The 56,896-nt window shown below is 72.6% G+C and carries 52 protein-coding genes and 1 pseudogene (2 of these 53 only partly in view); 24 read left to right on the top strand and 29 right to left on the bottom strand.

The genetic code is table 11. The annotated features are described in order from the left end of the window. From L3X23_RS34315 to L3X23_RS36480, 3 genes are all read right to left on the bottom strand, one after another. Nucleotides 1–1,096: the 5' portion of a lytic transglycosylase domain-containing protein gene (locus L3X23_RS34315; protein ID WP_237197854.1), read on the bottom strand. 134 nt of this gene lie to the left of the window's left edge; 1,096 of the gene's 1,230 nt are visible here — the first part of the coding sequence; the start codon lies at nt 1,094–1,096; the stop codon falls past the left edge of the window. Beyond that, complete coding sequence (locus L3X23_RS36735) at nt 1,093–2,529, bottom strand: NlpC/P60 family protein (protein WP_374204973.1); 1,437 nt, start codon at nt 2,527–2,529, stop codon at nt 1,093–1,095. The genes L3X23_RS34315 and L3X23_RS36735 overlap by 4 nt, the downstream gene beginning before the upstream one ends. A 346-nt stretch (nt 2,530–2,875) precedes the next feature. After that, nucleotides 2,876–3,394 (bottom strand): hypothetical protein, encoded by a 519-nt coding sequence (locus L3X23_RS36480; protein ID WP_237197852.1) that lies wholly within the window; start codon nt 3,392–3,394, stop codon nt 2,876–2,878. Between L3X23_RS36480 and L3X23_RS36475 the strand changes: the two genes are divergently transcribed. Beyond that, nucleotides 3,381–4,049 (top strand): family 16 glycosylhydrolase, encoded by a 669-nt coding sequence (locus L3X23_RS36475; RefSeq protein ID WP_237197851.1) that lies wholly within the window; start codon nt 3,381–3,383, stop codon nt 4,047–4,049. The genes L3X23_RS36480 and L3X23_RS36475 overlap by 14 nt on opposite strands. A 1-nt stretch (nt 4,050) precedes the next feature. Here L3X23_RS36475 and L3X23_RS34295 read toward each other — a convergent pair whose 3' ends face one another. Beyond that, nucleotides 4,051–4,617, bottom strand: coding sequence for a hypothetical protein (locus L3X23_RS34295; RefSeq protein ID WP_237197849.1), 567 nt, complete (start codon nt 4,615–4,617; stop codon nt 4,051–4,053). 680 nt (nt 4,618–5,297) lie between these two features. On the opposite strand from L3X23_RS34295, the gene istA reads away from it, so the two are divergent. Further along, complete coding sequence (gene istA, locus L3X23_RS34290) at nt 5,298–6,830, top strand: IS21 family transposase (protein ID WP_237195849.1); 1,533 nt, start codon at nt 5,298–5,300, stop codon at nt 6,828–6,830. After that, nucleotides 6,827–7,621 (top strand): IS21-like element helper ATPase IstB, encoded by a 795-nt coding sequence (gene istB / locus L3X23_RS34285; protein ID WP_237195847.1) that lies wholly within the window; start codon nt 6,827–6,829, stop codon nt 7,619–7,621. The genes istA and istB overlap by 4 nt, the downstream gene beginning before the upstream one ends. Nucleotides 7,622–7,694: 73 nt before the next feature. Here the strand turns inward: istB and L3X23_RS35775 are convergent, their stop codons facing one another. Then, on the bottom strand, nt 7,695–7,829 hold the full coding sequence (locus L3X23_RS35775; RefSeq protein ID WP_255734052.1) for a hypothetical protein: 135 nt from the start codon (nt 7,827–7,829) through the stop codon (nt 7,695–7,697). Between the two features lie 172 nt (nt 7,830–8,001). Next, nucleotides 8,002–8,640 carry a hypothetical protein gene (locus L3X23_RS34280; RefSeq protein WP_237197847.1) on the bottom strand — a complete coding sequence of 213 codons (639 nt, stop codon included), beginning with the start codon at nt 8,638–8,640 and terminating at the stop codon, nt 8,002–8,004. Between the two features lie 307 nt (nt 8,641–8,947). On the opposite strand from L3X23_RS34280, the gene L3X23_RS34275 reads away from it, so the two are divergent. Further along, nucleotides 8,948–9,106, top strand: a complete 159-nt coding sequence (locus L3X23_RS34275) for a hypothetical protein (protein ID WP_237197846.1) — start codon at nt 8,948–8,950, stop codon at nt 9,104–9,106. Nucleotides 9,107–9,599: 493 nt separating this feature from the next. Continuing rightward, nucleotides 9,600–9,743 carry a hypothetical protein gene (locus L3X23_RS34270; protein ID WP_237197844.1) on the top strand — a complete coding sequence of 48 codons (144 nt, stop codon included), beginning with the start codon at nt 9,600–9,602 and terminating at the stop codon, nt 9,741–9,743. A 9-nt stretch (nt 9,744–9,752) separates the two neighbouring features. Here L3X23_RS34270 and L3X23_RS34265 read toward each other — a convergent pair whose 3' ends face one another. The 3 genes from L3X23_RS34265 to L3X23_RS34255 all read right to left on the bottom strand — a co-directional run bounded on the left by L3X23_RS34265 (nt 9,753) and on the right by L3X23_RS34255 (nt 11,778). Further along, complete coding sequence (locus L3X23_RS34265) at nt 9,753–10,250, bottom strand: HNH endonuclease (RefSeq protein WP_374204972.1); 498 nt, start codon at nt 10,248–10,250, stop codon at nt 9,753–9,755. Between the two features lie 425 nt (nt 10,251–10,675). Further along, nucleotides 10,676–10,945 (bottom strand): hypothetical protein, encoded by a 270-nt coding sequence (locus tag L3X23_RS34260; protein ID WP_237197840.1) that lies wholly within the window; start codon nt 10,943–10,945, stop codon nt 10,676–10,678. A 500-nt stretch (nt 10,946–11,445) separates the two neighbouring features. Beyond that, the gene (locus tag L3X23_RS34255; RefSeq protein ID WP_237197838.1) at nt 11,446–11,778 is read right to left on the bottom strand and encodes a tetratricopeptide repeat protein; all 333 of its coding nucleotides are present in this window, start codon (nt 11,776–11,778) and stop codon (nt 11,446–11,448) included. 84 nt (nt 11,779–11,862) lie between these two features. Here L3X23_RS34255 and L3X23_RS34250 point away from each other — a divergent pair, with 84 nt between their 5' ends. The 5 genes from L3X23_RS34250 (at nt 11,863) to L3X23_RS34230 (ending at nt 15,253) form a co-directional block, all read left to right on the top strand. Further along, a complete protein-coding gene (locus L3X23_RS34250; RefSeq protein ID WP_237197835.1) occupies nt 11,863–12,090 on the top strand; it encodes a hypothetical protein in 228 nt (75 codons plus the stop codon). A 34-nt stretch (nt 12,091–12,124) separates the two neighbouring features. Beyond that, nucleotides 12,125–12,451 carry a multidrug efflux SMR transporter gene (locus tag L3X23_RS34245; protein WP_237197833.1) on the top strand — a complete coding sequence of 109 codons (327 nt, stop codon included), beginning with the start codon at nt 12,125–12,127 and terminating at the stop codon, nt 12,449–12,451. Next, on the top strand, nt 12,444–12,944 hold the full coding sequence (locus L3X23_RS34240) for a TetR/AcrR family transcriptional regulator (RefSeq protein ID WP_237197831.1): 501 nt from the start codon (nt 12,444–12,446) through the stop codon (nt 12,942–12,944). Before L3X23_RS34245 ends, L3X23_RS34240 begins: the two co-directional genes overlap by 8 nt. Before the next feature lie 660 nt (nt 12,945–13,604). Further along, nucleotides 13,605–13,877 carry a DUF4333 domain-containing protein gene (locus L3X23_RS34235; RefSeq protein ID WP_237197829.1) on the top strand — a complete coding sequence of 91 codons (273 nt, stop codon included), beginning with the start codon at nt 13,605–13,607 and terminating at the stop codon, nt 13,875–13,877. Continuing rightward, nucleotides 13,874–15,253, top strand: coding sequence for a CAP domain-containing protein (locus tag L3X23_RS34230; RefSeq protein ID WP_237197827.1), 1,380 nt, complete (start codon nt 13,874–13,876; stop codon nt 15,251–15,253). The genes L3X23_RS34235 and L3X23_RS34230 overlap by 4 nt, the downstream gene beginning before the upstream one ends. A gap of 59 nt (nt 15,254–15,312) precedes the next feature. Here L3X23_RS34230 and L3X23_RS34225 read toward each other — a convergent pair whose 3' ends face one another. From L3X23_RS34225 to L3X23_RS34215, 3 genes are read right to left on the bottom strand one after another with little or no spacing between them, the layout of a single operon-like run. Further along, the gene (locus L3X23_RS34225; protein WP_093089003.1) at nt 15,313–16,404 is read right to left on the bottom strand and encodes a cystathionine gamma-lyase; all 1,092 of its coding nucleotides are present in this window, start codon (nt 16,402–16,404) and stop codon (nt 15,313–15,315) included. Nucleotides 16,405–16,463: 59 nt separating this feature from the next. Further along, nucleotides 16,464–17,471: an NAD(P)H-dependent glycerol-3-phosphate dehydrogenase gene (locus L3X23_RS34220; RefSeq protein WP_237197824.1), complete on the bottom strand. Its 1,008-nt coding sequence runs from the start codon at nt 17,469–17,471 to the stop codon at nt 16,464–16,466. Further along, nucleotides 17,468–18,193 carry a 1-acyl-sn-glycerol-3-phosphate acyltransferase gene (locus L3X23_RS34215; RefSeq protein ID WP_237197822.1) on the bottom strand — a complete coding sequence of 242 codons (726 nt, stop codon included), beginning with the start codon at nt 18,191–18,193 and terminating at the stop codon, nt 17,468–17,470. Before L3X23_RS34215 ends, L3X23_RS34220 begins: the two co-directional genes overlap by 4 nt. Nucleotides 18,194–18,249: 56 nt before the next feature. Here L3X23_RS34215 and cofC point away from each other — a divergent pair, with 56 nt between their 5' ends. From cofC to L3X23_RS34175, 8 genes are all read left to right on the top strand, one after another. Then, nucleotides 18,250–18,864 (top strand): 2-phospho-L-lactate guanylyltransferase, encoded by a 615-nt coding sequence (gene cofC / locus L3X23_RS34210; RefSeq protein WP_237197820.1) that lies wholly within the window; start codon nt 18,250–18,252, stop codon nt 18,862–18,864. 445 nt (nt 18,865–19,309) lie between these two features. Continuing rightward, nucleotides 19,310–20,713: a glycosyltransferase family 2 protein gene (locus L3X23_RS34205; protein ID WP_237197818.1), complete on the top strand. Its 1,404-nt coding sequence runs from the start codon at nt 19,310–19,312 to the stop codon at nt 20,711–20,713. Nucleotides 20,714–20,861: 148 nt separating this feature from the next. Beyond that, nucleotides 20,862–23,465, top strand: coding sequence for an alpha/beta fold hydrolase (locus tag L3X23_RS34200; RefSeq protein WP_237197817.1), 2,604 nt, complete (start codon nt 20,862–20,864; stop codon nt 23,463–23,465). A gap of 22 nt (nt 23,466–23,487) precedes the next feature. Then, on the top strand, nt 23,488–25,269 hold the full coding sequence (locus L3X23_RS34195) for a PIG-L family deacetylase (RefSeq protein ID WP_237197814.1): 1,782 nt from the start codon (nt 23,488–23,490) through the stop codon (nt 25,267–25,269). An 81-nt stretch (nt 25,270–25,350) separates the two neighbouring features. Next, nucleotides 25,351–26,256: a beta-1,6-N-acetylglucosaminyltransferase gene (locus tag L3X23_RS34190; protein ID WP_237197812.1), complete on the top strand. Its 906-nt coding sequence runs from the start codon at nt 25,351–25,353 to the stop codon at nt 26,254–26,256. Beyond that, the gene (locus tag L3X23_RS34185) at nt 26,256–27,755 is read left to right on the top strand and encodes a lipopolysaccharide biosynthesis protein (RefSeq protein WP_237197810.1); all 1,500 of its coding nucleotides are present in this window, start codon (nt 26,256–26,258) and stop codon (nt 27,753–27,755) included. The genes L3X23_RS34190 and L3X23_RS34185 overlap by 1 nt, the downstream gene beginning before the upstream one ends. After that, nucleotides 27,752–28,204, top strand: coding sequence for a hypothetical protein (locus L3X23_RS34180; RefSeq protein WP_237197809.1), 453 nt, complete (start codon nt 27,752–27,754; stop codon nt 28,202–28,204). Before L3X23_RS34185 ends, L3X23_RS34180 begins: the two co-directional genes overlap by 4 nt. Next, nucleotides 28,201–30,582: a hypothetical protein gene (locus L3X23_RS34175; protein ID WP_237197806.1), complete on the top strand. Its 2,382-nt coding sequence runs from the start codon at nt 28,201–28,203 to the stop codon at nt 30,580–30,582. Before L3X23_RS34180 ends, L3X23_RS34175 begins: the two co-directional genes overlap by 4 nt. A gap of 31 nt (nt 30,583–30,613) precedes the next feature. Here L3X23_RS34175 and L3X23_RS36470 read toward each other — a convergent pair whose 3' ends face one another. Genes L3X23_RS36470 through L3X23_RS34155 form a run of 4 tightly spaced genes read right to left on the bottom strand, consistent with a single transcriptional unit; the run spans nt 30,614 to nt 34,054 of the window. Further along, on the bottom strand, nt 30,614–31,561 hold the full coding sequence (locus L3X23_RS36470) for a glycoside hydrolase family 16 protein (RefSeq protein WP_237197804.1): 948 nt from the start codon (nt 31,559–31,561) through the stop codon (nt 30,614–30,616). Beyond that, nucleotides 31,558–32,355 carry a glycoside hydrolase family 16 protein gene (locus L3X23_RS34165; protein WP_237197802.1) on the bottom strand — a complete coding sequence of 266 codons (798 nt, stop codon included), beginning with the start codon at nt 32,353–32,355 and terminating at the stop codon, nt 31,558–31,560. The genes L3X23_RS36470 and L3X23_RS34165 overlap by 4 nt, the downstream gene beginning before the upstream one ends. After that, complete coding sequence (locus L3X23_RS34160; protein ID WP_237197800.1) at nt 32,352–33,494, bottom strand: glycosyltransferase family 4 protein; 1,143 nt, start codon at nt 33,492–33,494, stop codon at nt 32,352–32,354. Before L3X23_RS34160 ends, L3X23_RS34165 begins: the two co-directional genes overlap by 4 nt. Continuing rightward, nucleotides 33,491–34,054, bottom strand: a complete 564-nt coding sequence (locus L3X23_RS34155) for a hypothetical protein (protein WP_237197799.1) — start codon at nt 34,052–34,054, stop codon at nt 33,491–33,493. The genes L3X23_RS34160 and L3X23_RS34155 overlap by 4 nt, the downstream gene beginning before the upstream one ends. 263 nt (nt 34,055–34,317) lie before the next feature. Here L3X23_RS34155 and L3X23_RS34150 point away from each other — a divergent pair, with 263 nt between their 5' ends. Continuing rightward, entirely contained in the window at nt 34,318–35,049 is a 732-nt protein-coding gene (locus tag L3X23_RS34150; protein WP_093089007.1) for a GntR family transcriptional regulator, read from the top strand. Here the strand turns inward: L3X23_RS34150 and L3X23_RS34145 are convergent. The 9 genes from L3X23_RS34145 to L3X23_RS34105 form a co-directional block, all read right to left on the bottom strand. Next, nucleotides 35,046–36,713: an ABC transporter substrate-binding protein gene (locus L3X23_RS34145; RefSeq protein WP_237197797.1), complete on the bottom strand. Its 1,668-nt coding sequence runs from the start codon at nt 36,711–36,713 to the stop codon at nt 35,046–35,048. The two genes, L3X23_RS34150 and L3X23_RS34145, sit on opposite strands and share 4 nt — an antisense overlap. A gap of 38 nt (nt 36,714–36,751) precedes the next feature. Further along, nucleotides 36,752–37,609, bottom strand: coding sequence for an ABC transporter permease (locus tag L3X23_RS34140; RefSeq protein ID WP_093089009.1), 858 nt, complete (start codon nt 37,607–37,609; stop codon nt 36,752–36,754). A gap of 3 nt (nt 37,610–37,612) precedes the next feature. After that, entirely contained in the window at nt 37,613–38,659 is a 1,047-nt protein-coding gene (locus L3X23_RS34135) for an ABC transporter permease (RefSeq protein ID WP_237197795.1), read from the bottom strand. After that, complete coding sequence (locus tag L3X23_RS34130) at nt 38,656–39,438, bottom strand: ABC transporter ATP-binding protein (RefSeq protein WP_237197793.1); 783 nt, start codon at nt 39,436–39,438, stop codon at nt 38,656–38,658. The genes L3X23_RS34135 and L3X23_RS34130 overlap by 4 nt, the downstream gene beginning before the upstream one ends. Further along, nucleotides 39,435–40,325, bottom strand: coding sequence for an ABC transporter ATP-binding protein (locus tag L3X23_RS34125; RefSeq protein WP_237197790.1), 891 nt, complete (start codon nt 40,323–40,325; stop codon nt 39,435–39,437). The genes L3X23_RS34130 and L3X23_RS34125 overlap by 4 nt, the downstream gene beginning before the upstream one ends. A gap of 48 nt (nt 40,326–40,373) precedes the next feature. Beyond that, nucleotides 40,374–41,681 carry an NtaA/DmoA family FMN-dependent monooxygenase gene (locus tag L3X23_RS34120; RefSeq protein ID WP_093089013.1) on the bottom strand — a complete coding sequence of 436 codons (1,308 nt, stop codon included), beginning with the start codon at nt 41,679–41,681 and terminating at the stop codon, nt 40,374–40,376. Continuing rightward, nucleotides 41,681–42,988: an NtaA/DmoA family FMN-dependent monooxygenase gene (locus L3X23_RS34115; protein ID WP_237197788.1), complete on the bottom strand. Its 1,308-nt coding sequence runs from the start codon at nt 42,986–42,988 to the stop codon at nt 41,681–41,683. The genes L3X23_RS34120 and L3X23_RS34115 overlap by 1 nt, the downstream gene beginning before the upstream one ends. A 157-nt stretch (nt 42,989–43,145) precedes the next feature. Beyond that, nucleotides 43,146–44,450, bottom strand: coding sequence for an NtaA/DmoA family FMN-dependent monooxygenase (locus tag L3X23_RS34110; RefSeq protein WP_176921513.1), 1,305 nt, complete (start codon nt 44,448–44,450; stop codon nt 43,146–43,148). Then, on the bottom strand, nt 44,450–45,766 hold the full coding sequence (locus L3X23_RS34105) for an NtaA/DmoA family FMN-dependent monooxygenase (RefSeq protein WP_237197786.1): 1,317 nt from the start codon (nt 45,764–45,766) through the stop codon (nt 44,450–44,452). The genes L3X23_RS34110 and L3X23_RS34105 overlap by 1 nt, the downstream gene beginning before the upstream one ends. 293 nt (nt 45,767–46,059) lie before the next feature. Between L3X23_RS34105 and L3X23_RS34100 the strand changes: the two genes are divergently transcribed. Together L3X23_RS34100 and L3X23_RS34095 are read left to right on the top strand one after the other, a co-directional pair. Then, a complete protein-coding gene (locus tag L3X23_RS34100; RefSeq protein ID WP_374205017.1) occupies nt 46,060–48,402 on the top strand; it encodes an RNA degradosome polyphosphate kinase in 2,343 nt (780 codons plus the stop codon). Then, nucleotides 48,399–49,301: an NUDIX hydrolase gene (locus L3X23_RS34095; RefSeq protein WP_237197783.1), complete on the top strand. Its 903-nt coding sequence runs from the start codon at nt 48,399–48,401 to the stop codon at nt 49,299–49,301. The genes L3X23_RS34100 and L3X23_RS34095 overlap by 4 nt, the downstream gene beginning before the upstream one ends. Before the next feature lie 48 nt (nt 49,302–49,349). Here L3X23_RS34095 and L3X23_RS36730 read toward each other — a convergent pair. Continuing rightward, nucleotides 49,350–50,096, bottom strand: a pseudogene (locus L3X23_RS36730) (LuxR C-terminal-related transcriptional regulator); the annotation flags it as partial. Between the two features lie 80 nt (nt 50,097–50,176). Between L3X23_RS36730 and L3X23_RS34090 the strand changes: the two are divergent. Further along, entirely contained in the window at nt 50,177–51,727 is a 1,551-nt protein-coding gene (locus tag L3X23_RS34090) for an AMP-binding protein (protein ID WP_237197781.1), read from the top strand. Nucleotides 51,728–51,744: 17 nt separating this feature from the next. On the opposite strand, the gene L3X23_RS34085 is transcribed toward L3X23_RS34090, so the two are convergent. From L3X23_RS34085 to leuC, 3 genes are all read right to left on the bottom strand, one after another. Next, the gene (locus L3X23_RS34085) at nt 51,745–52,386 is read right to left on the bottom strand and encodes an HU family DNA-binding protein (protein ID WP_237197779.1); all 642 of its coding nucleotides are present in this window, start codon (nt 52,384–52,386) and stop codon (nt 51,745–51,747) included. Between the two features lie 116 nt (nt 52,387–52,502). Further along, nucleotides 52,503–53,090, bottom strand: a complete 588-nt coding sequence (leuD, locus tag L3X23_RS34080) for a 3-isopropylmalate dehydratase small subunit (RefSeq protein ID WP_093089020.1) — start codon at nt 53,088–53,090, stop codon at nt 52,503–52,505. Next, a complete protein-coding gene (leuC, locus tag L3X23_RS34075) occupies nt 53,090–54,502 on the bottom strand; it encodes a 3-isopropylmalate dehydratase large subunit (RefSeq protein WP_237197777.1) in 1,413 nt (470 codons plus the stop codon). Before leuC ends, leuD begins: the two co-directional genes overlap by 1 nt. 74 nt (nt 54,503–54,576) lie before the next feature. Here leuC and L3X23_RS34070 point away from each other — a divergent pair, with 74 nt between their 5' ends. Together L3X23_RS34070 and L3X23_RS34065 are read left to right on the top strand one after the other, a co-directional pair. Further along, nucleotides 54,577–55,278, top strand: coding sequence for an IclR family transcriptional regulator (locus tag L3X23_RS34070; protein WP_308116978.1), 702 nt, complete (start codon nt 54,577–54,579; stop codon nt 55,276–55,278). A gap of 171 nt (nt 55,279–55,449) precedes the next feature. Beyond that, nucleotides 55,450–56,896 carry the 5' portion of a hypothetical protein gene (locus L3X23_RS34065; RefSeq protein WP_237197776.1) on the top strand. It continues 35 nt past the right edge of the window, so 1,447 of the gene's 1,482 nt are visible here — the first part of the coding sequence; its start codon is at nt 55,450–55,452; the stop codon falls past the right edge of the window.

Genomic DNA, 56,896 nt, shown 5'->3' with positions numbered 1-56,896 from the left:
CGAGCGAGGGGACGGTGGTCGTCGGAGACGGCATGACCGTCGGGGTGACCGTGGCGCTCGTCGGCGCGGGGGTCGGGGTGGCGGAGACCGCGGGGACCGGCGCCGTCGTGACCGTGACACCGGTCGTGCTGCTGGCCACGACCGGAGCCCCGGCGACCGCAGGTCCCGGAGTGTCACCGACTACCGCAGCGCCGCCGCCGACCGGGCCGGCCGGTATCGCACCGGCCTGAACGCCGTCGACCTGCACCGCGGCCTGCCGCGTCTCGACCGCGAGCCGCAGTTCCGCGACGGCGGCCACCCCGCCCGGGTCGTCCGCGACCGCGGTCGCGCCGCCGGCGTAGGCGTCTGCCCAGCGCAGGACGAGCTGTCCGTACACGGCGGACCGGTTGTAGCGCATGAGCGCGACGGCCTGGCCGTCTCGAGTGGTCAGATCTGCGCCCCGGGCGCACAGGTAGCGCCCCGCGGTGGTGGCGGCGTCGTAGACGTTGTCCGGGGAGGCGACGCCGTCCGCGTTGCCGTCCGTGGCGTGGGCCGTCCAGGTGGACGGGATGAACTGCATCGGACCGACGGCCCGGTCCCACTGCGCGTCCCCGTCCAACCTGCCGCCGTCGGTGTCGGGGATCGCGACACCCACAGTGCCGTCGAGCACACGGCCGCGGATCGAGCCCGTGGTCGTGCCGGTTGCGGGGTCGACCACACCGCCCGCCGCGTGGTCGGACTCGACCTTCCCGATGCCCGCCAGCAGGGACCAGGTGATGCCGCAGCCGGGTGTGGCCGCGACGTTCCAAGCCTCGCCGCGGTGGTAGGCCGCCAGGACCGTCGCGGGGATGCCGAGCGACCCGACCGGGTTGGTGGCGACTCCCGCTCCGGGGTCGGCTGCCGCGGGCTCCCCCGTTGCCGGATCTTCCCCCTCGACGACCGGGGCGACGGCAACCGGCTCCCCGGCGTTCGCGATCACACTCTCACTGGTCACGGAGGCGCTGCGGGCGGCGGTCAGGTCCTCGGTGCTCGGGCTCATCACGACGGCGACGGTGGTGGCCGCAGCGAGCACGACCAGCCCGACCGTGGCCGCCCTGAGGAACGGCGTGGCGCTCACGACGCGACCACGACCGTCCAGGAGTCGCCGTCACCTGGGACGACCAGGACCAGGGAGCCGCCTGTCGCCGCGGCCTCCGCTGCCGTCCCCGTCTGCCGGGAGGCCACGGTGTAGGACTTCGTGGTGCCGTCGGAGAGGGTGAGCGTGACCGCCGAGCCGACCGCACCGGCGGCGGACGACAGGCGGACGAACCGACCCGCGATCCCGACGCGCGCGGGCAGGCCGTCCGCACCCTTGCGCACCTGGGCGAGGTCCGTGGTGACCCCGCCGACGGTGATCGAGACGCGGACCGCGGGCTTCTCCTCCGCCGGCGGTGGTGTGGCGGTCGCGCTGGTGGGTGGCGCCGCGGGGGCCGTCGACGGCGGCGTGCTCGTCAGGGGCTCGGTCTTCGGGGGTACGGCCTTCGGTGGCTCTGTCTTGGGTGGCACCGTCTTGGGTGGCACGGTTCCGGTCGGCGGCGTGGTCGGCGGCGTGGTCGACGTCTGCGGCACGGCGGCCGTGGGCGCGCCGCCGGGCGCTTCCGTGGTCGGAGGGACGGCCGTGGCTGTCGCGTCGGTCGTGGTGGTCGTGCCCACGGCAGGAGGCGAGCTCGGAGGCGTTTCTCCCACCGCGACGGTCTCCGGCGCCGGGACCAGCCCGTTCGCGACGGCCGCCGAAGACTCCGTGACGGCTCCCGCGGCGGACTGCGCCTCGGCGGGCTGGGGCGCCTGCGGGTCGGGGACCTCGACGGGCGCCGGCGCGGCCGGGGCCTGGAAGACGGGGTTCGGGGCGGGGGCCGTCGGCGCGGGCTCCGGCAGTACTGGAAGCACACCGGTGGAGGTGCCGGATGCCGTGGGCCGGGTGGCGCCGAGGTAGTCGTCCCCGACCCAGCGGTAGTACGCCGTCTGCACCGGCTTCCCGAAGGTCGGGGCGTTCACCATCCGCCCGTTGCCCAGGTACATCCCCACGTGGTGGACGCGGGCGGCCGTACCGTAGAAAACGAGGTCACCCGGCTGCAGCGCCGCGCCGGCGGGAACGTGCGGGCCCCGGTAGTACTGGGTGTGCGCCGTGCGCGGCAGGCCGACCCCCGCGGCGGCGTAGGAGAAGGTCGTGAGGCCGGAGCAGTCGAACCCGGCGTCGCCGGCGCCGGGTCCGTCGCCGCCCCACACGTAAGGCAGGCCCAGCTGCGCCATCGCGGTCCGGATGGCCACCGCGGCACGCTGGTCGGGCAGCGCCGTGGTGAACTCGACGGTCGCGGGCGGCACATCGACCGTCAGCTGCACGGCGACAGGGGGTCCGACCACCGGGTCCGTACCCACGACGGTGACCGAGCCGATCATGCTCAGAGGGACCTCGGCGGTGACGTCCGCCGCGGCGCTCACCACGCCCGACGCGGGGCGGTGGTCGCCTGCCGGCGCGAGCGCGACGAGCATGAGGCCGAGTGCCGCAGCCATGACGGAGCCGAGGGCACGAACGCGGCTACGGCTGGACGCGTCAGCCACCGTGCCCCGATCGCCGGCGGGCTGGTCACCCACCGTGCCTGATCGGCCATCCTCCGTTCGGACCACCGCATCCCCCGCTCGCGTGACGTGCACGGGGATGCAGTCGGGCTGTCGACCTGCGGCGTTACCCGAACGCCGCGCCGGATCGGCAATCCTGGCGACGGTCCGTAACGCCCGCTCCCGGACGGCCGAACCGTTCGCTGGAGGTGGTCATGGCAGGAAGGGCCCGCGCAGGCTGGGCGGCAGGAGCCGTGGTGATGGTGGCGTTGACGTCGATCGCGCCGTCGTCGGCCTCCGCTCACGCGTTGCTCCGCCTGAACTCCGCCCCGGAGTGCACGGCGAGCTGCGACGCTCCCTCAGGCACCACCGCCATGCTCGCCGAAGGCGTGCCTACCTCGGTCATCGGCGGAGCCACCGGTGGGGCCACGTCCGGGTCGGTGAGCTCGGGCGCGGTCTCCTCCGGCTCCGTCTCGTCGGGCGCCGTGTCCTCCGGCGCCGTCTCCTCCGGATCGGTGTCGTCCCCGGACGGCTCGGGCGCCGTCACGTCGTCCGGTGGCGCGAGCTCCGCCCCGACCACCGTGACGTCCTCGGGAACCTCGAGCGGGAGCGTCGCGGCCCCCTCCACCCCGGGGTCGACGTCCACGGGCTCGGCGTCGTCCGGTACGACCGGACAGTCGACGGTCCCGCCGACCATCGGGGACACCACACCCTCGCCCGGCACCCAGGAGGACGACGAGCCCGCATCGGTTACGGAGCCGGGCGAGAAGCCCACGACGCGGCCCGGCACGGGCACCACGGAGCCGGTGGCACCCGGCACGGACGGCGGCACGTCCGCCGCCGAGAGGCTCGGCTGGGGCACGCCCACGCATGCCGAGGAGTTCTCCTCCAACGTTCTGCGCGGTTGGGGGCTCTACGACGGGGCGGGCCACGAGGGCAAGGGCCGGCGCAGCCCGAGTGCCGTCACGATCAAGGACGGCGTCCTCACCATCACCGGTACTGCGAACGGCACGACCGGCGGCATGGCCTGGCAGCTCGACAAGTCGAAGTACGGCAGGTGGGAGGGCCGCATGCGTGCCCCCGTCGGCGACCCGGACTACCACGCCCTGTTCCTGCTCTGGCCGGACGCGGAGAACTGGCCGGTCGGCGGCGAGGTCGACTTCATGGAGACCAGCGCTGCGGACCGGCAGTCCACGGACGGCTTCCTGCACTACGGCGCGAACAACTCCCAGCTGCACGCCTCGGTGAAGCTCGACGTGACCCAGTGGCACAACTGGGCCGTGGAGTGGACCGACAAGAAGATCACCTACTACGTCGACGGCGTGGAATGGTTCTCGACCACGAATAAGGAGACCTTCCCGCCCGGCCCGATGCACCTGGCCATCCAGCTGGACTGGTTCCCCGAGGGCGGCACCCAGAAGACCACACAGATGCAGGTGGACTGGGTCCGCTTCTACGCTCTGCCCGGCCGCTGACCTACGCGGGCGCGATGCGCTCCACGATCCGGTGCACGGCGTCGGTGACCAGGTGCACGGCGCGACGGTGGTCGCCCTGCGTGCCTCCGATGGGGTCCGGGATCTCGGCGTCGGCCCTGTCGATCTGGACCAGACCCCGCTTGCCTCGGGCGAGCTCGAGCAGGCGGCGGACCCGGACGACCGGGTCCCCCACCGGGAGGTCTCGCTCGTCCACCGCGTCGGACAAGGTGGCGAACTCCCGCAGTGAGAAGGTCGACCGCAGCCCGGCGGGCTCACGCTCGACGACGGCCTTCCGGTGCCGCGGGGAGGCTCCCAGGACCAGGTCCGCCTCCCGCACCATGCCCGATCGGAGCTGCTGGGCCCGGAACCGGCCCGCGATCAGCCCGTCGAGTCCCCACGGCGAGAGCTCGTCCCGGGTGTCCGGGTGCATCATCTCGTCGACGACGGCCCGCACTCCCGCGCTCGAGACCGCGATCCGGGACGCCGCGATGCCACCCAGCCGCCCGACGAGCAGGTGTCGGGTCATGATCTCCGCGACGGGCGAGCGGCAGATGTTCCCCGTGCACACGAACAGCAGCTGGAAGGAGTCCTCCGGCTGAGGGTCCGCCAGGGACCCTAGTGTCGTGGGCGAGGGCTGTAGCGCATTGTCGAACCAACCGAAATCGGCCGTCGTCACACTGGTCCCGTCTTCCGTGCCCGCCGACTGACGCGGGCCCCGAGGGTTGGAATCGCGGCTCGCGGTCCGATCGTTTCAGCGACCGAGGAACCCCGGCGGCCTCCTGCCGTAACGGAGCGCTCGATCGTCTCGACGCGTGGAACGTGGGAGTTCGCGCACGTGGCGCGGCATCGGACGCGCCCGCTCCACCGCGGGCACGGGAAGGAGCGGGCGCCGCCACTGTCGGAAGCCGATGGGAAGGGATCACGGCGGCTCCCGGCTGTAGCTACGCACAGCGGGGTCGGGCGTTACACCGACGTCGCCGGCGTGGTTCACCCCCGGATGCTGCGGGAGCCCCCACCGGCCCCGGCCCCGCCGTTTGGTGGGGCCGGGGCCGTCCTCGTGTCCGTGGCCATGAAAAAGTCCCCGCTGGTGGCCAGGTTCAGGTCCCCGCGGGTGGCCGTGTGAGGTCCCCGCTGGTGGCCAAGTAGAAGTCCCCGGTCCCTCGTCGTGTCGTAACGCCGGGTTGAGGCCCTGGGCGGTGACGGTGGCGGTTGTCGAAGCCAGCCGCCGCACCACCCAGGGGTCTCCCATTGAAGTCTGCGAGGGAACGGATGGACATCATTTCGGCCTATCGGGATGTCGGCTCTTATCGCGGTGCGGCCGCGATCTGCGCCACGACCCCGAAGACCGTGCGTCGGGTCATCGAACGCCATGAGGCGGGAGGTGTTGTCCCGCAACGCAAACCACGGTCCCGGAACTACGAGTCGGTCGCCGAGCTCGTCTCGGGGCGGGTCGAGAAGACGAAGGGCAGGATCTCGGCGAAGCGGCTGCTGCCCGAGGCCCGCGCCGCCGGATACTCCGGTTCGGCCCGCAACTTCCGGCGTCTGGTCGCCACAACGAAGGCGGACTGGCGTCGTGATCATCACCGTGGGCGGCGTCCGGCGGTGTGGTCCCCGGGCGAGCACCTGGTGATCGACTGGGGCGTGATCGCGGGGCTGCATGTGTTCTGCGCGGTGTTGGCCTGGTCGCGGGTGCGGTTCGTGCGCTTCGCGGTCGACGAGCGCGCCGAGACCACGTTGTCGATGCTGGCCGAGTGCTTCGAGACGATCGGCGGGGTGCCGAAGGTGGTGCTCGCCGACCGGATGGGCTGCCTCAAGGCCGCCGTGGTGGCCGACCGGGTGGTCCCGACGGCGGACTACGTGCGCTTCGCCTCCCACTACCGGTTCCGGCCGGACTTCTGCCAGGGCGAGGACCCGGAGTCCAAGGGCATCGTGGAGAACCTCGTCGGCTACGCCAAGCGAGACCTGATCATCGGCTGCGACCTCGACACCGGCGAACCGGGCCGGCCGGTCGATCTGGCCGCCGCGAACGAAGCGGCGCGACGGTGGTGCGCCGAGGTCAACGCCGCGACGCATTCGGAGATCGCCGCGGCCCCGGCCCTGCGCCTGGCCGGACACGAGCTGGCCGTGTTGGGCGGGTTGCCATCGCTGCGGCCACGGATCACCGGCCCGGCGGTGATCCGCAAGGTCGACCGGCTCTCCTGTGTCCGGTTCGGCTCCGCCCGCTACTCGGTGCCGACCACCGCGATCGGCACGAGGGTCGAGGTCCGCACCCACGCCGACAGACTCACCATCCTGTCCACCGCCGGGCCCGGCGCCGGGATGGTCCTGGCGGAGCACCGCCTGGTGGGCCCGGGTGAGGCGTCGGTGATCGACGCCCATTACGGCGGACCCCGCCCTGACCGGCCGGTTCGGGCGGTCCGCCCGAAGACCGCCGACGAGAAGGCGTTCTGCGCGCTCGGCCCCGTCGCGCAGGCGTTTCTGAGCGGAGCTGCCGCTGCTGGGTCCGCCCGGCTGGGCACCGAGCTCGGTGAGCTGCTCGGTCTCGGTCAGGCCCACGGAGAACAGGCCCTGCTCGACGCGTTGGCCAGGGCGACGGCGTTCCGGCGGTGGCGGGCCGAGGACGTCCGCTCCATCCTCGCCGCCGGCGCGGCCGCGCCCCGGCCCCGACCGGCGGGGGAAGCCTTGGTCGTCGATCTGCCCTCAGTTCCGACCCGATCGCTGGCTGACTACGCACTGGCCGACTACGCCATCACCACCGACGTCGAAGGCGACGCGTCATGACTGCGGTCAAGCCTGCCGGGAAGATCCCCGCCCTCGACGCCGACATCGAGGCCGGGCTCAAACGGCTCAAGCTCGCCGCGATGCGCCGCCTCGCCCCGGAGCTGCTGCTCACCGCCCGCACCCAGCGCTGGCGCCCTGAGGAACTGCTGCGGGTGCTGGTCGAGGCCGAGGTCGCCGCGCGCGACGCCTCCAACATCGCCAACCGGCGCAAGGCCGCCGGGTTCCCCGTCGCCAAGACCCTCGACGAGTTCGACCTGTCCGCCTCCTCGATCCCCACCGCGACGTTCGACTACCTCGCCTCGCTCGAGTGGGTCCGGGGCGCGGAGAACCTCGCCCTGGTCGGCCCGGCCGGGACCGGGAAGTCCCACCTGCTCGTCGCCCTCGGGACTGCGGCGGTCGAGGCCGGGCACCGGGTCCGCTACTTCACCGCCGCCGAGCTGGTCGAAGCGCTCTACCGCGGGCTGGCCGACAACTCCGTCGGCAGGCTCATCGACCAGACCCTGCGCCACGACCTGATCATCATCGACGAGATCGGGTTCGCCCCACTCGACGACACCGCCGCCCAACTGCTGTTCCGGCTCGTCGCCGCAGCCTACGAACGCCGCAGCCTCGCGATCAGCTCGCACTGGCCCTTCGACCAATGGGGACGGTTCATGCCCGAACACACCACCGCGGTCAGCCTCCTCGACCGGCTGCTGCACCACGCCCAGGTCGTCGTCACCAGCGGTGACTCCTACCGCATGCGCGAGGCCCGAACCGCGAAGAACGGAGCCGCCATCAACACCGCCTGAACACCCCCGGACCGGGGACTTTCACCTGGCCACCAGCGGGGACCAAGAACCGGCCGTTGACACCTCGTGCGGCTCAGGCGTTGTCCAGGCTGTAGTTGATCAGCCCGCCTTCGACGGACGTCCCGGCGACCTCGACGGGCCTGCGCCTGCGAAGACGCGGTGGCGGGCATGCCCACGCGGAGAGCAGCAGGACCAGCAACAAGAGCAACGCGGAGCGCCATCGCAGTACGGGTCACATCCCTGGTGCCAACGCGACAGGCGGCACAGGTCAAGGGAGCACCCGACGGCGATCTCGTGTCCCCAGAGTCGGCCGTTCGCCGTGTGTCGTTACGTCCTGCGACGTCGTTCTCGACGTGAGCCTCAGGAGCAGAGGAAAGCCGTCAACCCCGCAACGGAATGACCTTGTTGGTGATCCGGTAAACAGCGTCCGTGATGAGATGAACGGCGTTCCGATGGGCTTCCGGGGGTCGTCCCATCGGGTCCGGAATCATCACGTCGTCGGGATCGACGGCGACGAGTCCCCGCTTGGCCCGCGCCCGGTCCACGAGGTCGTGCATTCGCTTCACCGGGTCCCCGGGCGGGAGCATCCCCTCGTCCACCGCGTCGGCGAGTGCGGCGAACTCGCGAAGGGCGAACGTGGTCCTGAGTCCCGCAGGCTCTCGCTCGACGATCGCGCCGCGATGCCGCACGTTCGCACCGAGCACGAGGTCCGCGCGGCGGATCATCGCCGAGCGCAGCTGGCGAGCCCGGAAGGCACCCGCGTGCGGCCCGTCGAGACCCCAGGGGCTGAGCTCGTCGCGCGTGTCCGGGTGCATCATCTCGCCGACGACCGCATTGACGCCCGCGCTCGAGATCTCGAACCGCGCAGCCTCCCGCCCCCCGAGCCCGCCGACCAGCAGATGTCGCATCATGATCTCAGCCGCCGGTGACCGACAGATGTTGCCGGTGCACACGAAAAGCAGGCGGAACCGCTCGGGTTCTCCGCCCCGCTCAGCGGCCGGTCCGTCGGGTCGACCCACGACCCCAGTGTGACGGCTCCGAACGACAGAGCGCGAGTCGCGGCGCGTGACCACCATGTATCGGTTTCACCGTCCGAGAATCCGCGTGGCCGCTTCACCCTTCTCCTGATGCCGATTCACGACGGCGCGAGGTGAGCGCCACGTGTTCTGAGCTGTTCAGCTTCTGCTGCGACGGGGATGGCGTGGTTCGGGAACGCCCGCCTCCGACGGCGGGGCCATCTCGCCCTTCGGGCTCGGCCGGAGCGCGCGTGGCCTAGGGCACCTGCGCGACGGCCACGGTGCGGACATCCCCGCCTGGCCTGGCGTCGTGGGCACGATCCTCGTCGTCACGATCGTGGTGCTCGGCCTGTTCTGGGCCGCGAGCCACTACGTGCAGTCGGTCAGTCGCGGGCTCGCACAGTCAACCATCACGGACCCCACTGTGCGGCCGGGGGTGGTCGTGTTCAGTGAGAAGCGCACTTCTTAGTCACCTGGGTCTCGCCGAGGTCCTCCTGCCGACCGCGGACGAAGCGGCAACCCGCACACCGGTTTCCGATTGCTGATCCAGTCCGAGGGCTTGCTCGTCCCGATCCCGGAAGCTGCCACCGCTGGACGGGACCGCTGTCGTCCTCCCTGCGGCGTCGGTCCGTGTGGAGTTCAGCCGCGCTCGAGGTGACCGGTAGTGCTTAGAGCATCCACCACCCCCGGTTCGCCATGCGGAACCCGGCGCCAGCAGCAGTGGGTCAGCCAGCGAAGCCTATCCTCACATTGACTGAACCGCAGTAGACCAACGACTTGAGCCGCAGCTGTTTCGAGCTGAACGAGCACAGTCGCCAGGTCGCCGAGTCCGGGCCTCAAGATAACGTCCTCGGGACCACGGCACAGAACGAGGCGGAGTTCGTCGAGCATGTCACGGCACTCGTCCCGCCGGACACCTTCCGAACGGCGCACGACGACCTGACAGCCCCCGGGATCGCCGAGTGCTCCTCCTGATCTCGGTCTACCAGTGCAGCACCCGGCCCGACGACCGCATGGTCACCGATCTCCACGAAGCCGACGCCCTGACAAAGCGGATCACCGGGATCGCGGCGACGCTAGGCGTTCCCGAGTGCGGGTTCCCCTGAGCAGTCGGGTCAGGCGGCCGTGCTCAGCCAGGGCTCCCAGGTCGGATGCGGTTCCACGGCGAGTACGAGGACTCCACCAGCCGCTCGGTTCGGGGGTTTAGGAGCCTTGTCGAGCGCCCAGCCCAACTCCTCTAACAGCTTGTCCGCCTTCTTGGAGTTGCAGGCCTTGCAGGCGGCGACGCAGTTCTCCCACGAGTGCGCTCCCCCGCGGCTGCGCGGGATGACGTGGTCGATGGTGTCCGCCTTCTTGCCGCAGTACGCGCAGCGGCGGAGATCCCGGCGGAGCACGCCCGCCCGCGTCATGGGGACCGCTCGGCGGTAGGGGACCCGGACGTAGCGGGAGAGCCGCATGACCGACGGTGCCGGGACCGTCAGGTTCTCGGAATGGAAGGCCGCGCCCTCAAGGGCGGCCTGGACGCACTCTGCCTTGCCGGAGAGCATCAGCACGATGGCGCGTTTGGCCGTGACCACGGCCAGGGGCTCGAAGCTGGCATTGAGCAAGAGCACCCTGGAACCCGGTGGGAGCGTGGTCACGCTCCCGGTCCCCTCTGCCTCGTCCCCCGTCGCCTCGTGCTGAGGCTCCGGGACCGCGGCAAGGGGCTGGGGTTGTCGGTCCGGCACGCGACCACCTCCGCTGCGTCAAGCTAAGTCGACCATACGAGAGCCGGGTTACGCACGTGTGATATTGCGGCGGACATGCGGTGGCGGACGGACGGTCCGTGCCCTCCGACGAGCGGCGGCCTCGCCTACCGACGGCACGTGCGCCTGATCGGGCCGAGAAAGGCCAGTCCAAAGGCCCTGATGAACCGATTCGTCGGCGACGACCACCATCACGATCGCCGCCGAGGAATCTGGTCACGGCGCGCCCGTCTTAACGTCGCCTGAGGTGACACCGCGGAGGTCGGCGGCACCTCGTCGGGGGCCGCCCGTCGTCATGAGAGCAACCCACGGACGTCCCGCGTCCATCGATCGCCGGCGCCGAAGGCGGCTAGCAAGCACGAGTGCGTCCGATGCGGGATCTCGCGTGCCTCCTTTGCGCTGGCGAGGTGCAGGAGCGTCAAGCCGACGGCCCACCAGGTCAGGCCGAGGTCGGGGTGTCCCGATGGCAGCACCGCGGTGCGGATCTCCTCTGCCGCGCAATACCGGTCCATGGCGGCGGCAAGGTCGCCCTTCGCTGCGGCGAGGTCGCCGAGCAGATACATGTCTCGCCAGTACTCCTTCCCGTCCGACAAGAAACTCAGGACGGCGCAGGCGCGCTCCAGCCGGTCCGCGGCGTCGTCGAGCCTGCCTTCCCGCAATGCGACGAGGCCGAGGTTGCAGAGCGTGATCGCAGCGTCCGTACCGTCGTCGCCGCGCGTTTCGCGTCAGATCGAAAGCTTCGTCCAGTCCGCCCCGGGCTCCTGACAGATCGCGGGGCCCAGAGCCTCCTCGTAGAGTTCGCCGCACGCTCGTAGTGCGACTCGGCTTCGGCCAGACGTCCTTGAACGATCAGACACCTTCCGAAGCGCGTGGGCCACCGCCGTCGAGGCCGGATCGACCCGGGGTCCTAGCTCCTCGCGAATTCGCGCCGCCTGCTCGACCGCGCGCCGCTGGGCCCTCGCCGCTCCGCGACCAGCCCTAGGTTCAGCACGGCCACCGCGCTCTCCCGTGAGGTCTCACCGAGCATGCGGAAGCGGATCTCGAGTGCTTCGGTGAACAGCGTCTAGGCCTCGATCAGCTGCCCAGCGCCGACCGCAGCTGGCCGATGTCCAGCGTCGCAGTCATGTTCACCGCGTAGATTCCGGGATCCCACAGCGCATGCGCGCTCCAGGTAAGGAAGTGCGCGCTGCTGCTCTGCCGTGCCCAGGTAGGTGTAGCCCAGATCGTTGAGTGAGCGGGCCATGACCTGCGAGTCGGCGTCGAACACCTGCTTGGTGATCTCGACACCCAGGGCCTGGTGGCGAATGGCACCCAGATCGTCGTCGCGCTGCTCCAGCAGGTTGGCGAGGGCGGCCTTCGTGAGCCGAGCAGGCGCCTGCCATCCTGATGGTCCCACTCGTCACACTTGGCTAGGACGTGTGACGCCCCGACGTCATCCGGCGATAGACGAGCCGAACGCCGTCACGACCTTGGGGAGACAATGCGCAACCGGAGCCGACTCGTCCTGCCGGAGATCGAGCCCGCCACCCAGCTGCTCGGGGCCGTACCGACGCAGAAGACGCCCGAGATTGTCGCCGACTACCTCGGCGGCCTGCCCGCCGTCCGGACGTCGGTCGACCGGCGTCGGGATCCGCTGACGTGGATCGCCGCGGCGGCCCTCGGTGCGTTGCTAATCACCATCGTCGTCCTCTCGTTCGTCCTGTTCTGAAATCTGGAGCACTCGCTCACGTAGTTCGACGCTCATGTGGTTCTGGCTCGCCGGCGCGATCCTCGCGGAAGTGACCGGCACGGTCGCGCTCCGCTTCTCCGCGGGGTTCTCCAAGCTCTGGCCGTCCGTGATCGTGATCCTGGGGTACGGCACGGCGTTCTTCTCCCTCTCCCAGGCGCTGGACCGCGGGATCCCGATCGGGGTGGCGTACGGGATCTGGGCGGCGGTGGGGGTGGCGTTGATCGCCGTGATCGGGGCCGTGTTCCTGAAGGAGCCGTTGAGCTGGGTGCAGGTGGGCGGGATCGCGCTGGTCATCGCCGGGGTGTTGGCCCTCGAACTGGGCCGCACCACCCATGCCTGACGGCCGCCGGGCCAAGGGGGCGGCGCGGCGGCGGGCCCTGCTGGACGCCACCCTGCGGGTCGTGGGTCGCGACGGGGTGGCGGCGGTGTCCCAGCGCACGGTCGCCGCGGAGGCCGACGTGCCGCCCAGCGCGGTGCTCTACTACTTCACCAGCGTCGACGATCTCCTGGTCACGACCCTGCGCGAGGTCAACGACCGGTACTGCGCGGAGCTCACGGAGCTCCCCTCGGTCGAGGCGCTGGCCGCGCATGTCGCGGCGCTGGACCCGGCCGCCCTGGTCGCGGAGTACGAGCTCTGGCTGCTCGCCGCCCGCCGTCCCGACCTGCGCAGCGAGCTGACCCGGTGGGACGCGACCGTCGACGCCCTCGCCGCCCGGCTCGCCCCCGACCGGGCCGAGACCGTGGCCGCCGCGCTGAACGGGCTGTACCTGCGCGCCGCCACCACCGGGGTGGACGCGGAGGCGGCGCTGCGCGTGCTGCGTACCCAAGACTGAGGAAGTCTCGGCACTCAGGGTTAACACCCACCTACGGATCGGCGAACATCCAGGCGTACAAGGCTTCACCGCATCCGCGGTGGAGACGCCCCGATCGGCCCACCGCCCCGATCGGTGCGCGAGCGGCCCGTCCCCGCCGGGGGCGGGCCGTTTCACGTCCGGTGACCCACCTGGGCCGAGATCCAGTCGCGTTCAGAGGCAACCATCCGCCGAATCGGCCCAGCCGTACCCAATCTTAGCGATAGTTCCCCGGTGACCGGGGAGGCATGCGCCCCACCGGTAACACACTCGCCCGCTGCGCTGAGTCTGTCTGGACATCGGACACCGGGGTCTCGATCCGTCGAAGCGGTCGGACCACGAGAACGGAGCGAGACTGTGATCTATCCGCGCAGCACGTCGGCGCGACGCGCCCGAACACGGGCGGTGGCGGGACTCGCCGGCGGTGCGCTCGCCCTCGTACTCGCAGGCTGCGGCGGTGGAGGCGCAACCGCGGTCCCCGGCGACGTCGACGTGGCGGAGATCCTCTCCGCACAGCTGCAGAGCGCCGGCATCTCCGCCGATCCGGAATCACTCACCTGCGGGACGGTCGCCCTCGCTCGGGGCGCTTCGATCGACTGCGGATTCACCACCAGTGGGCAGCCGGTGGGCCTGACGGCGAAGGTGAGCTCCGTTGAGGGGTCCACGGTCGAGTTCGAGGTCGCGACGCAGGCCAAGCCCGTACCCGCGGACGTCCTCGCGAGGTCCGTCGCGAGCCACGCCGGTCAGCAGCTGGGGTCGGCGATCGACGGCGCCGAATGCACGGGTGGTCTCGAGCCCCAGGTGGGACAGTCGGCGACCTGCACCCTGAAGAACGGAACGGAGACCAAGGCGGTGACCGCGACCGTCACTGCGATCGACGGCGGCCGGGTCGAGTACTCGGTGGGTGCGGCATGAGCCCCTTGCGCAGGCTGCGGCGGGTCGCGGTCGCGGGTGCGGCTGCCGTCATGATGAGCTCCGTCGGACTTGCGGTCGCGGCACCCGCGGCGTCGGCCGCCCCGACCCCCATCGACTACCGGGCCGTGGAGCAGCAGATCGCCGAGGCCATCAACGAGGCGCGGCTGCGTCCCGGCGAGATGGCGGCCACGCTGTCCTCGTTGACGATGGTCGATGCCAACCACGCCAAGCTCCCGTCCGGCGCGCAGTTCCAGGTGACCAAGGCCTACCTCGACCAGTCCGCGAAGGAGGCCGCGACCCAGCCCCCGCTGCCGGCACTCGCGTGGTCGGAGACCCTCGCGAAGTACGCCCGAGACTACGTCTACGCGCAGAACCGCGGGGGTGTCTGGAGCCTGGGCCACAACAGCAGCTACCGCGGCTTCCCGTCGCGGCCCGAGCTCAAGGTGTTCTCCATCGAGGCCATCGGCAACGGCGACCCGTCCGACGCCCGCTCCACGGTCTACCGGTGGTGGACGAGCATGAACGAGTGGTCCACGTCCACCCGCTGGGATTCGGCGAACAGCTTCCAGAACGCAGGCCCTGGCCGCGGGCACCGCGGCATCGTCAACGACGCTCGGATGAACGCCATCGGCGTCGGCTGTGGCTCCCCCATCGCCTACTCCGGAACGACTTACGTCGCGTGCATCGCCATCGATGGCAAGGACCTGCCGGATGCGAGTCCGGCGGTGACTCCTGCGGCCGGCGCACCGTCGCTCTCCACCCTGCCTCCGGCGTTCACGGGCAGCGTCGGGTCGAAGCCGGCGGACGGACAGTCCACGCTCACGGTGGATACCACCGCACCGACGACGCCCCAGGCGTCACCGACGACGGCCGCGAACGCCACCGTCGAGACAGCGGGCGGCGCCCAAGGGCCTGCCGACGCCACCGCGGCACCGGCGGCCGACGGACGGCAGCCCGGTGATCTCACGCTCGGCGACACGTGGGACGTGAAGGGAGACGGCAGCTTCCTCATCACGGTCCGACCGCAGGACACGTGGGTCCCCTCCGACCGGGCGACGATCACCGACGAGGCCGGCATCAAGTCGACGACGTTCCGGGGCTATGAGGTGACGTACCAGAACAACACCGATACCCCGGTGCCCCTCCCCGACGTCGTCGCGCAGTGGGCGTGTACCTCCGGCAACGACCTGATGCCGTTCGTCATCGACCCGCCTGGTCAGGGCCTGCCCGCACCCGGCATGCTCGGCCGCGGCAAGGCCGTCTTCGCCTTCGGGTGCGGCGTCGGCGCGGACGGCTTCGACACAGTCGGCGCGCGCCTGGGCAACGGCCTCGGTTCCGACCGGGTCGACAGCGGGATCTTCTGGGTCCCGCGCTGACCCAGCCTCAGTGAGTGGCGATGGTCGCTATGGCGACCATCGCCACTCACGACCCGCTCTCACGTCCGGACCCGGTCCAAGGCCCCCAGCACGTCGTCGACCAGGTCGTTCGTGTCCTCGATGCCGGCGGAGAGCCGCAGCAGCCCCTCGGGCACCGCGTCCCCCCACCGCGCCCGCCGGTCGGCGGAGGTGTTGACCCCGCCGAAGCTCGTCGACGAGACCACCAGCGACGAGGCCTCCAGGAACTGCTCGACGGCGCGGGCCGAGGGCAGGGTGAAGCGCAGGACCCCGTTCCACCGCCGCATCTGTCTCGAGGCGATCTCGTGCGAGCGATCCGACGGCAGGCCCGGCCACCGGACGTCCGCGGCCGCGGGGTGGGTCAGCAGGGCCTGGACCAGGGCGTGGGCGTTGCGCGCCTGCCGTTCCAGCCGCAGGTCCAGCGTGGCCAGGCCGCGGTGGGCGAGCCAGGTCTCGAAGGGGCCGGGGATGGCACCGCCACGGGTCCGCATCAGGGTCACCTGCTCCGCCAGCGCGGCGGAACTGCAGGTCACGTGGCCCATCAGCACGTCACCGTGCCCGGCGATCGCCTTGGTGTCACTGGAGATCACGAAGTCCGCGCCGAGCGGGATCGGCCGCTGCCCCAGCGGGGTGGCGGTGGTGTTGTCGACCGCGAGCAGGGCACCGGCCTCGTGCGCCGCGTCGGCCAGGGCGCGGATGTCGCAGACCTCGAGCCCCGGGTTCGACGGCGTCTCCACCAGCACCAGGGTGGCGCCCGCGAACGAGGCGGGAGACCCGGCCGTCGCGAACTCGCGCACCTCCACTCCGAGCGGCGCGAGCTCCTCGGAGGCGACGAGCCGGGACACGTAGTACCCGTCGGACGGCAGGACGACCGCGGTGCCGGGCCGCGCGCACAGCCGCAGCACCGTGGACACCGCCGCCATTCCGGAGGCGAAGGCCACGCAGTGCCCGCCCTCCAGCGCGCCGATCGCGGACTCGTACGCCGTCCACGTGGGGTTACCGGCGCGGCCGTAGAAGTACGGCTCGTCCCCCGTCCCCAGGTGGAAGGTCGACGACAGCACCGGCCCCGGGTGCACCGGCTCCCCCGGCTCGCCCGTCGGATGCCCGACGCACCGCGTCCCGTCCCCCGCCATGTCCCCTCCGTCTCCGTGAGCGGCGATAGTCGCCATGGCGACTATCGCCGCTCACGGGGTCATTCCGCCTTCGGTGCGCGGGAGATCAGCTCCTTGGCCATCTCCCGCGCCGAGTAGCCCTCGTGGCACACCCGCCGGACGGCGTCGGCGATCGGCAGCTCCACGCCGTGCCGCTCCCCCAGCTCGCAGATCGACAGGCAGGACTTCACGCCCTCCGCGACCTGCCCGTGGTTGGCCGCCTCGGCCTGGGCCAGCGACTCGCCCCGGCCGAGGTGCTCGCCGAAGGTCCGGTTGCGGGACAAGGGGGACGAGCACGTCGCCACCAGGTCGCCGAGCCCGGCGAGCCCCGCGAACGTCAGCGGGTCGGCGCCCAGCGCGGCGCCGAGCCGGGAGGTCTCGGCCAGCCCGCGGGTGATCAGCGAGGCGCGGCTGTTGTCCCCAAGCCCCATCCCCGCGGCGATCCCGACGGCCAGCGCGATCACGTTCTTCCCTGCCCCACCGAGCTCGCACCCGACGACGTCGGTGTTCGTGTAGGACCGGAAGTAGTCGTTCGACGTGGCCGCCTGCAGGGCGAGCGCGCGCTCGTGGTCGGAGCAGGCGATCACCGTGGCCGTCGGCTCCCCGGCGGCGATCTCGCGCGCCAGGTTCGGCCCGCTCACCACCGCGACCTGGGACGACGGCACCTCGGCCACCTCCGCGATCACCTCGCTCATCCGCTTGAGCGTGCCCAGCTCCACACCCTTGGCCAGCGAGACGAGGGTGCGCCCGGGCGGCAGCAGCGGCTTCCAGTCGGCGAGGTTGCCCCGCAGTGTCTGCGAGGGCACCGCCAACACCACGGCGTCCACGCCCGAGAGCGCCGCGGCGGCGTTCGTCGTGGCGGACACGGTCTCGGGTAGCCGGATCCCGGGAAGGTAGTCCGGGTTCTCGCGGCGCTCGGACACCGCGGTGGCCACCTCGGGCCGCCGGGCCCACAGCACGACCTCGCGGCCCGAGTCCCCGACGACCTTCGCGAACGCGGTGCCCCAGGAGCCGGCGCCGAGGACGGCGACGCGCGCGAGGGCCGTCACGAGTCGGTCTCCGGAGCGGCGACGGGGGCGTGGCGGTAGAAGTCCGCGGGGGCGGTCTCCCCGCGCACCTCGGCGAGCAGCTCCCGGCACCGGGTCATCATCAGGTCCGTCACCTCGCGCAGCACGGTGGCGTCGACGGGCTTGCCCCGGTAGGCGCTCAGGTCGATCGGCGCACCCCCGCGGACGTGCACCGTGGTGCGCGGCAGCGGACGGAAGCGCTTGCGGTAGTGGTCGTAGATCTCCCGGGTGCCCCAGTGCACCACCGGGATCACGGGGACGTCCGAGCTGAGCGCGAGCCGGGCGGCGCCCGTGCGGGAGTGCATCGGCCAGCCGTCGGGGTCGCGGCTGATCGTGCCCTCCGGGTAGATCACCACGACCTTCCCGTTCGCGAGCCCGGCGATCCCGTCTCGCAGGCTCTGCTGCGCGTCCGCCGAGTCGCGGTGCACGGGGATCTGCTCGGACCCGACGAGCACCTTCCCGAACACCGGGACCCGCCAGAGGCTCGCCTTGGCGAGGAACCGCGGCACCCGGCGCGCGCTGTGCACCCACAGGGCGGTGTAGAGGGGGTCCAGGTAGGAGATGTGGTTGGCGACGACCAGCGCCCCACCCGTGGCGGGCAGGTACTCCCGTCCCTCGTACCGGGGGCGCCCCACCAGCCACGACGACGGGTAGAACACCGCCGCCGCGAGGTCGACCCAGAAGCCACCCTTCTCGCGCGTCACGCCCCTGATCCTTCCTTGTCCCGTTACCCGAGGTCCACCCGCCTAGAATCATCCACGTGCGTGCCGGACTGGTGGTGCCCGTCAAGGGTCTCGACCGCGGGAAGTCGCGCCTGCGGGGCGCCGCGGACGGCGGTGTCGGCGACCCCGCGCGGCACGCGGAGCTGGCCCTTGCGCTCGCCCTGGACACGATCGACGCCGCGCTCGCCGCGCCCTCGGTCGCGGAGATCGTCGTGGTGACCGACGACGAACGCGTCGCCGCGGCGCTGACGGGCACCGTCCGCGTCGTGCGGGACGAGCCCGCGGGCGGGCTCAACGCCGCCTACCGCCACGGCGCGGCGGCCCTCTCGGCGGGGCTCGCCCGGGGCGCCCTCCAGGCCGACCTCCCCGCTCTGAAGCCCGAGGAGCTGGAGGCCGCGCTCGCCGGGCACGCGCGCGCCTTCGTCGCGGACGCCGCGGGCACCGGCACCACGCTCCTGCTCAGCCCTGCGGGCACCCCGCTCGACCCCCGCTTCGGCCCCGGCTCCGCCGCCGCACACGTCGCCTCCGGCGCGGTCCCGGTCGGCGGCGGGCTCCCGGGCCTGCGCCGGGACGTGGACACCGAGACCGACCTGCGCGAGGCCTGCGCCCTCGGCGTCGGGGTGCGCACGCGCGGACTGTTCGTCTGCGGCTGATCCACTACCGCCTGACAGCCTAATTGTCTGTGGGACGAATGCAGCACATTCTCTCATTCACCGAGGGAACCTGTGATGCCCTTCACAATTGAGCAACCCATTCGCGGATCCACGAATATCACCTTCCATTGACGCACGCATTCCGCGGACGCGCAGCGTGGACGGACGAACGCCTGACCGGCCAGTACCGTTGAACGACAAACAACTACCGCTCACCATCGGACGCCACGCCGCCGTAACGGCGTAGCGCGATTTCACGACGGCAAGTCCGGTACGTCCGCTCCCCTTTCCGTGGAATCTGTTCGACCGGTGCCCGCCATCCGGCGGGTGCGCGACCATGCCGCAACGACCGCGACACGAGTCCGTCTGGAGGAACGATGAGTAGACCGGTGGACCTCGGCCCGTCGCGCCGCGCTTCGGAACAGGTGGACGAGGGAGGCCGCGCGTGACCCTCCTCCCCGGTGCACCCGAGCCCGATCTCAGCGCCGAGATCGAGCGTGCACTCGCCGGGATCCCCGTCCCGCGCGAACCCGAGGCCGTGCCGCCGGCCCGCAGGCCGGCGAAGGTCCTGGTCGTCGACGTCGAGGCGGGCGCCCCCGACCTCGAGGCGCTCGTGCCGCACTACCAGCAGGCGTGGGTGCTGCTCCGCCGGGGCGGCCGTCCGTTGCGGCTGGTCGAGGTCGACCTGGCGCCGGATCGGATGGGCGCCCGCGAGGAGTTCCGGACCCTGGTCTCGGACCTGGCGGCGATCCCCGTCCCGCGCCGCGAGTGGCCGCTCGCGCTACCGAGCGTCTCCGTGGTGATACCGACCGTCGGAACGCGGGTGGACGAGCTCGCCGACTGCCTGCGGGCGCTGTCGGCCTCGCACCGCGGGAACCTCGCAGGCTTCGAGATCATCGTCGTCGACAACCGGCCGCCGCACCTCGTCGACGCGACCGTCCGTGCCGTCTGCGCACGGTTCCCGCTGGTCAAGACGGTGCGCCAGCCGATCGTCGGGATCTCCGCGGCGCGCAACGCAGGCGTCCGCGCCGCGACGGGCGACATCGTCGCCTTCACCGACGACGACGTCCAGGTCGACCCCGGCTGGGTGGCGGCGATCGCGGACCGGTTCGCCCGCAACCCGGGGTTCGATGCGGTGACCGGCCTGGTCATGCCCGCCGAGCTGGAGACCGACCCCCAGGTCTGGTTCGAGCGGTACTACGGCGGGTTCGCCTCGGAGCGGATCCTCGCCCCGGTCTCCTACCGGATCGACTCGACCGGCCCGAGCTGGACCCGGTCGACCGTCGTCGCCCGCTCGGAGGCCGCCGAAGAGGTGCGCCGCTTCGCGCTCTACGGGGCCGGGGCCTGCGGCGCGGGCTGCAACATGGCGTTCCGCCGCGCCACGCTGCTGGAGCATCCCTTCGACGAGGCGCTGGGCACCGGGACACCCGCCCGCGGCGGCGAGGACCTCGCGGCACTGATCGGCGTGCTCTGGCGCGGGGCGGCGATCGGGTACGAGCCCGCCGCGCTGGTCCACCACCGCCACCGCGAGCACTACACCGAGCTCCGCAGCCAGATGGTCGCCTACGGCACCGGGTTCGTCGCCACCATCGCGGGGCTGCTGGCCCACGATCCGCGGCACGGCCTCGCGCTCGGCGTCCAACTGCCCAAGGCCCTGGCGCGGTTCACCGCGTCGACCGCGGTACGCCTGTCCGGACGCCGCCCGGAACCGGGGATGGTGTCCCTGTCCTCGGCGGACCGGATCGCCAGCTACCCCCCGGAGCTCACCCGCGACGAGCTCGGCGGCTACCTCCGGGGGCTGCCCGCCTACGTGCGCTCCCGACGACGTGCCCGCCGGATCGGGGTCTAGCGTGCCGACGACCGACGGCTTCTCCCACCGCTCACCGGACGGGATCTCCCCTTCGTCGCGGCGAGCCACCCGGGCGGTAACCCGTCTGCGGGAGCGGGCGACAAGCGGGATGGCGCACCGGACGCCAGGAACGGCCACGATCCACCACGTGACGACGGGGGTTCCCCACCAGATGGAGACGACGAGCGCGCCGACGACGAGCGCCCCCGGCTTCGACTTCCGCACCACCACGGTCGCCGACCGGTGGGCGGAGACGGTCTCCCGGTTCGGCGACCGCGCCGCCCTCGTCGACACACCGGACACGCGGACCTTCGCCGAGGTCGACCGCGAGGCTCGGGCGCTCGCCGACCGGATCGCGGCGGCCGTGCCCGCAGGCTCGGACGCGCCGGTGGTCACGTTGGTGGACCAGGACGGCGACGGCGTGACCGCGCTGGTCGGCGTGCTGCTCAGCGGTCGGGTGCTCGTGCAGCTCGACGTCCAGCTGCCCGCCGCCCGGCTGCGCGCGATCTGCGACGTCGTCAGGCCCGCCCTGGCGGTGACCGCCGAGGCGCACGCCGCCCTCGCCGCCGAGCTGGGGCTGCGGTCGGTCGCGGTGCGCCCGACCGGTGACGCGCTGCCCCACCCCCGGCCGCCCGCGCTCACACCCCGCGCGGACGGGGTCGTCGCCGTGGTGTTCACGTCCGGGTCGACCGGGCGCTCCAAGGGGGTCTGCTACCGCGGTCCGCAGATCCTCAAGGACGCGGCGAACAGCGGCCGCGGATTCGGCCTGGCCCCGGGAGACGTCGTCGCCCAGGTGCTCCCGTTGTCCTTCGCCGCGGGCTTGATCAGTGCGTTCTCCGCGCTGCTCAACGGGGCAGCGCTGCTGTGTCACGACCCCCGCACCGACGGCGTCCGCGAGCTGCCCCTGCGGATGGTCCGCAACCGGGTCACGACGCTGCTCTGCACCCCACACCTGCTGAGGTCGCTGCTCGCCGAGCTGCCGGCGAAGCGGCCGCTGCCGCACCTGCGCACCGTCGCCACCTGCGGCGAACCCATCTACCACGACGACTGCGTGTCCGCGTTCGAGCACCTTCCGCTCCCGGCCCGGCTCTACAACTGGACCGGCTCGTCGGAGGTGGGGGTGCTGTCGATGCACGAGGTCCTGCGCACCGACGACAACCTCGTCGTCCCCGCGGGCGGGGTCTACGACGGGCTCGAGGTCCGTGTGGTGGGTCCCGACGGGGAGCCCGTCGAGCCCGGCGAGCTCGGCGAGATGCACGTGCGGTCGGAGTACATGAGCGGGGGCTACTGGGAGGCCGAGGAGCTGAACCGGGAGAAGTTCGGGACGGACCCGGACGGCACCCCGGTGTTCCGGTCCGGAGACCTGGCCCGCCTCACCGACGGCCTCCTCACCCTGCACGGGCGGATGGACGCCGGGGTGAAGATCCGCGGCTACCTGGTCGACCCCAGCGAGATCGAGGCCGCCCTGCGCTCGGCACCCGGCGTCCGGGAGTGCGTGGTGACCGCCACCCACTCCCCCGGTGGGCCGACCCGGCTCGTGGCGTACGTGGCGCAGGACCCGGGCCACCGCACGTCGTCGCGAGCCGCGCTGCGGCTGCACCTGCGCACGGTGCTGCCCTCCTACATGGTCCCGTCGGCGATCGAGCTGCTGCCCGCGCTGCCCCGCAACGAGCGCGGCAAGGTCGACCGGGCGCAGCTGCCCGCCCCGAGCCGGGAACGCGTCGAGCCGACGGCGCCGCAGACCCGGTGGGAGATGGTGCTGGCCGACATCTGGGCGCAGATCCTCGGCCTGGAGTCGCTCGGGGTGAACGAGGACTTCACCGACCTCGGTGGGGACTCGCTGACCGCGCAGGCCATGGCCGCCGAGGTGACGACCCGCACCGGGGCCGCGGTCCGCCCGTCGGACCTGGTCGCCGCGCCGACGATCCGCGAGTTCGTCGCGCTGCTCGAGGCGCGCACGCCCACCCTCCCCCACCACCCGGACCTGTTCGTCCTGGCCGACCGCGGAACCGACCGCACACCGGTGTTCTGCTTCGCGGGTGGCGGTGCGCTGGCCCTGACCTTCCAGCCGCTCGCGCGCCATCTCACAGACCGCTCGGTCTACGCCTTCCAGTCCCACGGGCTGGAGCGGCGCGCCGTCCCGGACTGGTCGGTCGAGGCCGCCGCCACCCGGGCCCTGGAACTGCTGCGCGTCGTGCAGCCCACCGGGCCGTACGTGCTGCTGGGTCACTCGTTCGGTGGGCTGGTGGCGCTCGAGGTCGCGGCCGCGCTGGCCGCGGCGGGCGAGACCGTCGAGCTCCTCGGGCTGCTGGACACCTACTTCCCCGGCCAGGACCCCGCCGGGTTCACAGCGTCGAGCCCCACCCCGGTCCGCTCGCCCTCGGCCTGGGCGCGCAGGCGAGCCGTCCTGGAGGGCGTCCTCCCCGAGCGGATCCCCGCGCCGTCGACGTGGCCGCGACACCTGCGGGCCCGGCTCGCGGGCGTGGTCCCGTTCGGCGAGGAGAACTTCGCGGCGTTCTTCGACCACGCGAAGATCATCAGCAAGCGGTACGCGCCCGCCCACTTCGGGGGCAGGCACCTGCTGGTCCTCGCCGAGGGCAACCCGAACGGCGCGGCGGTCTGGGAGCCTTACCTGACCGGCGCGGGCCGGGTGACCTCGCTGGACTGCGAGCACAGCTCGCTGCTGCGCGAGCCGCACGCCCGCTCGGTGGCGGACGTCGTCGCGCACGAGCTCCGGGAGTCCGGGCGCTGAGCCCACTGGTACGGCGATGGCGATGAGCTCCGTGTTCCGCGGGCGGCACCTGCCCGCCGCATTGGCGTGTGGTGCCGTCGTCGCCCTCGTCGTGGTCGCGATGCTCGGTGTCACCGCGCGGGCCGACACCCGGTCGTGTGCGGCCGGGTCCACCGTCACCGTCCTCGCCCACCAGGACGACGACCTGCTGTTCCAGAACCCGGACGTGGCCACCGACATCGCGTCGGGCGCCTGCGTCACCACGCTCTACGCCACCGCCGGGGACGCGAACGAGTCCGCGAGCTACTGGCAGAACCGGGAACGGGGCGCCCAGGCCGCGTACGCCCGGATGGCCGGTGTCCCGGACGAGTGGCGCTCCACCCCGCTGCGCTTCGCGGGCCGGGACGTCGCCTCCGTGACGCTGTCCGACGCACCGCGGATCCGGCTGGTCTTCCTCCGCCTGCCCGACGGCCAGGTCGACGGCGGCGGCGGCTCGAACTCCGGCTTCCAGAGCCTGCAGAAGCTCTGGGCGGGCGAGATCCCGTCGATGACCGCCGTCGACGGCACCGCGACCTACACCCGCGACGAGCTCACCGGCGCCGTCACCACGCTGCTCGCCGAGGTCGGCGCCACGACCGTGCGCACCCTGGACTTCGACGGGCGCTACGGGGACGGCGACCACAGCGACCACCACACGATCGCCTACCTCGCCCGCCAGGCCTCCGACGCCTACCCCGCGCCGCACCGGCTCCTCGGCTACCTCGGCTACCCGGTCGTCGACCGGCCCGCGAACCTCGACGGCGCGACGACCGCGCGCAAGACCGCGCTCTTCTTCGCCTACGCCGCGAACGACCGGTTCACCTGCGCGGACGCCCTGGCGTGCAGCGTCCGGCAGGAGTCCGCGTGGCTGCCGCGGCAGTACACCGTGGGCCAGCCGGACCCGGCGCCGCAGGAGGACCGGGTCGACCTGGCCACCTCGGCGACGCTCACGGCGTCGTCGGAGGACCTCGCCACGGGGCAGATCGCGCGCAAGGCGGTCGACGGCGTGATCGACGGCTATCCCGGGGACTACACCAAGGAGTGGGCCACCCGGGACGGCGGCGCGGGCAGCTCGCTCGAGCTCTCGTGGCCCGCGCCGGTCACCCTCGACCGGATCGTGCTCTGCGACCGGCCCAACGCCGCGGACCAGGTGCTGTCCGGCACGCTCACCTTCTCCGACGGGAGCACCGTCGCCGTGGGCGCGCTGGTGAACACCGGCGAGCCGACCGTCGTCGACTTCCCGGCCCGCACCGTCGACCGGGTCCGCTTCACCGTGGACACCGTCAGCGACTCGACCCGCGCCGTCGGGTTGGCCGAGATCCAGGCGCTCGGCCCGCGCGCGGCCGCGGAGGTGGTGGCGCCGGGTCAGGACGTCGCGGGCATGGCCGCGGCCACGGCGTCGTCGCAGGACACGGAGACCGGGCAGCGGGCCGCCGCGGCGCTCGACGGCGTCGTCGCCGGCTTCCCCGCCACGCCCGGCGCCGAGTGGGCGACCGTGGGCGGACGGGAGGGGAGCTGGCTGCAGCTGGACTGGCCCGCCCCCGTGTCGGTCGACCAGGTCGTGCTGCACGACCGCCCGAACCCCGAGGACCAGATCCTCGCGGGCACCCTCACCTTCTCCGACGGCAGCACCGTCCCCGTCGGGGCGCTGGCGAACGACGGGGCGGCCACCCCGGTCCGCTTCCCCGCCCGCACCGTGACCAGCGTCCGCTTCACCGTGGACGCCGTCAGTCCCTCCACTCGAGCGGTCGGTCTCGCCGAGATCGCCGTCACAGCGGGCTCGTGATCCCGTGACGCGCGCAACGCCCGCGGCCCGGCGCGCGATCTCCCTGTCGAGGCCGCTCCCCCACCGTCCCCTCGGAGAACCATGACCGTCGCCGCTGCGCCCGCTAGCCTCGCGTGCGTCGTGCTGGCCCACCAGGACGCGGCGCAGGTCCGCAGGCTCGTGCGAGCGCTGGACCCGTTCCCGGTGTTCCTGCACTGCGACAGCCGCACCCCCGAGCGCGTGTTCGAGGCGATGACCCGCGACCTGCCCGCCCGGTGCATCGTGCTGCCCCGGATCGCGACGGGCTGGGCCCGCTGGGAGAACGTGGCCGCCGAGCTGGCCGGCTACCGGGCCGCCCTGGCCGCCACCCAGGCCACCCACGTGGGCCTGTTCACCGGCACCGACTACCCGATCGTCTCGACCGCGCACGTCTCGGCGTTCCTGGAGGGCCACCGTGGCCGCTCGATCGCCCGGTACCGGCTGCTGCCCATCCCGGACTGGGGCCGGGGCGGGGGTCGTCCCCGGCTGCGTTACCGGCACCGCGCCGTGCGCAAGCACATGATCCGCATACCGGTGCCGCGCAGGCTGCCCGCCGGGATCGTTCCCGCGGGCGGGGCGCAGATGAAGATCCTCGCCCGCGAGCACGCCGCCGCGCTGCTCCGGTTCGTCGACGCCCGCCCGGACGTCGTCGACTTCTGGCGGTCCACCTGGATCGCCGACGAGACGTTCGTGGGTTCCGTGCTGCACAGCCCGGGTGTCGTCCCGGACTGGGCCGCGGAGAACACGTCGCGGGACCTGTGGTGGCAGGGTTGGGACGGCAGCCCCAGCAAGAGCCCGCCCTTCCTCGACATGAGCCACCTCGACTGGCTGCACGCCGCGCGCGCGGGCACCGTGGAGGGCGGCGACGGCATGCCCAAGCTCTTCGCCCGCAAGTTCGCCACCCTGACCAGCGGGGAGCTGCTGGACACGGTCGACCGCACGCTGCGCGCCAGCCCGGTGGCCCGCTGATGTCGGAGACGACGGTCGAGCTCGCCGCGAAACCCGCGGGCGGGGGCGGCGGCCTGTTCGGCCGCGGGCTGCTCTACGTGGTCGTGTGGTCCGCGCAGCTGGTCGGCTCGACCCTGATCTCACCCGTCCTGGCCCACCTGCTCGGGCCCACGGACTTCGGCGAGCTCGCCTCGGCCATCGCCCTGCACCAGATCCTGCTGATCCTCGCGGTGGTCGGGATCGACCAGGCGCTCGTGCAGCAGCGCGCCGAGGACGGGGACGATCTGCGCGCCCGCGGGCTGATCACCGTCGGCCTCGCCGTGGCGACGGTGGTCACGGCGGTGGTGTGGACGACCGGCCCGTTGTGGAGCGCGGCCGCGGGCTTCTCCGGTTTCTCCTCGCTGCTCGTCGCGACCGTGCTCTGGACGGTGCCGGCGGGCGGGGTCCAGCTCGCCCTGGGGCTGCTGGTCGCCCAGGACCGCTTCCGGGCGTTCGCCGTGGTCAGCGGGCTCGCGGCGATCGGCGGGCAGGTCTTCGGCCTGGGTCTGGTCGCCTGGCTGGGGCCGCGGGCGGACGTCTACGCCTGGGGCGGGGTGATCAGCCAGTTCGCCGCCCTGGCGGTGGGGCTCGCGCTCGTCCGGCCACGGCTGCACGGTCTGCTCGACCGCCGCACGGCCTGGGCCGCGGCGCGGTTCGGGCTGCCGCTCGCGGTCAGCATGGTGTTCATGTTCGTGCTGAACGCCGGGGACCGCGTGGTCATCCAGCGGATGCTCGGCGCCGCGGAGGTCGGCCGCTACCAGATCGCCTACACCGTGGGCTTCGTCGTGACCCTGCTCGTGGGATTCACCAGCCAAGCGTGGATGCCGCGCATCGCCGGCATCCGGGACCGCGCCGCACGGCTGCGGACGGTCGCCTGGTCGCGGGACGAGTCCTACCTGCTCGTCCTGCCGGTCGTCCTCGGCATCACGGTCGCCGCACCCACCGTCCTGCGGATCGTGGCGCCCGCCGAGTTCGCCCCGAGCACGCTGGTGGAGCTGGTGTTCCTGGTGGCCGTCTGCGCGCTGCCGTCGGTGGCGGCCGCGGCGTCCGGGAAGGTCCTGTTCACCGAGCGGCGCACGCGACCCCTCCTGGTGGTCGCGGCGGTCGCCGCGACGGCGAACATGCTGCTGACGGTGGTGTTGCTGCCGGTCCTGGGGATCACCGGAGCGGCGCTGGCCACGCTCGCCGCCTTCCTCCTTCAGGCGGGCCTGCAGCACCGCGCCGTGCCCCGCGCCCCCCGTCTGGCACGCACGCCCGTCTGGGTGCTCGCCACGGTGTTCGGGGTGTGCCTGATCGGCTGGGCCTCGACGCACCTGCCGCAGACCGGCCCGTGGGAGATCGGACGGTGGGTGCTCACCGCCGCGTGTGTGGCCTGGTTCCTGCAGCGGCTGCGGGCCTCGCGCACCGCCTCCCCGCCCGACGCCCACCCCGCCGGCCCTGCCGACTCGCCGACCGTCCCGCTGCCGAGGACGCCGTCGTGATCGCCGCCGTCGCCGTCCTCGCCGCGCTCGCCGCCGCCGCCGTGCTGGGGCGGCTCCGGGTCGTGCAGGAGAACCGGCGCGGCACCCCCTCCGGGCTGGTCCTGTCCGCGCGGGTCGGTGTGTTCGGGGCGGTGGGCCTCCTGGCGTGCGTCGCGCCCGCCCTCACCCTGCTGCCGACTGCGGTCGGGGCGGGCCCGCTGCTCGTGATGCTGCTCGTCGCGCCAGGCCTCGCCGTGGTCGGGTTCCGTGCGCCCGGCGATCCGCTGGACACGCTGGTGCTCGCGGTCGCGGCGAGCATGACCGCGCTGGTCCTCGGCGGTGTCACGATGCTGGCCGTCGGCGTCTGGGCACCCACCATGCTGACGATGTTCGCGGCCGTCACCGCGGGGCCGCTGCTGGCCTGGCACGCCCTGGGGCTGGCCCGCGCCGCGGCGGTGGCCGGCCGGTGAGTGCCCTGATCAACGACCCGTCGGCGCCGGGGCCCGCGGGTTCCGATCCCGGGGACGACTCGGGTCGGCACCGTCGCCGCAAGCCGGTCGTGCCCGCTCAGCGGCGCGGACCGCGGACGGTTCGGCCCGCGGACATCCTGGCCGCGGCCGGACTGGAGGGGCTGGTCCCCGCGCCACGCCGTTCGGCCGAGGGCGAGCAGGCGACCACCGCCCTGCCTCCGGTCGAGCCGTCGACCACCGCGCTGCCCGCCGTCGAGCCCCCGACGAGCAGGCTGCCCGCGGTCGAGCCGCCGACCACCGCCGTGCCCGCGGTCCCCCGGTCCGCTCCGCGGCGCCCTCCCGCTCCCGTGCGCCGGCCCGCGTCGCGCCCGGCGCTGCCCCGCCCGGCGCCCCCGCGCGCCGCGCCCTCCCCCTCCGTGCCCTCCCCCTCCGTGCCCATTCCGGTCGCCGCACCCGGACGGCCTGCCGCACCGCAGCCCGCGCCCACGCCCGTCCCCGCACCGGCGCCCTCCTCCGCGGAGCAGCGGTCCCCGGGTCGCCGGAGCGCGGCCGTGCACCTCGGCGTGCTCGCGGTCGCGGCGGGGTTGTGGGCCTTCTCGATGGGGCGCATCGACCTCGCCGCGCTCGACGACTACGGACTCGTCTCCGTCCTCCCCGTCACGTTCCTGGTGGCGCTGGGCACTGTGCTCGGTGCCTTCGCCTGGGCCGTGGTCCGCCGCGGCACGCCGCCGTGGGTGGCGCAGCTGCACGTCCTGGCGCTCGTGGTGTTCCTGCACGGCACGGCGATGCTCAACGCGGTGCCGAAGTTCGCCTACGCCTACAAGCACCTGGCGGTCATCGACTACATCCAGACCTTCGGCGACGTCCACCGCAACGTCGACATCTACCACAACTGGCCCGGGCTGTTCGCCGCCGTCGCCCTGGTCAGCGACGTCTCCGGGATCCCGGCGCCCACGCTCGCGAACGGGATGGTCCCGTTCTTCATGCTCTGCCACGTGCTGGCGGTCCGCTACCTCGCCCGTGGCCTGACCCGGGACCCGCGGCGGGTCGCCGCCACCATGTTCGTGTTCGTGCTCGGCTCCTGGTTGGCCCCGACCTACGTCGCGCCGCAGTCCCTCGGCTACTTCCTCACGCTCGTCATCGTCGGCACCGTGGTGCGGTTCGTGCCTTCCCGGCCCGGCCCCCGGCGTGGCCCGCTGGGGGCGCTCAGCCGCGGTCTGCAGCGGGGTACGGACCGGATGACCGAACGGTTCCGGGTGCTCCGCGCCCTCACCGAGCGGGACGCGGTGCAGGAGACCACCTCGTTCAGCCTGCGGGCCGCCGGGCCGCCACGGGCGCTCGCGGTCGCGCTGGTCCTGGCGATGGCCGCAGCGATCGTCGTGAGCCACCAGCTGACACCGTTCTTCCTGGTCGTGGCGTTGTCGGTGCTGGCGTTCCTCCGCCGGGCGGGCTCCTGGTGGCTGCCCGTGGCGGTCGTCGCGCTGACGGTCGGGCAGATCGTGCTGTCCTGGGACTACGTCGCCGCCCACCAGACCCTGTTCACCTTCGACGCGGCCTACAACCTGGCCAACAGCGGGACGAGCGGCCCGGGCCCGGGATCGGCGGGGCACCAGTTCGTCGGGCTGACGTCACGGGTCCTCAGCGTGGTGCTCGTGCTGGCCGCGGGCCTGGGCTGGTTCCTGGTGGGCCGCCACCGCCGGGAGAGCTGGATCCTCCTGCTCGCCCTGACCCCGGCCACCCTGATCCTCGTCCAGTCCTACGGCGGCGAGGGCGTCTACCGGATCTACGTCTTCATGTGTCCGTGGCTGGCCTACCTGGCCTCGGGTCTGCTCGCTGCGCCGGTCCACCGGCTGCGCAGCCGCGCGGGCGAGCTGGTGCGCATCGGGGCCACGACGGTGGCCGGGCTCGTCGCCACGGCCCTGCTGCTCTTCGCCGGGTTCGGGCTGGACCGGGTCAACGCCATCCAGCCGCAGGAGGTGGACGCGGCGCGGTGGTTCGAGTCCACGGCGACGCCGGGCAGCCTGTTGACGATGCTGATGTCGAACTACCCCATCCCGCTGACCGCCCGCTACTCCGCGTTCCTCACGGCCGACTACCGGTGGGGCGGGGAGATCATGAGTGACCCGCGGTTCGTCGGCCGCGCGCTGACCGCCGCGGACGTGCCCGCCGTGCTGCAGGCCGTCGACGAGTGGCGGGGACAGGGCCAGTCGGCCTACATCGCGATCGGCCCGAGCCAGGTCGCGTACGCCGAGGGCTACGGCTTCGCGCCGCCCGGGACGCTACAGGCGTTCACCGCCGATCTGGTGCGGGACCCACGCGTGCGGATCGCCTTCCAGGAGGGCGACGCCGTCGTGCTCGAGGTCCGCCCGCCCGGGTGACCGGGACCCGACGCGCGGGCCCCGGCCCGCGTCACAGGGCGTAGATCCGCACCCAGTCGACGTCCATCACCGTCTCGGTCGGCCGGTCGCTCGCGGCGGGGATCCAGTCGAGCTGGATGGTCTGGTACATCGGGCCCGGCGGCAGGTGGGACACGTCGTCGTCGACGAAGACCTCGCGGCCGTCGATGAAGCCGCGCATGCCCTGCGGCGTCCATTCGACGGCGTAGTTGTGCCACTGCGTGATGTCCACGGGCGTGTAGCCCTTGGTCCAGGTGTTGCTCGCGCCCGCGAGGTAGTTGAACTGCGCACCCGCGTCCCCCGCGGCCATCTCGGCGAAGTCGACCTCGCCGTCCCCGGGCCAGTCGTTGCTGATCGGCCACAGGGCGAGCACCGGGTGGTAGTCCGGGTGCCCGTACGGCACCCGCATCCGGACCTCCCACCGGCCGTACTGCTGTCCGGGCCAGAAGCTCATGCCCGCGGTGGTGCCCTGGTCGTCCCCGGTCAGCCGGAGCACGCCGTTCGCCACCGACGCCTGACCCGGGCTCCGCACGCCCAGGCCGTTGTGTCCCGCCCCGTCGTAGAGCGCCCAGCGGTCGCGGCTGACCGCGGTGCCGTCGAACTCGTCGCCCAGGACCGGTGCACCCCAGCCGCGGGCCACCGCGGCCTGCGTCCGGTCGGCGGCGGGCGCCGCCCGGGGGGCCACCGCGGGTCTGGTGCTCGCCGGTGCCCGCGAGGGAGCCGCGGTCGTCGTGGTCGTCGTGGTCGTCGGAGGAGCCTGCGACGACGTGGGTGAGGCGGCGGTCGTCTCGGGCGTCTGGGTGACCTCCCCGCCGCGGGCCACCAGCTCGCTCTCGGTGACCCCCGGGCCGCGGTTGCCGAGGTACAGCACGATGGAGGCGAGCGCGAGCACGACCAGGGCGGCCGCGCCCGCCGCCACCGGTCCCCGTCGGCTCTCCTTCGGCGCAGCGTGTCTCGTCACGCGGCACCTGCCGGCACCGGGTAGATCCGCACCCAGTCCACGTCCATCACCGTCTCGGTCGGCCGCTCGTCGACGTAGGGGATCCAGTCGAGCTGGATGGTCTGGTACATCGGGCCCGGCGGCAGGTGGGACACGTCGTCGTCGACGAAGACCTCGCGGCCGTCGATGTAGCCCCGCACCCCCTGCGCGGTCCACTGGACGGCGTAGTTGTGCCACTGCGTGATGTCGAGGTCGACCCGAGACTTCGTCCAGGTGTTCGTGGCCCCGGCGAGGTAGTTGAACTGCGCACCCGGGTCGGTGGCGGCCATCTCCGCGTAGTCGATCTCCCCGCCGCCGGGCCAGTCGTTGTTCTGCGGCCACAGCGCGAGCACCGGGTGGTAGTCCGGGTGCCCGTACGGCACCCGCATCCGCACCTCCCAGCGGCCGTACATCTGCCCGGGCCACATGCTCAGCCCGGCGGTGGTGCCCTGGTCGTCCCCGGTGAGCCGCAGGACCCCGTCCGCCACCGTCGCCTGCGCAGGACTGCGGACGCCCTGGTTGTTGTGGCCCCCGCCGTCGTAGACCGCCCACTGGCCGAGATCCACCGCCGTGCCCGTGAACTCGTCGACCCGGACCGGCGCACCCCAGTCCTGCGCCACCGCAGCCTGGGTGAGGTCAGGGGCCGCCTGGGCGAGCCCGACCGTCCCGGTGTTCCGGGCGCCGACGACGACGGCCACCACGGCCGCCACCACCAGCACACCCACGCCGAGCACCAGCGGCCCACGCCGACGCGTCGTCGGCGCTCCGTGCCTCATCCCGCCACCTCCGCCAGGATCCCTTCCAGCCGCGAGATGCGCGGCTCCATCGCGAACCGGGTGGCGACGTGCGCGGCGCACGCGTCCGCCAGTCCCGGCTCGTCCCTGCGCCAGTCGAGCAGGCGGCCCAGCGCCAGGGCGAGCTCGGTGACCGCCCCGGGCTCGACCAGGAACCGGGCCAGGTCCCCGGTGAGGATCTCCGGGACCGCGCCGACGCGGGAGGCCACCACGGGCCGTCCGGTGCCGAGCCCCTCGACGACCACGCGGCCGAAGGCCTCCGGCAGGAGGCTGGGGAACGCGACCACGTCCGCGGCGTGCAGGAAGGGCACGACGTCGGTGGCCAGGCCGAACAGCCGGTACGACGCCTGCGGCACCGTCTCCAGCGCACGGGTGAACGCCGGGTCGGGATGCGGGTGCGAGTCGACCAGGACCAGCAGGGCGTCCGGTCGGGCGGCGGCGAGCCGCCGCCAGGCCTCGACCAGGACGAGCGCCCCCTTCGCCTCGGTCATCTGGCCGTAGCCCAGCACGATCGGCGGGTCGGCGGGCAGGTCGAGGGCGCGGCGCGCGGCCGCCCGCTCGGCGAGGCCGCCGACCGGATGGCGGGCCGGGTCGAGCGCGTTGTGCAGCACGGAGATCCGGTCCTCCGGCACCCCCAGGTCCACGTAGGCGCGTCGGACGAAGTCCGACACCGCGACCAGGTGCGCCACCCCGGCGGTGACCAGCCGCTGGCGGCGGTATACCGGCGGACCGTGCAGGTGGCAGACGATCGGGCAGCGCGCCGCGCGGGCCACCACCTGGCCCCACACGATGTGCTCCGCCCGGTTGAGCCACAGCACGTCCGGCCGCCGGGAGCGGGCCCACCGGGCCGCCGGAACGTGTCGTCGGACGTCGGTGAGAGCGCGCGCGGGCGAGAAGTCGAACCGGAACGGCCCGCCCAGTCCGACGCCGCCCGCCTCGTAGGGCGTGCGCAGCGAGCCGTCGGCGCCGAACGCGACGTCGACGTGGTGGCCGCGGCGAGCGAGGGCGAGGCTGTCCTCGAAGGTGCAGACCTCGACCCCACCGTAGGGCTCGAGCGCGGCCTGGTGGGCGAGCACCTTCAGCGCGCGCACCCCCGTGGACGTCGGGGTGTGTCCGGTCACGGAGCCACCGGTGCCGACCCTCGTGGAGCGGCCTGCGGGGGCACCTCGACCGGGGCCTCGACAACCGCGGGGGTCCCGCGCACCACCCCGCCCGCGGGCACGTCCCGGGTGACGAGCGCCAACGCGGCGATCCGGGCGTCGTCGCCGACGTGGATGTCCCCGACGACCACGCAGCCGGCGCCGAACTCCACCCGCGAGCCCGCGGACGCCACCCCACGCTCGGTGCCGTCCCGACGCGTCGTGTTCCCGATGGTGACGTGCTGTCGCAGCACGCAGTCGCTCCCCAGCCGCACGCCGGGGTTCAGCACCAGCCCGTGCGGGTGGAAGATCCGCAGCCGCGGGCCGACCTCGAGCTCGGCGGGCAGCTCCACGCTCAGGAACAACGAGCTGAACAGGCGGTAGAAGGCGCAGTACCACCGTCCGACGGCGCCCCACCGGCGCAGGGCCCACTGCGCGGAGCGGAACCACGCGAGGATCAGCTGCGTGTCCCGGTAGCCGGCGTTGACCGACCAGTCCTGGAACACGTGCCTCGCCAAGGACCGCGGCCCAACGGACGCCATCCGCACACCCCTCTCGCCACGCCCCCCGGGTGTCCGTTGGGCCCGAGGAGTGATCGCGGAGCGCCCGTCGTTCGTTGCGGGCGCGCGGCCTGTGAGCCCACCCCGTCGGTGACCGTGGCCAACGGTTCGGCGGACGGTGTGTCCGGGGAGTAGGCACACCCCACATCGCGTGAGCCGAGCCGTTCCCCGCGACCGCCGCCCCGGCTATCCTCGCGGGTGGGACCCCAGCGCCGCGGTGTAGGTATCTGGGAGAGGTATGGCGCATGGACGTCCCCGCTCAGGCGCGGCGGCACCCCCGGTCGGTCGGCGGGCCCAACGAGCCCCGGAACCGCTCGGCCCGGCTGGTCCACCAGCTCATCCGCTCCTCGATCAAGTCGGGGCTGCTGCGCGCGGGCGACCCGCTGACCGAGGACGACCTCGTGCAGCAGCTGCGGACCACGCGCTCGTCGGTCCGGTTCGCCCTGCAGCTGCTGGCGGACGAGGGGCTGGTCACCCGGCAGCGCCGGATCGGCACGTACGTGCACGCCAAGCCCGTGCAGATCCCCATGCAGGACGTCGTGGACACCCAGGCGGGCGGGCCGCTGGACTACCGGCTGATCGGGGACGACACGTTCCCCGCGCACGGGCTCATCCGCAGCCGCATGCCCACCGACCGCTCCCAGCTGCGGATGATCGAGTACCTCATCTCCAGCGAGGGCACCACGATCGGCACCCTGGTCGCCTTCCAGATCGACCCGAGCATCGACATGTTCGAGCACCGGTCCGCCATCCACGACATCGCCACGACGTTCGAGGCCATCTACGGCAGGCCGTTCGGCCGGATGCAGACGTGGATCGACGCCGTCGACGCGGACGAGCAGACCGCGGCCCTGCTCGGAGTCAGCCCGGGGGCGGGGCTGCTCGTGCGGGACCAGACCCTGTCCGACGCCGACGGCGTCATCCACGAGTTCGCCTACGCGCACTATCGCGCAGACATGGTGTCATTCCACAGCTAGGGCGACACCGTCCCGAAGTTGAAGTAGTCGATCCAGTTGTCCGAGGTCCAGGCGTAGCCGGTGATCCGGCTGGAGACCAGCACGTTCGGCTGCACCTGCCCGATGAACACGATCGGCGCCTCGTCGAGGTACATCTTCTCCGCGGCGTTCCAGGCCTGGCCCGCCTGGTCGGACAACGCGTCCGGCAGGGTGTTGCCGTAGGCGAGGGCGTCCTGGAAGGGCTTGTAGTACCAGTCCGCGAAGTTGTTCGCGCCGTTCGGGGCCGTGTAGACGAGCAGCTCGTACGGCGGGGTGAGGGTGATCGCGTAGTCCCGCAGGATGAAGGCCTGCGAGGTGTGGTTGGTCCGCTGCTGCGCGAACTCCGACGCGGGCATCTCGTCGATCGTGATGTCGAACCCGGCCGCCTTGGCCTGGGTCTGGATCTGGATGGCGGCCTCGCGGACGTCCGGCTCGGCCGCCGACACGGCCAGGGTGAACCCGACGCCGTTCGGGAACCCGGCCTGCGCGAGCAGGGCCTTCGCCTTCGCCGGGTCGTAGGTGTAGTCGGGGAACCCGGCGTTCGAGTAGCCCGGCGCGTCGTCGAGCAGGAAGCCCGGGCCCTTGCGCTGGGCGAGGCCGCGGTAGACGTTGTCGATGATCTGCTGGTAGGGCGTGGCGTAGGCCATCGCCTGCCGGACCAGCGTGTTGTCGAAGGGCGCCTTGTTGGTGACCAGCGGCATCATGATGTAGGTGTTCGGGTTGCTGACCTGCGGCGCGATCAGGTTCGGGTCCTGCGACAGCGTCGCGGAGTCCGCGGGGGTCACGTTCTCGGCCAGGTCCGCGTCACCGTTCTTGACGGCGTTGGCACGGGTACCGGGGTCGGGCACGATCCGGATGTTGATCGTCTTGACCTTCGGCGGGCCGAGCACGAAGTCGTCCCGGGCGGTCATGGTCACGGACTGGCCGGGCTTGTAGTCGGTGACCTTGTAGGGCCCGAAGCCGTAGTTCGGGTTCTGGGCGGACCACTTGACCGCGTACGGGTCGTCCGGGGTCACGTGCTTCTTGAGCTCCGTGCTGTCGTAGATCTGCCCGCACAGGTCCGAGAGCAGGGCGAGGAACGTGGTGCCCAGGCCCGCCTGCGGGATGGTGATGGTGAAGGTCTTGTCGTCGATCTTCTTGATCTGCTGGGCCGGGTCGGTCAGCGACGGCGCCATGATGCCCGCGGCCAGCGACCCCGGCGTGCCGAACTTGCGCTCGTAGCTCCACAGCACGTCGTCGCTGGTGATCTCGTTGCCCGAGGCGCTGATCGCGTTGGAGAGGTGGAAGGTGTAGGTGAGCCCGTCCGGGCTGACCTCGTAGCTCGACGCGAGGTACGGGCCGTAGTTGTAGACGTCCTGTTGCTGCACTCCGCGGCCCTGCGGGGAGTCGACGAACGGCTTGCGCAGCAGCGTGGCCTGCACGTTCTTGCCCGGCTCGAAGCCGCCGAAGCCGTCGTCGAGGGTCCAGGTGATGCCGGTGTCGGGGGTGACGATCGTCATCGACGCGCCGTCACCGCCCGCGGCGGTGCCCGGGTTGTTCGCCGACGAGGAACAGGCCACGGCGAACGCCGTCACCGCGGCGAGGGCCAGGGCGGCGCGGGACCGTCTCCATCGACCGGTCCCCCCGGGGGAGCGGAGTGCGGACATGGGTGTCTCCTTCTTCTGGGTGAGTGGGGGGAGGTCGGTCAGTCGTCACCGAAGAGCCGGCGACCCACGCCGGACACGGCGAACACGGTGAGGGCGAGCGCGACGGCGGGGAACAGCGCCGACCACCACCGGCCGGAGGCGGCGCCCGGGGCGCCGATCGCGATCATCGAGCCCCACTCCGGGGTCGGCGGGTGCAACCCGACGCCGAGGAACCCCAGCCCCGCGGTGAGCACGATCGCCGAGCCGAACACCAGCGAGGCGTTCTCGAGCGCGGGCCAGGACGAGTTGGGCAGGACGTGCTTGGCGATCAGCACGAGCTCGGAGTCCCCGGAGACCCGCGCCGCGTCCAGGTAGGCCTCGCCCCGCACCCGCAGGACCTCGGCCCGGACCAGCCGCGCCTGGTTGGGGAGCAGGCAGACCGTCAGCGCCACCGTGAGCGACGGGATCGAGGCGCCGAAGAACGCGATCAGGACCAGGCCGATGATGATCGCCGGGACGGCCTGCACGAGGTCGAGCGCGCGCGAGACCCCGCGGGCCAGGGTGCCGACCGGACCGCGCCGGGACTCGTTCATCCCCACGACGAGCCCGATCAGGATGCCCAGCGAGGTGGCCAGCACCGTGGTGATCAGCCCGATCAGCAGGTTGTTGCGGGTGGCGGCGATGGTCCGGGAGAACACGTCCATGCCCGCGGAGTCGGTGCCGAACCAGTGCGCGCCGCCGGGCGGCAGGTCCGGCCGGTCCACGACGTCGATCGGACTGAAGGGCACCAGGACCGGACCGAGCACGGCGAGCAGCACCAGGATCGCCGCCGGGACCAGGGTGACCGACGCGATGCCGGGCCGCCTGGTCCGCCTGCGCCGCGTGTCGCGGTCCGGGGTGTCGAGAGCGAGGGCCACGGCTCAGCCTCCGGCGGTCGCGACGCCGGGGCGGCGCCGCGGATCGAGGGACATGGTGACGACGTCGACCAGGAAGAACACGATCAGCGACACCGCGCCGACCACCAGCAGGAACCCGCGCAGCGCCACGAAGTCCGCGCGGGTGACGGCCTGGACCGCGTACTCGCCCATCCCCGGGATCGCGAACAGCTGCTCGACGACGACCGCCCCGCCGACCATGAACCCGAAGATGGTGCCGAACATGGCGATCGTGGACGGCAGCGCGCGCCGCCCGACGCTGAGCAGCACCATCGGCCGCGAGGCCCCGGACGCGATGCGGAACCGGGTGGCCTGGGCGCTCTTGGCCTGGTCCAGGGAGCGGATGAACAGCTTGAGCAGCATCGGTGCGTAGGCCACGACGAGCACCCCGATCGGCAGCCAGAGGTGCTGGATCATCGACGACATCAGCACGGTGTCGCTGGAGAGCAGCGCGTCGAGGAACGGGAAGCCGGTGGTGCGCGGGGGTGCGTTGAGCGAGGTGGCGTAGCGGCCGATCGGGGCGGGCGCCCAGTGCAGGACCGAGTAGAAGACGAACACCCCGGCCACCCCGAGGCAGAAGTCCGGCACCGCGCCCGCGGCCCGGGCGTAGGAGGCGATCACGCGGGACACCGCGTTGCGCGGCCGGAGCACCACGAGGAACCCCAGGGCCAGCGCGAGCAGCGCGGAGATCGTCATCGCCATCACCGCCAGCTCGACGGTCTCCGGCAGCCGGGTGCTCATCTCGTCCATCACGCCGATGCCACTGATGATCGAGTTCCCGAAGTCCAGCCGCACCGCGTCGCCCAGGAAGGTGGTCAGCTGCACCCAGATCGGGTCCGCGAGCCCGAGCGAGGCCCGGGTGGCCTCGTACTGCTCGGGGGTCATCGGCTGCCCGCCCGAGAGCACCGCGACCGGGTCGCCGGGGATGAGCTTGACCAGGAAGAACACCACCAGGGCGAAGATCAGCAGGTGCAGCGGCAGGACCGCGAGCCTGCGGACCCACCAGCCGTTGCGCGTCCAGAGGTGCGTCATGAGGGCACCCCCTCGGTCACGCGGTAGGCGTCGACCAGCGTCTGGGTGTAGGGGTGCTCGGTCTCGAACAGCACCCGGCCGACCGGCCCGCGCTCCACGACCCGACCCTGGTACATCACGACCAGCTCCTCGGAGATGAACGCGGTGGCGGGCAGCCCGTGGGACACGAACACCAGCCCCGCGTCGTGGTTCTCGCAGTGCTCCTTGAGCAGGTTCAGCACGGAGCCCTGCACGGACACGTCGAGCGCCGAGACGGCCTCGTCGCAGACGATCACCGTCGGCTCCACCACGAGCGCCCTGGCGATCGAGAACCGCTGCCGCTGCCCACCGGAGACCTGGTGCGGTTTGCGCGCGGCCAGCGCGGGGTCGAGCGAGAGCGCCTCCAGGGTGCGGTCGATGGCCGCGTCCGCCGCCGCGGTGTCCAGCTCGAGCAGGTTGTGGCAGGGCTTGCGCAGCGCGTCCCGCAGCGTGCGCCGCGGGTCGAAGGACGACGACGTGTCCTGCGCGACGAGCTGCACCTGCCTGCGGAAGGCCCGCAGCGCGGGGGCGGACATCGAGGCGAGCGGCACCCCGTCGAACTCCACCGAGCCCGTGGTGGGGTGGTCCAGGCCGAGCATCATCCGCACGACGGTGGACTTGCCCGACCCGGACTCCCCGACGATCCCGAGCCGGGTCGAGGAGTCCACCAGCAGGTCCACCCCGTCGACGGCGGCGTGCTCGGCGCCGCCGCGCCCGCGGAACACCCGTCGGACGTCGGTGAACTGGATCGTGGCGCTCACGCGGGCACCCCGTCGATGCGCGCCATCGTGGGCAGCCGCTTCCAGTCCGCGTTCTCCAGCCGCGGCACGCAGGCGATCAGGCCGCGCGTGTAGGCGTGGGTGGCCGTGTCCGCCAGGGTCCGCGACGGGCCCTGGTCCACGACCCGGCCCTGGTACATCACCACGGTGCGGTCGGTGAACGCCTGGCACAGCGCGATGTCGTGGCTGACCATCAGCAGCGCCGCGCCCAGCTCCTCGGTCAGCTCGACCATGAGCTGCATCAGCTCCCGGGACAGGGTGGCGTCGAGCGCGCTGGTCGGCTCGTCCGCGATGAGCAGCCGCGGCCGCGCGCTGAGGGCGATCGCGATCATCACGCGCTGCCGCATGCCGCCGGAGAGCTCGTAGGGCCGGGCCGCGAGCACCCGCTCGGTGTCGTGCAGCCCCACCCGGCGCAGCCAGTCCGCGGCGCGCGCCCGGACCTCCTTGCGCGAGAGCTTCTCGTTGTGCCGGATCACCGCGCACAGCTGCTGGCCGACCGTCCACACCGGATCGAGCGAGGTCATGGCGTCCTGGAAGACCACGCCCACACCGGTGATCCGCTCCGGGATCGCCCGGGCGCGGCGCGCCCGCAGGTCCGCCCCGGCGAACGCCATCGCCTCGGCGGAGACCTGCGCCTCCGGCGCGAGGAACCCCGCGACGGCCATGCAGGCGTTGGTCTTGCCGGATCCGGACTCCCCCACCACGGCGACCTTGTCGCCCGGGCGCAGGACCAGGTCGACGCCGTCGACCGCGGTGAACGGGCCGGTCGGGGTGGGGTAGGTGATCGTCAGGCCGCGCACCTCCAGCAGGGCGTCGGGCTGCGGGGTCGGGGTGGCCTGGGCGGACTCTTCCAGGGCACTGGTCGTCATGGGGCTCCTCGGCGGGTTCGGCGGGGCGGCGCTGCCCACTCGACAGAGCTAGAAGGAGAGCAGGTTCTCGCGGAAGGTCTTGTGGGAGTAGCCGTCGCGGATCACGCCGCGGCGGCGCAGGGCGGGCGCGAGGCCGTCGCAGACCTCCATGATCGACCGCCGGGTGACCTCGGGGTAGAGCAGGAAGCCGTCGCCGCCCGCCTCCTCCATGGCCTCGGCCATCTGGCCCGCCATGGTCTCCGACGACCCGACGAACTCCATGCCGTAGTTGCCCGGCCCCTCGGCCAGGTCGCGCAGCGTGATGTCCCGGGAGCCCTCGAGCCAGGCCTTGGCCGTGGTGGTCTCGCCGTTGCCGACCTCCTGGGGCACCGGCCCGTCGAGGTCGTACTTCTTGTAGTCCACGACCCCGCCGGAGACGTAGGACAGGTACCAGAGCCGCTGCTCGATGCTGTTCGGGTCCTTCTTCCGCGCGTGGTGGCGGTCGAAGCGCTCCTGGGCGTCCCGGTCGGTGTCCCCCAGGAAGGGCACCGCCATGAACAGGATCTTGAGGTCCTCCGGCTTGCGGCCGTGGCGGATCAGGCGCTCGTCCATGTCCTGGCGCAGCGCCTTCATCTCGGCGGGCGTCTTCGCCAGGGCGAGCATGGTGTCGGCGTTGCGGGCGGCCAGCTCGCGCCCCGGGGTGGAGTTGCCCGCCTGGGCCACGACCGGGCGCCGCTGCGGGCCCGGGATGGTGTTCAGCGGGCCCCGGACCTTGAAGTACCGGCCGACGAAGTCGATCGGGGTGACCTTCGTGTGGTCGGCGTAGCGCGGGGTGACCTGGTCGTGCACCAGCGCGTCGGGCCCCCAGGACTCCCAGAGCGCGCTGACGCAGTCCATCCACTCCTCGGCCATCGCGTAGCGCTCGGCGTGGTCGAAGTGCTGGTCGTAGCCGAAGTTCTGGGCGACGCGGTGGGTCACCGAGGTGACGACGTTGACCCCCGCGCGGCCCTTCGTCAGGTGGTCGAGCGTGACCATCGAGCGCGCGGCCAGGAAGGGCGGGTACTGGATGGTGGACATCGTCACCGCGATGCCGATGTGCTCGGTCGCCGCGGCGAGCAGCGGCACCAGCGGCACGGGATCGTTCTTGGGCGCCATCAGCCCGTACTTGAGCGTGGTCTCCGCGGAGCCGCCGTAGGTGTCCTCGACCATCGAGGTGTCCTCGATGAAGAGCAGGTCGAAGCCCGCGCGTTCCAGCGAGGTCGTCAGGTCGACGTAGAGCCCGGGCTGCGTCCACTCCGTCATGGACCGGCCCGCCCAGTCGCCGAACCAGGGCTGCATGCCGAAGCCGTTGCCCAGGAACCATCCGAGGCGGAACATCAGTCGAAGCTCCTCATGTTGTCGCGGAAGTGCTCGTGGGCGAACCCGGTGCGGATCAGGCCGCGGCGGCGCAGCGCCGGGCACAGGCCCTCGGTGATCTCGCGGATGTACTCCCGGCTCGTGGGCTGGGCGAGGAACATGAACCCGTCGCCGCCGACGTGCTCCATCGCCTTGTCCATCTCGTCGGCGATGTGGTCCGGGGTGCCGACCAGCGGCATGCTCGCCACGCGCATGTCGCTGGCGGCGTCCTTGATGGTGCGGCCGCCGAAGGCCTGCTTCCAGCCCTCGAAGGTGCCCTGGTGGCCGTTGGTCGTCACGTCGTCCGGGATGGGCAGGTCCGGGTCCAGCACCGAGAAGTCGATCTCCATGATCGCCCCGAAGTGCACCATCTGCTTCTCGAAGTTGCGCTGCTTGTCCGCGCGGAAGGCGGCCTCCTTGGCCTGGGCCTCCTCCATCGTGCGGCCGATGATCGGCGCCACCACGAAGAACACCTTGATCTCGTCCGGGTCCCGGCCGTGGGCGGCGGCGCGGGCGCGGATGTCGTCCCGGTACTCCTTCATCCCGTCGAGCCCGTTCGGGATGCACAGCAGCATGTCGGCGTTCTTGGCGGCGAAGTCCCGGCCGCGGGGCGACGCCCCGGCCTGGCAGATCACCGGTCGCCCCTGGGGGCTGCGCGGGGTGTTCAGCGGACCCCGGACCGAGAAGTGCTTGCCCTTGTGGTGGATCGGCGCGACCTTGGTGTGGTCGGCGTAGTAGCCGCTGATCGGGTCGGCGACGATCGCGTCCGGCGCCCAGGAGTCCCACAGCGCCGTGACCACCTCGACGAACTCCTCCGCGATCTCGTAGCGGAGGTCGTGCTCGGGGAGCTTGTCCATGCCGAAGTTCTGCGCGGCGCGGTCCTCGCTGGAGGTCACGATGTTCCAGCCGACCCGGCCGCGGGTCACGTGGTCGAGTGTCGAGAAGGTCCTGGCCAGCAGGTACGGCGGATAGAAGGTGGTGGAGGCCGTGCCCACGATCCCGATGTGCTCGGTGGCGTAGGCCAGCATCGAGATCACCGGCACCGGGTCGAGCTTCGGCGCGTACATCGCGTGCTTGAGCTCGAGCTCGGCGGTCCCGGCGTAGATGTCGGAGACCATCAGCGAGTCCTCGAGCATCATGAAGTCGAACCCCGCCCGCTCCATGTCCCGGACCATGTCGACGTAGTAGCGCGCGTCGGTCCAGCTCAGGGCGTCGTTCGACCAACCGGTCCGCCACTCGGGCGTGGTGAGGTTGCCGAACCAACCGAGCCGAAACGGCGATGCAGCCATGGTGCGCGTCCTTTCTGTCCTGGAGAAGCAAAACCGGGTGGGGTGTCGTCGGGAGGTCGGAGTGGTAGCCAGTCGATTTCGCAGTCCGTCACTCGGGACACGAGCCCACTGACCTGCGACGACGTCGGCGCAGGCCGGAAAAACGCCGGGAATTCGCTCAGAACGAGCGCAGGTTCTCCCGGAAGGTGGCGTGGCTGAAGCCCGTCCGGATGAGGCCGCGGCGCTGGAGCTCGGGGCAGAGCCCCTCGGTGATGTCCGCGATGTAGGCGCGGCTCGGGGGCTGGGAGAGGAACATGAAGCCGTCCCCGCCGACGTGCTCCATCGCCTCCTCCATCCGGTCCGCGATGGTGGCCGGGCTGCCGACGAGCTCGATGCTGCCGATCCGCATGGCGCCGGCGGCCTCCTTGATCGGCTTGCCGCCGAAGGCCTCCTTCCAGATCGCGAACTGGCCCTGGTGCCCGTTGGTGGTGACGTCCTCGGGGATGGGCAGGTCCGGGTCGAACACCGAGAAGTCGATCTCCATCGTCGCCGCGAAGTTGACCATCTGGAACTCGTAGTTGCGCTGGGCGTGGCCGAGGTACTCCTCGTGCTTGGCCCACGCCTCGGCGTCCGTCCGCCCGACCACGGGCTCGACCACGAAGAACACCTTGATCTCGTCCGGGTCGCGGCCGTGCGCGGCGGCACGGGCGCGGATGTCGTCCCGGTACTCCTTCATGCCGTCCAACCCGTTGGGGATGGTGAGCAGCATGTCCGCGTTCTTCGCCGCGAACTCGCGTCCCTTCGGCGAGGCGCCCGCCTGACACACCACCGGGCGGCCCTGCGGCCCCCGCGGGGTGTTCAGCGGCCCGCGCACGGTGAAGAACTCGCCCTCGTGGTGGATGGGCGCGACCTTGGTGTGGTCGGCGTAGTAGCCGGTCACGGGGTCCGCGACGATGGCGTCCGGCGCCCACGAGTCCCACAGCTTCCGCACGACGTCGACGAACTCCCCCGCCACGTCGTAGCGCCGGTCGTGCTCGGGGATCTTCTCCATCCCGAAGTTCTGGGCCGCGCGGTCCTCGCTGGAGGTCACGACGTTCCAGCCGACCCGGCCACGGGTCACGTGGTCCAGCGTCGAGAAGGCCCTGGCCAGCAGGTACGGCGGGTAGAAGGTGGTGGAGGCCGTGCCCACGATCCCGATGTGCTCGGTGGCGTAGGCCAGCATCGAGATCACCGGCACCGGGTCGAGCTTGGGGGCGTAGACGGCGTGCTTGAGCTCGAGCTCGGCGGTCCCGGCGTAGATGTCGGAGACCATCAGCGAGTCCTCGAGCATCATGAAGTCGAAGCCCGCGCGCTCCATGGCCTGCACCATCTCCACGTAGAACCGGCCGTCGGACCAGGTCAGCGCGTCGTCGGTGGACCAGCCGTCCCGCCACTCGGGGGCGGTGAGGTTGCCGAACCAGCCGAGTCGGAAGGGGGCGCCCATCAGAAGGCCAGCAGGTTGTCGCGGAACGGGACGTCGTCGAAGCCGTCCCGGATCAGTCCCCGCCTGCGCAGCGCCGGACTGAGCCCGTCCGCATACTCCGACAGGGTGCGGGCGTTGAGCGCGCGGGGCTGGTAGAGCAGGAAGCCGTCGCCGCCGACCTCGTCCATCAGCTCGCCCATCTTCGCCGCCACCGTGTCCGGCGACCCGACCAGGCCGAGGTCGGAGATCTGGCGGACCCCGGTCACCACCTCGCGCAGCGTCTTGTCCTCGTTGCCCACGACGTACTGGCGCATCGAGCTCTGCTCGCCGTTGCCGAGGACGTCCGGCATCCTGGCGTCCAGGTCGAAGGTCGAGAAGTCCACGGTGCCGCCGCTGATGTAGGACAGCTGCCAGAGGATCTGCTCGATGTGGTGCGGGTCCCGGGTGGCCGCGACCCGCTGGGCCTCGCGGTCGCGGGCGTGCTCGTCGCTCTCCCCGAGCATCGGGGTCACCAGGAACATGATCTTGAGATCGCTCGGCTTGCGGCCGTGGGCGATCATCCGCTCGTGCATGTCCTCGCGGAAGGCCTTCATCTGCTCCGCGCTGTGCCCCATGGCCAGCATGGTGTCGGCGTAGGTCGCGGCGAGCTCGCGGCCGGGCACCGAGTTCCCGGCCTGCCCGACGACGGGTCGACCCTGCGGCCCGGGGATCGTGTTGAGCGGGCCGCGCACCTTGTAGTACTTCCCCGCGTGGTCGATGGTGTGGACCTTGGCGGCGTCCGCGTACATCGGGGTGTCGAGGTCGCCGACCACGGCGCCGGGCTCCCAGGAGTCCCACAGCCGCGTCACCACCTCCATCCACTCGGCGGCCATCCCGTAGCGCTCGTCGTGCGGGAGGTGCGCGTCGTAGCCGAAGTTCTGCGCGACCCGGTGGGTCACCGAGGTCACCACGTTGATCCCGGCACGACCGTCGGTCAGGTGGTCCAGGGTCGTCATCAGCCGGGCGGCCGTGTACGGCGCGTACTGGATCGTGGACATCGTGTTGATGATCCCGATGTGCTTCGAGCCCGCCGCCATCAGCGGGACGAGCGGGAGCGGGTCGTTCTTGGGCGCCATCTCGCCGTGGGCGAGGGTCCAGGCGGCCGATCCGCCGTAGGTGTCCTCGATCATCGCGGTGTCCTCGATGAACACGAAGTCGTAGCCGCCGCGCTCCAGCGTGGCGGCCATCTCGACGTACCGCCGGGGCTTCATCCAGTCGCGCCAGGCCTGGCCGTCGAACGTGCCGCGGCCGGGCTGGATGCCGAAGCCCGAGCCGAGGAACCATCCGAGGTGGAACATGCGTGAGGGTCCTTCCGCCGCCGAGTGACCCGGGAGGACCGGGCTGGACGCGGACAACGAAAACGCCGAATCGTGACCGGCGTGGATCGCGGCCGTAGCCGAGCCGTTTCGCGAGCCCCGATCCGAACCGCAGTGCGCTGAGCAGGGCCGACGACGTCCGGGGTCGCGGTCAACGCCGAGCCGGCTCGCCTCGGGCACCGGCGCGTGCGGGCGGGTCGAGACCTCCCCGTGACCCACTGTTCACCCGGATGTCGGCAGTCCCACCCCGTCCCGCACACGGGCGGTGTAGAAGAATTGCGCCGGTGAGCAGTACGGGCGGAGAGCAGACACCACCACGCAAGTCCACGCGCCGCGCCCCGGCGCGGCGGCCCGCCACCCGCCGTCGGACCAGCGCCGCCACGACCGTGGCGGGGGCCGAGCAGCGCGCCGCGCCCGGCAACCCGGCCGAGGCGACCCAGGCCAGCACCGCGACCGCCCCGACCGCCGCCTCCGCACCCAGCCCCGGGGCCGCACCGATCTCCCCGCCCGCGCCGACCACCGTCGCCGCGCCGAGCGGGCTGCCGGAGGACCGCTACCTCAACCGCGAGCTCTCCTGGCTGGACTTCAACGCCCGGGTGCTCGCGTTGGCCGAGGACACCTCCCAGCCGCTGCTCGAGCGGGCGAAGTTCCTCGCGATCTTCGCCAGCAACCTGGACGAGTTCTACATGGTCCGGGTCGCCGGGCTGAAGCGCCGGGACGAGACGGGCCTGGCCGTGCGCAGCGCGGACGGGCTCTCCCCGCGCGAGCAGCTCGCCCGCATCCACGAGCGCTCCCAGGCCGTCTCCGAGGCCCACGCGCGGGTGTTCCTCGACGAGGTGCGCCCCGAGCTGGACCGCAACGGCATCCACATCCGCCGCTGGTCGGACCTCACCGAGATCCAGCGCGGCAGGCTCAGCGACTACTTCGCCGCCCAGGTCTTCCCCGTCCTGACCCCGCTGGCGGTCGACCCGGCGCACCCCTTCCCGTACATCTCCGGGCTGTCGCTGAACCTCGCCGTCACGGTGCGGGACACCGACTCCCGCACCGAGCGCTTCGCGCGCGTCAAGGTCCCGAACAACGTCCCGCGCCTGGTGCGAGTACAGGACGACGACGGCAGGCCGGGCCGGGACGTCACGTTCCTGCCGATCGAGGATCTCATCGCCGCCCACCTCGGCGAGCTGTTCCCCGGCCTCGAGGTCGCGGAGGTGCACGCCTTCCGCGTCACCCGCAACGCGGACCTCGAGGTCGAGGAGGACCGCGACGAGGACCTGCTGCAGGCCCTGGAGCGGGAGCTCGCCCGCCGCCGGTTCGGCCCGCCCGTGCGGCTCGAGGTCGTCGACACCATGTCCGAGCACGTGCTGGAGCTGCTGCTCCGCGAGCTGGACGTCGACCCCGGGGACGTCGTCACCGTCCCCGGCCTGCTGGACCTCACCTGCCTCTGGGAGGTCTACGGCACCGACCGCCCCGACCTCAAGGACGAGCCCTTCCGGCCCGCGACGCACCCGGCCTTCGCCGACCGCGAGACGCCGAAGAGCATCTTCGCCACCCTCCGGGACGGGGACGTCCTGGTCCACCATCCCTACGACTCCTTCTCGACGAGCGTGCAGCGCTTCGTCGAGCAGGCCGCCGCCGACCCGAACGTCCTGGCGATCAAGCAGACGCTGTACCGGACCTCCGGCGACTCGCCGATCGTGGACGCCCTGATCGACGCCGCCGCCGCGGGCAAGCAGGTCGTCGCGCTGGTCGAGATCAAGGCCCGGTTCGACGAGCAGGCCAACATCCGCTGGGCGCGCGAGCTGGAGAAGGCGGGCGTGCACGTCGTGTACGGGCTGGTCGGCCTGAAGACGCACTGCAAGACCTCGTTGGTGGTGCGCCAGGAGGGCTCCACGATCCGCCGCTACTGCCACGTCGGCACGGGGAACTACAACCCGAAGACCGCACGGCTCTACGAGGACGTCGGCGTGCTCACCGCCGACCCCACCATCGGCGCGGACCTCACGGACCTGTTCAACTCGCTCACCGGCTACTCCCGCCAGACGAGCTACCGCAGCCTGCTCGTGGCGCCGTACGGCGTGCGGCGCGGCATCGTCCGGCGCATCGAGGACGAGATCGCGGCGCACCGGGAGGGCTCCCCGGACGCGCGGGTGCAGATCAAGGTCAACTCCCTGGTGGACGAGCAGGTGATCGACGCGCTGTACCGGGCGTCGCAGGCGGGCGTGCCCGTGGACGTCGTGGTGCGCGGGATCTGCGCGATCCGCCCGGGTGTCGAGGGGCTCAGCGAGAACATCCACGTGCGGTCCATCCTCGGGCGCTACCTGGAGCACTCGCGCATCTTCCACTTCGGCGCGGCGGACGAGTACTGGATCGGCAGCGCGGACATGATGCACCGCAACCTCGACCGCCGGGTCGAGGTGCTGCTGCGGGTGGCCGACCCGCGGCTGGCGGGCCAGCTCAAGGACATCATGGACTCGGCGCTCGACCCCACCACCCGCTGCTGGGTGCTGACGGACGACCGCTGGGAGCCCTCCCCGCCCACCGGCACGGACCTGGAGAAGGTCCGCGACCACCAGGCCGAGCTGATGATCGCCCACTCCGCCCGGACCACCGACGCCGAATGACCGACCTGCACGCCGCCCTCGGTGCGGACGTCCTCGCCGCGGGCACGGTGTTGTGGCGGGGCGAGCACGTCGCGCTGGTCCATCGCCCCCGCTACGACGACTGGTCCCTCCCCAAGGGGAAGCTGGAGCGGGGCGAGTCCCTCGCCGCCTGCGCGATCCGGGAGACCTGGGAGGAGACCGGCCTGCGGGCCCGGCTCGGCCGGCGCATCGGGGACGTCCGCTACACCGTCCCCGAGGGCCGCAAGCTGGTGCGCTACTGGGCCGCCGAGGCGCTGGAAGAAGTCGACTTCGTCCCGAACGACGAGGTGGACGAGCTGCGTTGGGTGTCTCCGGCGGAGGCCGCCCGCCTGGTGACCTACCCGCACGACGCGCAGGTCCTGGACCGGTTCGCCCCGCCGTCGACGGTCCTGCTCGTCGTCCGGCACGCCAAGGCGGGCAGCCGGAACAACTGGGACGGCGACGACGACCTGCGCCCCCTCTCCGGGGACGGCCGCCACCAGGCCGAGCACCTCGTCGGCTTCCTGGGCCTGTTCGGCCCCGAACGCTTCCACTCGGCGACGCCGGTCCGCTGCGTCGACACCCTGGCCCCGGCCGCGGGCGCCGCGCCGATCCTCCCCGAGCCGCTGCTCGGCGAGGAGGGCTACTGGGCGGACCCGGCCGCCGGCCTGGACCGCTTCCGCACGTTGCTGGCGACCCCCGGGGTCACGGCCCTGTGCAGCCAGGGCGGCGTGATCCCGGACGTCGTCGCCGAGCTCCTCGAGGAGTCCGGCGCCCGCCCCTCCGGTGTCCCCTCCCCCGTCGAGAAGCCCGTGCCCAGCAAGAAGGCCAGCACCTGGGTCCTCACCACCGGCCCGGACGGCGGCCTGCGGTCGGCGGACTACTACCCGACGCCGGGCTAGGCGCAGCGCTACCAGGACTCCGGCGCGGCGCGCGCGGGCCACGGCGTCGAGGCGGGAGGTGGCGCCGAGCTTGGCGGTGGCGGCTTTCAGGTACCCCTTCACGGTGTGCACGCGAAGCCCGAGCAGCGTGCCTATCTGCGCGTTGGACAGTCCCGTGCCCGCCAGCGCGAGGACGTCGACCTCGCGCGGCGTGAGCGCGACGGCGGGGGCGCTCGCGGGCCCCACCAACCGCTCCGCGGCCTCGGCGAGCCGGGCGCGCAGCTGTGGGTCCTCCACCGAGCGGGCCAGGACCCGCAGCTCCGCGTGGGCGGAACGCAGCCGCTCGGCGAGACCGGCCGCGTCGAGGGGCTGGGGGCGCGTCGAGGCCGCCACGATCTCCTGTTCGAGGCTGCGCGCCTCGGCCGTCAGGGTGTCCTGGACGCGCCCGCCGAGCACCCCGCCGTCACGTACCGCGCCGTAGAGCACCCCGACCGGTCGCCGTCCGACGATCACCGGCGCGGCCACGATGGACCGCAAGCCCTCCGCCTTGATCAACGCCTTGTACCGGCTGGTGGTGAACGGGGTGTCGAAGTAGTCGTCCGCCACGAGGAGTCGGCGCAGTTCGGCGGCCTTGCCGCCCAGCCCCTTCCCCGGCTCGAGCACCACCCCGGCGAGCGCGCCCACGGTCTGGCCCTCGAACAGCTCCAGCCCCACGGCACCGGACGCGGCCACCGGGCCGCCGAAGGCGAGCGACACCCCGCTCGCCGCCCGGACGCGGGCGAGCGTGCGCCGCATCCGTGCGTCCAGGTCGCGCATCGACCCCTCCTCGGGGGGTGTTCCGCGACGGCTCCGTCGCGCACCCTGTCGGCAGTCATCGTAGCCGCGGAAGGACCCCCATGACCGTCCAGGAACTCGTGCGCACCTACGGCGCCCCCGACGCGAACGCCCTGCACCTGCTCTGCCGTCGCCACCCGGCGGACGCGGTGGCGTTCACCGTGATCGAGCCGGACCTCACCAGCCGCGACCTGACCTACGGCGAGCTCGACGAGGCGTCCGGGCGGGTCGCGGCGGGGCTCGCGGCGCTCGGGGTGGGCCGCGGCGACCGCGTCGCCACGCTGATGGGCAAGTCCGCCGAGTTCGTGATCGGCCTGCTGGCGATCTGGCGGCTCGGCGCCGTCCAGGTCCCGCTGTTCACGGCGTTCGCGCCGCCCGCGATCGCGTTGCGCATCACCGGGAACGGCACCAAGGTCGTGCTGGTCGACGAGTCGCAGCAGCCCAAGCTCGACGAGATCGACACCGACGCGCGGATCATCCCGACCGGCGCGCTCGCCGACCTGGACGGCGACGCTCCCGAGCCGGTGGCCGTCGGCGGCGACGGCGTGCTGATCGAGCTCTTCACCTCGGGCACCACCGGCACACCCAAGGGGGTGCCGGTGCCCCTGCGCGCGCTGGCCGGGCTGCACTCCTACCAGGAGCTGGCCCTCGACCACACCGACGAGGACGTCTTCTGGAACGCCGCCGACCCCGGCTGGGCGTACGGGCTGTACTACGCGATCACCGCGCCGATGGCGACCGGCCGCCGCAGCCTGCTCCTGCACGCGGGCTTCTCCCCCGCGCTGACCTGGCAGGTCCTCGCCGAGTTCGGCGTCACGAACTTCGCCGCGGGCCCCACGGTCTACCGCGCCCTGCGCAGCGACCCCGCCCCGACGCCCGCGGGGCTGCGGCTGCGGCACTGCTCCTCGGCGGGCGAGCCGCTCACCCCCGAGGTCGTCGAGTGGGCCGAGAAGGAGCTCGGCCTGCCGGTGCGCGACCACTACGGACAGACCGAGACGGGGATGACCGTGGCGAACGCCTGGCACCCGGACCTGCTGGCCGACATCAAGACCGGCTCGATGGGACGTCCGCTGCCCGGCTGGTCGGTGACCGTCCTGCGGTCCGACGTGGACGAGCCCGCGCCGGTCGGCGAGCTCGGCCGGGTCGCGGTCGACGTGCCGAACAGCCCGTACATGGCGTTCACCGGCTACCGGGACGCCCCCGAGCGCACGGCGGAGCGCTTCAGCGCGGACGGTCGCTGGTACCTGACCGGAGACGTCGCCACCGTCGACGCCGACGGCTACCTCACCTTCGGTTCGCGGGACGACGACGTCATCCTCATGGCGGGCTACCGGATCGGCCCGTTCGAGGTGGAGAGCGCGCTGCTCAGCCACCCGGCCGTGCTCGAGGCCGCCGTCGTCGGAGAGCCGGACGAGCTGCGCGGCGAGGTCGTCGTGGCGCACGTGGTGACCGCGCCGGGCACGACCACCGACGACGCCCTCGTCGCCGCCCTGCAGCAGGCGGTCAAATCAACGCTCGCCGCCCACGTCTATCCGCGGCGGATCCACTTCGTGTCGGAGCTCCCGAAGACCCCCAGCGGGAAGATCCAGCGCTTCCACCTGCGCCGGACCTGACCCTCCGGAGGAGGGCGCTACTTCTTCTTGGCCGCCTTCTTGGGGGCGGCGGCCTTCTTCGCCGTGCTCTTCTTGGCGGCGGGCTTCTCCGCGGCCGCGGTCTTCGTCGCGGTCTTGGGCGCGGTCTTGGTCGCGGTGGTCTTGGTCGCGGTGGTCTTGGCGGCCGTCGTCTTGGCGGCGGGGGTCTTGGCCGCCGCGGTCTTGGCGGGCGCCTTCTTCGCGGGCGCCTTCTTGGCGGGCGCGGCGGGGGCGTCCTCGGAGAAGGTGCTCGTGGCACGCGCGGCACGGGCGGCCGGGCGGGCGGCGGTGGTGCGCGTGGTGGTGGTGGTGGTGCGCGAGGTGGTGGACCGGCGGGTGGGCGCCTTCGCGGCGGGCGCGGCCGTGGCCCCGCCGCTGACCGTCGACTTGAACGCGGTGCCGGGCCGGAAGGCCGGGACGGTGGTCGCCGGGACCGGAACCGTCTCACCGGTGCGCGGGTTGCGCGCGACGCGTGCGGCGCGCGCCCTGGCCTCGAACACGCCGAAGCCGGTGAGGGTCACCGAGCCCCCGGAACCGACCGTCTCGGTGATGATGTCGAGCACGCCGTCCACTGCGGACGCTGCGGTCCGCTTGTCGCCGAGCTTCTCCGCCAGGGCCTCTACCAGCTGCGTCTTGTTCATGGCCCCGCACCGTAGAGGCTCCGGACCCGTTGCGCCAGGTCGAACTCCTTGCGGCACAACGACAAACGCCGCCCGCTCAGCTGAACGGACGGCGTTTTCCCTGGTCAGGGGCGTCTTCAGACGGTCACCGGCTTGTGTGCGGGCCGCTGCGACTCGAAGGCCGTGATGGCCTCCTCGTGGCGCAGGGTGAGCCCGATGTCGTCCAGGCCCTCCAGCAACCGCCAGCGGATGTAGTCGTCGATCTCGAACGGGACGGTGATGTCCTTGGCCTGCACGGTCTTCTCGCGCAGGTCCACGGTCACCTCGGTGCCGGGCTCGTTCTCCAGCAGCTTCCAGAGCAGCTCGACGTCCGGCTGTGCGACCTGCGCCGCCACCAGACCCGCCTTGGCGCTGTTGCCGCGGAAGATGTCCGCGAACCGCGCGGACACGACGACGCGGAACCCGTAGTCCATCAACGCCCACACCGCGTGCTCGCGCGACGAGCCGGTGCCGAAGTCCGGGCCCGCCACCAGCACCGAGCCCCGGGTGAAGGGCTCCTGATTGAGGATGAACGACGAGTCCTGGCGCCAGGCCGAGAACAGCCCGTCCTCGAACCCGGTGCGGGTCACCCGCTTCAGGAAGACGGCGGGGATGATCTGGTCGGTGTCCACGTTGGACCGGCGCAGCGGCACGCCGATCCCGGTGTGGCTCGAGAACTTCTCCATCAGACCAGGTCCTCCGGGCTGCTCAGGGTGCCGCGCACCGCGGTCGCCGCGGCGACCAGCGGGGACACCAGGTGGGTGCGGCCGCCCTTGCCCTGGCGGCCCTCGAAGTTGCGGTTGGAGGTGGACGCGCTGCGCTCACCGGGTGCGAGCTGGTCCGGGTTCATGCCCAGACACATCGAACAGCCCGCGGAACGCCACTCGGCCCCGGCGTCGGTGAAGACCTTGTCCAGGCCCTCCTCCTCGGCCTGGAAGCGCACCCGCATCGAGCCGGGGACCACCAGCATGCGCACGCCGTCCGCGACCTTGCGCCCGTTGAGCACCTCCGCGGTGGCCCGCAGGTCCTCGATGCGACCGTTGGTGCACGAGCCCACGAACACGGTGTCGACCTTGACCGACCGCAGCGGCTGACCGGCCTCGAGCCCCATGTACGCCAACGCCTTCTCGGCCGCGACGCGCTCGTTCTCGTCCACGATGGCCTCGGGATCGGGCACGTTCTCGCCCAGCGGCAGGCCCTGGCCGGGGTTGGTGCCCCAGGTGACGAAGGGGGTCAACGCGTCCGCGTCGACGTCCACCTCGGCGTCGAACACCGCGTCCGCGTCCGTGCGCAGCTCGCGCCAGGCCTCGACCGCCTCGTCCCACTGCGCGCCCTGCGGGGCGTGCTCGCGGCCCTTCAGGTAGGCGAACGTGGTCTCGTCCGGCGCGATCATGCCCGCGCGGGCGCCCGCCTCGATGGACATGTTGCAGATCGTCATCCGCGCCTCCATCGAGAGGTTCTCGATGACGTTGCCGCGGTACTCGAGCACGTAGCCCTGCCCGCCGCCGGTGCCGATCTGCGCGATGATCGCGAGCACGACGTCCTTGCTCGTGACGCCCGGCCGCAGCCGCCCGTCCTTGCTGGTGACGTTGATCGCCATGGTCTTGAACCGCTTGAGCGGCAACGTCTGCGTGGCGAGCACGTGCTCCACCTCGGACGTCCCGATGCCGAACGCCATGGCGCCGAACGCCCCGTGCGTGGAGGTGTGCGAGTCGCCGCAGACGACCGTGGTGCCCGGCTGGGTCAGCCCCAGCTGCGGCCCGACGACGTGGACGATGCCCTGTTCCGCGTGGTTCATCGGGTACAGCCGCACCCCGAACTCCGCGCAGTTCTTGCGCAGCGTCTCCACCTGAGTGCGCGAGACGGGGTCGGCGATCGGGGCCAGCACGTCGAGCGTGGGGACGTTGTGGTCCTCGGTGGCGAGGGTGAGGTCCGGGCGGCGGACGGGGCGACCGGCGAGCCGGAGCCCGTCGAACGCCTGCGGGCTGGTCACCTCGTGGACGAGGTGCAGGTCGATGTAGAGCAGGTCGGGTTCCGAGTCCTCGCCCTTGCGGACCAGGTGCTGGTCCCAGACCTTCTCGGCCAGCGTGCGTGCCACCGCTGCCGCCTCCTTCGTGTGAGCTGCGCGTCTCGGTGGTGGTTTCCCAGGATATGGGACTAAGATATCGAGACGTGAGACAGTCTAGCGGCATCGGCGTACTCGACAAGGCCGTGGGTGTATTGCGTGCGGCGGCGGACGAGCCCATGGGGCTCTCCGAGCTGTGCGAGGCCACGGGCCTGCCGCGCGCCACGGCGCACCGCCTCGCCGTCGGGCTGGAGGTGCACGGCCTGCTGGCCAGGGGGTCCGACGGCCGGTGGCGGCCCGGGCCCACGCTCGCCGAGCTGGCGGGCGGGCACGCGGACCCGTTGCTGGAGGCCGCGGGCGCGGTGCTGCCGCGGCTGCGGGACATCACCGGCGAGAGCGTGCAGCTCTACCGGAGAGACGGCATGCACCGGGTCTGCATCGCCACCGCCGAACCCGCGGCGGGCCTGCGGGACACGGTGCCCGTCGGCACGCGGTTGCCGATGACCGCGGGCTCCGGCGCGAAGGTGCTGGCCGCCTGGGCCGACCCCGCCACCCAGCGGGCGGTGCTGGGCGCGGCGTCGTTCACCGACCGCGTGCTGGTCGACGTCCGGCGGCGCGGCTGGGCGCAGAGCGTCGCCGAGCGGGAGTCGGGGGTGTCGAGCGTGTCGGCGCCGGTGCGGGACGCGCAGGGCCAGGTCGTGGCCGCGGTCTCGGTGAGCGGGCCGGTCGACCGGATCGGCCGTCGACCGGGCGTCCGCTGGGCCGCGGACCTGCTCGCCGCGGCGGAGGCGCTGCAGCACCGGCTCTGACTCCGGTCCGACGCCGAGCCCCACCTCTCACCGCTCGTGCGGCCACGCCCGTCGCACGAGGTCCGGGTCACCCGTCCCGATGGCTAACGTGGCGGGCACTCGGGTCGATGGACCCGACGTACCAGGCGCCCCGCTCCCCCGCTCCCCGGCGCCGCGTCAGAAACGGTGAGGATGACTCCCTACCTGCTCGGTGTCGTCGTGGGCACCTCGCGGACCTCGGCCGCCCTCGGCCGCGCAGGCAGGCCCCCCGAGGTCCTGTCGCCCGGCGCGCTGGTCGCCGACCGACCGGAGGCGGTCGCGGCCGTCGTCCGGCACGTGGCGGACGAGACGGCCGCGCGCGAGGGCCGCGAGGCCGAGCGGATCGTCGTCGCCCACCCGGCGGCCTGGCGCGAGGCCGAGCGCGAGATCGTCGCCGCGGGCCTGCTGGACGCGGGTGTCGCCGCAGCCCTGGTGACCCTGCCGCAGGCCGCCGCCGTGGCCTACGCCGCCGACGAGCGGCTCCACCCGGGCGCGCTCGTCGCCGTCTGCCACGCGGACACCGGGCCGGTCGAGGCCGCCGTCCTGCAGCGGGACGCCAGCGGCTTCTCGCTGCTCGGCCTCCACGAGTCCGCGGACGGCGTGGACGCGGTGCGGCGCGCCGCCGAGGCCGCGGGCGTGGCCGCCGAGGCGCTGACCGCCGTGGTGGTGGTCGGCGGAGCCGGGCGGCTCATCCCACGACTGTCGGACGAGCTGGGGCGGCCCGCGGTCGCCCTGGCCGAACACGCCGTGGCCGAGGGTGCCCTCGGCGCGATCCCGGGGAACGGAGAGATGGTGCAGCAGAGCGGAGAGTTCACGACCCCGCCGACGGGCACCGGCCGGTGGCCGGGCGCTCCGACGGCGTACGTGCAGGCCGAGGTGCCCACGCAGTACGACCCGTACGCGGACCCGTCCTACGGGCACTACGCCGCCGGGCCCGACCCGGAGGCCCGCACCGAGGCCCTGCCCATGGACGAGCAGGCCACCCGCTTCGCTCCGGCGCCCGAGCCGTCCGGCGGGCTGTTCGACTCCTACGCCGAGTACGACACCGACCGGCCCCGGAGCCGCTCCCCGCTGCTCGTGGTGGGCGCGGGCGGGCTCGTCGCGGCCCTCGCGGTGATCGGCGCCGTGGCCTTCTGGCCGGACGGCCCGTCGGTCGGCAGCGCCTCCAACCGCGTGGACACCAGCGCGATCGCCCCGCCCCCCACCGAGGCCCCCGTCGCCACGCTGCCGCCGGTGGCGGAGGAGAGCGAGCGGGCGGACCCGACCACCCGCACTCGCCGCACCACGACCCCCGTCGCGCCGAGGACGACGACGGTCGCGCCGGCGCCGCCGCCCGTCGTGTCGACGGAGCCCACCACCCCCGTGGGTGGCGGTGGCGGCGAAGCCGGCGGAGGCACCGGGGGCGGTGGGACTGGCGGAGGCACGGGCGGCGGGACCGGCGGCGGCACCGGAACGGGCGGCGGCACCGGCGGCGGCACGGGCGGTGGAACGGGCGGCGGCACCGGCGGAGGCACAGGCGGCGGCACCGGAACGGGCGGCGGCACCGGCGGCGGCACGGGTGGCGGGACCGGCGGCGGCACCGGAACGGGCGGCGGCACCG

This window comes from Pseudonocardia sp. WMMC193, from assembly GCF_021728735.1.
In the GTDB taxonomy this organism is placed as follows: Bacteria; Actinomycetota; Actinomycetes; order Mycobacteriales; family Pseudonocardiaceae; genus Pseudonocardia; species Pseudonocardia oroxyli.
The sequence above is the reverse complement of the archived record's forward strand: the minus strand, read 5'-3'. Positions and strand labels throughout refer to the sequence as shown.

Excerpts from the sequence above, each read along its gene's own strand:
- L3X23_RS36735 (WP_374204973.1), bottom strand. The coding sequence starts at position 2,529 with ATGGCTGCGGCACTCGGCCTCATGCTCGTCGCGCTCGCGCCGGCAGGC.
- L3X23_RS34115 (WP_237197788.1), bottom strand. The coding sequence starts at position 42,988 with ATGGCTGCATCGCCGTTTCGGCTCGGTTGGTTCGGCAACCTCACCACG.
- L3X23_RS34105 (WP_237197786.1), bottom strand. The coding sequence starts at position 45,766 with ATGTTCCACCTCGGATGGTTCCTCGGCTCGGGCTTCGGCATCCAGCCC.
- L3X23_RS34155 (WP_237197799.1), bottom strand. The coding sequence starts at position 34,054 with ATGGCGTCCGTTGGGCCGCGGTCCTTGGCGAGGCACGTGTTCCAGGAC.
- L3X23_RS34150 (WP_093089007.1), top strand. The coding sequence starts at position 34,318 with ATGGACGTCCCCGCTCAGGCGCGGCGGCACCCCCGGTCGGTCGGCGGG.
- L3X23_RS34250 (WP_237197835.1), top strand. The coding sequence starts at position 11,863 with ATGCGCAACCGGAGCCGACTCGTCCTGCCGGAGATCGAGCCCGCCACC.
- L3X23_RS34135 (WP_237197795.1), bottom strand. The coding sequence starts at position 38,659 with ATGACGCACCTCTGGACGCGCAACGGCTGGTGGGTCCGCAGGCTCGCG.
- L3X23_RS34230 (WP_237197827.1), top strand. The coding sequence starts at position 13,874 with ATGAGCCCCTTGCGCAGGCTGCGGCGGGTCGCGGTCGCGGGTGCGGCT.
- L3X23_RS34090 (WP_237197781.1), top strand. The coding sequence starts at position 50,177 with ATGACCGTCCAGGAACTCGTGCGCACCTACGGCGCCCCCGACGCGAAC.
- L3X23_RS34120 (WP_093089013.1), bottom strand. The coding sequence starts at position 41,681 with ATGTTCCGCCTCGGATGGTTCCTGGGCAACGGCTTCGGCATGCAGCCC.
- L3X23_RS34245 (WP_237197833.1), top strand. The coding sequence starts at position 12,125 with ATGTGGTTCTGGCTCGCCGGCGCGATCCTCGCGGAAGTGACCGGCACG.
- leuD (WP_093089020.1), bottom strand. The coding sequence starts at position 53,090 with ATGGAGAAGTTCTCGAGCCACACCGGGATCGGCGTGCCGCTGCGCCGG.
- L3X23_RS34240 (WP_237197831.1), top strand. The coding sequence starts at position 12,444 with ATGCCTGACGGCCGCCGGGCCAAGGGGGCGGCGCGGCGGCGGGCCCTG.
- L3X23_RS34125 (WP_237197790.1), bottom strand. The coding sequence starts at position 40,325 with ATGACGACCAGTGCCCTGGAAGAGTCCGCCCAGGCCACCCCGACCCCG.
- L3X23_RS34195 (WP_237197814.1), top strand. The coding sequence starts at position 23,488 with ATGAGCTCCGTGTTCCGCGGGCGGCACCTGCCCGCCGCATTGGCGTGT.
- istB (WP_237195847.1), top strand. The coding sequence starts at position 6,827 with ATGACTGCGGTCAAGCCTGCCGGGAAGATCCCCGCCCTCGACGCCGAC.
- L3X23_RS34110 (WP_176921513.1), bottom strand. The coding sequence starts at position 44,450 with ATGGGCGCCCCCTTCCGACTCGGCTGGTTCGGCAACCTCACCGCCCCC.
- L3X23_RS34185 (WP_237197810.1), top strand. The coding sequence starts at position 26,256 with ATGTCGGAGACGACGGTCGAGCTCGCCGCGAAACCCGCGGGCGGGGGC.
- L3X23_RS34225 (WP_093089003.1), bottom strand. The coding sequence starts at position 16,404 with ATGGCGGGGGACGGGACGCGGTGCGTCGGGCATCCGACGGGCGAGCCG.
- L3X23_RS34190 (WP_237197812.1), top strand. The coding sequence starts at position 25,351 with ATGACCGTCGCCGCTGCGCCCGCTAGCCTCGCGTGCGTCGTGCTGGCC.
- L3X23_RS34095 (WP_237197783.1), top strand. The coding sequence starts at position 48,399 with ATGACCGACCTGCACGCCGCCCTCGGTGCGGACGTCCTCGCCGCGGGC.
- L3X23_RS34260 (WP_237197840.1), bottom strand. The coding sequence starts at position 10,945 with ATGTATCTGCTCGGCGACCTCGCCGCAGCGAAGGGCGACCTTGCCGCC.
- L3X23_RS34085 (WP_237197779.1), bottom strand. The coding sequence starts at position 52,386 with ATGAACAAGACGCAGCTGGTAGAGGCCCTGGCGGAGAAGCTCGGCGAC.
- L3X23_RS34145 (WP_237197797.1), bottom strand. The coding sequence starts at position 36,713 with ATGTCCGCACTCCGCTCCCCCGGGGGGACCGGTCGATGGAGACGGTCC.
- L3X23_RS34165 (WP_237197802.1), bottom strand. The coding sequence starts at position 32,355 with ATGAGGCACGGAGCGCCGACGACGCGTCGGCGTGGGCCGCTGGTGCTC.